The organism is Phenylobacterium sp., from assembly GCF_965229015.1.
Taxonomy (GTDB): domain Bacteria; phylum Pseudomonadota; class Alphaproteobacteria; order Caulobacterales; family Caulobacteraceae; genus Phenylobacterium.
In genome coordinates, this window is sequence record NZ_CBDDIM010000002.1 from 1,047,913 (window position 1) to 1,101,712 (window position 53,800).

Below are 53,800 nucleotides of genomic sequence, written 5' to 3' on the forward strand. Positions count from 1 at the left end.
TCATCAGCAGGATGCGGGCGAGTTCGGCCGGCGTCTGGCCGTCGCCATGGCGCATGAACCACTGCAGCAGTTCGAAATGGGCGTGCGTCATGCCCGGAGGCAGGTGCTTGGTCACCGACATGCGCAGGTAGTGCTCGATGGCCCCGATCTCGTGGAACACCTCGACAAAGGGGTGAGCCTGGACGGCGGGCGCGTTGCGAAGGGCTGGCGTCGTCATGCGCGCCTCCATATCGTTCAATCGTGAACGATATGGGTCTCGGGCGGCTGGGCCGCAAGGGCCGCACGCAAATTCATCTAACGGCGGTTTGCCATCAAGGCTTCCTTCAGGCCGCGCCCGGCCAGGGCGTCGGCGTGCTCGTTCAGCTCGTGGCCGGCGTGGCCCTTGACCCAGCGCCAGTCGACCTTGTGCCGCTCGCGGGCGGTGTCGAGCCGGCGCCAGAGGTCCTCGTTCTTCACCGGCTTCTTGTCGGCGGTCTTCCAGCCCCGCTTCTTCCAGCCGTGGATCCACTCCGAGATGCCCTTCATCACGTAGGTGGAGTCGGTGTGGAGCTCGACCTCGCAGGGCTTGTTGAGCGCCTCCAGGGCCTGGATGGCGGCCATCAGCTCCATCCGGTTGTTGGTGGTGTCGGGTTCGCCGCCGCAGATGTCGCGGCGGTGGCCGCCGGAGATCAGCAGGGCGCCCCAGCCCCCCGGTCCCGGATTCCCCGAGCAGGCGCCGTCGGTATAGATCACCACCTTGGGGGTCACGCGGGGTCCCCGAACAGCACCAGGTCGGGCGCCTCGCGGTGGACGGCCAGTTTGCGCTCGTATTCGAGGGGGTCCTTGGGGCGAACTAGCGCGCCGGCCGGGGTCGCGCCCCAGGCCTCCAGCCGGGTCAGGAAGAACCGCATGGCCGCGCCGTGGGCCAGGACCGGCAGGGCGGCGCGCTCGGCGTCGCTCAGGGGGCGGTGGCGCTCGTAGCCGGCCACCAGGGCCCGGGCGCTGGTGATGTTGAAGCTGCCGTCAGCCTCGAAGCACCAGGCGTTCAGGGCCACGGCGATGTCGTAGGCGAGCGCGTCGACACAGGCGAAATAGAAGTCGATGGCTCCGGCGAACTTGCCGGCGTTGAAGAAGACGTTGTCGGGGAAGTAGTCGGCGTGGACGATACCGGCGGGCAGGCCCACCGGCCAGGCCTTGGCCAGGCGGTCGAGGTCGGCGCCGATGGTGGCGGCCAGGCCCGGTTTCAGGTCCTCGGCGGCCCCGCGCAGGGTGGCGAACAGGGGCGCCCAGGCCTCCTGGCCCAGGTCGTTGGCCCGCGTCCCCGGGAAACCCTGGGCGGCCAGGTGCAGGCGGGCCAGGCCCTCTCCGGCCTCCCGGCAGTGGGCCGCAGTGGGGCGACGCACCGACAGGCCAGGCAGGAACTCGACGATGGCCGCCGGCTTGCCCCGCACCCGCTTGATGGTCTGGCCGGCGCGATCGGCCATGGGGGCGGCGCAAGGATAGTCGTGCCGGGCCAGCCAGCGCATGAGGTCGAGGAAGAAGGGCAGCTCCTCCTCCCGCATCCGCTTCTCGTAGACCGTCAGGAAGTAGCGCCCGACCGTGGTCTCCAGCAGGAAGTTGGAATTCTCGACCCCCTCGGCGATGCCCTTGAACGCCACCGGCGTCCCGAGGTCGTAGTCGGCGAGCAGGAGGGCGAGCTCCTCGTCGGTGATGTCGGTGTAAACGGCCATGCTGGCGCCGGGATGGGGGAGGCCGGCCCGGGCGTCAAGCCTTGGAGACCACCCAGAGGTCCTGGCCGCCGTCATAGTCGCTCGGCGGCGCCCAGTTCCCCCGATGGAAGGAGACCACCTCCAGGCCGGCCGCGCCGATGGCCTGGGTGAGGGCCGCCGCGTCGTGCGCGATGGCGCGCTCCGGGCTGCGCGGATCCACCACGCTCGAGGTGGCGTCATAGGGCTGGAAGTCGAACTGCGCAGCCTCAGCGGGCCGCGGCGAGAAGGCGGTGAAGGCGAAGCGGCCGCCCGGCTTCAGCACCCTGCGGGCCTCCTCCAGATAGTGTCGCACCGGACCGAACCGCATATGGGTAAAGACCGACATGGCGAAGGCCACATCAATGGCCCCGTCGGCCGCCGGAAACACCACCGCGTCCTCGGCCAGGGTCCCGGACCGATTGTAGTCGCCGTTCCAGATGTCGAGGTGGACGAAGTTCAGTTGCGGATATCGCCGCCGGCACATGCCGATGGCGGCCTTGGAGAGATCGAACCCGGTGTAGGGATGGTCGGTCAGGTGGGCGGCCATCCGGCCAGTGCCGCAGCCGATGTCCAGCAGGGCGTCGCCGGGGCGCAGGCCGCCATAGGTCCGCAGCCAGCCCACGGCCTGCAGGCCGATCGCGTGGTGGTCGCCATTGCCGACATTGTGGATCACGCTCCACGGATCGCCCGGCCGTCGCGTCGGCAGGCTCTTGATGTCGAGCCACAGGCCCGAGAGCGCGCGGCGCAGGGGCGGCGGGGCGTAGCTGGCGAGGGCGCGGATCGTGGACATCAGCCCTCCACCAGCACCCGGGGCAGCTTGAAGCTGACGGTCTCGCGGGCGGCGTCGACCTCCTCCACGGTGACCTCGAAGGTCTCGCCGAGCCGGTCGATCAGGCCCTGGACCAGGACCTCGGGGGCCGAGGCGCCGGCGGTGACGCCGACGGTGGACGCGCCCTCCAGCCAGGCGAGGTCCAGGAAGGAGGCGTCGTCGATCAGGTGGGCCTGGGCCACCCCCTCGCGCTTGGCCACCTCCACCAGGCGCACCGAGTTGGAGGAATTGGCCGAGCCCAGGACCAGCAGGACGTCGCTGCGGGCGGCCACGCTTTTTACCGCCTCCTGGCGGTTGGTGGTGGCGTAGCAGATGTCTTCCTTGTGCGGCGCGGCGATCTCCGGGAACCGCTCGCGCAGGGCCGCGACGATGGCGGCGGTGTCGTCCACCGACAGGGTCGTCTGGGTGGCGAAAGCCACGTTGCTCGTATCCTTCGGGGTGAAGGCGCGCGCGTCCTCCACGGTCTCGATCAGGGTCACCGCGCCCTCGGGCAGCTGGCCCATGGTGCCCACGACCTCCGGGTGGCCGGCGTGGCCGATCAGCACGATCTCCATCCCGGCGTCATAGTGGCGCTGGGCCTCGACATGGACCTTGGAGACCAGGGGGCAGGTGGCGTCGAGATAGAGCATCTGGCGCGCCTTGGCGTCGGCGGGCACCGACTTGGGCACGCCGTGGGCGGAGAACACCACCGGCCGGTCGACCGGGCACTCGTCCAGTTCCTCGACGAAGATGGCGCCGAGCGCCTTCAGCCGGTCCACCACGTGGCGGTTGTGGACGATCTCGTGGCGCACATAGACCGGCGCGCCGTACTTCTGGATCGTGCGCTCGACGATCTGGATGGCGCGGTCGACCCCGGCGCAGAAGCCGCGCGGGGTGGCGAGCAGGACCGTCAGCGGGGGGCGGGGGCGGGCAGGTTCGGACATGACCCCAAACTAGGCGTCCGAGGCTTCCGCCGCCAGCCGCGTTGCGGCCTCAATCGATAGTCAGTAGTAGAGGTCCGACCGTGCGGACCCCCGCGCGACAACTCTCTCTGTTCTGGACGACCCCATGCGCCGTTCCCTTCTGCTGGCCGCCTGCGCGTTCCTCGCGGCCGCGACCACCCTTCCCGACCTCGCCATGGCGCAGGCCCGCCGCGGCGGCGACCAGCAGCGTCAGGAGCAGGAGGCGGCCAAGAAGAAGAAGCAGAAGGAAGAATGGAACGACGTCCAGGCGCCGCTACAGGCCCTGCGCAACGCCGGACCGTGCCCCTTCGTGAAGGTGCTCTACGACGCCGGCCGCTACATCGAGTTCAAGGACAACAAGGAAGCCTCGGCCAATGTCGGCTATTCCGGCGAGATCCAGGGGATCTCGGCGGGCTGCCAGTACAAGGAGTCCGATCCCATCCAGGTGCAGATGGAAGTGCTGTTCGAGCTGGGCCGCGGCCCGCAGGCCCAGGGCTCCTCCAAGACCTATCGCTACTGGGTGGCGGTGACCAAGCGCAACGAGGCGGTGATCGCCAAGCAATACTTCGACCTGCCGGTGACCTTCGCCCCGGGCCAGGACCGGGTCTATGTCACCGAGAAGATGGCCCAGATCGTCATTCCGCGCGCCAAGGACACCACCAGCGGCGCCAATTTCGAGGTGCTCGTGGGCTTCGACGTCACGCCGCAGATGGCGGCCTTCAATCGTGACGGCAAACGCTTCCGGGTGAACGCGGGCACGGGCGCCGTGGCCGCGACGGGGACTCCCGACCGTCAATGAGTGATCTGAAACGGGGCCTGAGCGAAGCGGTCGCCGCCGCCTTCGCCGCCGCGGGTCTGCCGGCCGAGCTGGGCCGTGTGACCCCGTCCGACCGGCCCGACCTGGCGGACTTTCAATGCAACGGCGCTCTGGCGGCCGCCAAGAGCGCGCGCCGCGATCCCCGCGAGATCGCCGCCGGCGTCACCGCCATGCTGGCTGCCGATCCGCGCCTGTCGGTGGTGGAGATCGCCGGCCTGGGCTTCATCAACATGCGGGTCTCCGACGCCGCCCTGTCGGCGCGCGCCAACGAGATCGCCGGCGATCCGCGCCTGGGGGCGGGCTCGGTCGCGACCTCGCGCCGGATCCTGGTGGACTATGCCGGGCCCAACGTCGCCAAGCCGATGCATGTGGGCCACCTGCGGTCGTCCATCATCGGCGAGGCCATCAAGCGGATCTTCCGGTTCCGGGGCGACATGGTGGTGGGCGACGCCCACTTCGGCGACTGGGGCTACCAGATGGGCCTCATCATCGGCGCCGTCATGGACGAGGACCCCTTCATCAAGGCCCTGGTGGAGCAGCTCAACGGCCGCGGCCGGCCGGTGACGCCGGAGGAGGAGAAGACCGCCTTCGCCGCCCTGCAGGACCGGGTGAGCCTGGAAGACCTGGACCGCCTCTATCCGGCCGCCGCCGCCAAGGGCAAGGCCGACCCCGAGTACCGCGACCGGGCCCGCCGGCTGACGGCTGAACTCCAGGCCAAGGTCCCCGGCTATCACCTGCTGTGGCGGCATTTCGCCCGGGTGACCAAGGTCGCCCTCGAGCGGGACTTCCATGCCCTGGGGGTCGATTTCGACCTCTGGAAGGGCGAGAGCGACGTCGACGACCTGATCGCCCCGATGATCAGGGAACTGGACGCCAAGGGCCTGCTGGTGGACGACCAGGGCGCGCGGATCATCCGCGTGGCCCGCGAGGGCGAGACCAAGAAGAAGAAGCTGCCCGACGGGACCGTGATCGTGGCGCCCAGCCCCGATCCTCTGCTGGTGGTGTCCTCCGAAGGCTCGGCCATGTACGGCACCACCGACCTCGCCACCGTGCTGGACCGCCAGCGCAGCTTCGACCCGGAGCATGTCCTCTACGTGGTCGACCAGCGCCAGGCCGACCATTTCGCCACCGTCTTCCGCGCGGCCTACCTGGCCGGCTATGCGGCCGAGGGCAGCCTGGAGCACATCGGCTTCGGCACCATGAACGGCCCCGATGGCAAGCCCTTCAAGACCCGCGAGGGCGGGGTGCTGAAGCTCAACGACCTGATCGAGATGACCCGCACCAAGGCGCGCGAGCGTCTGCGGGAGGCCGATCTGGGCGCCGAACTCGACCCCGACGCCTTCGACGACACCGCCCACAAGGTGGCCGTCGCGGCCCTGAAGTTCGCCGACCTGCAGAACTTCCGCGGCACTTCCTACGTCTTCGACCTCGACCGCTTCTCCAGCTTCGAGGGAAAGACCGGCCCCTACCTGCTGTACCAGGCGGTGCGGGTGAAATCCCTGCTGCGCAAGGCCGAGGGCGAGGGGGTCAAGACCGGCCCCATCACCGTCTCCGACCCGGCCGAGCGGGATCTGGTCCTGCTGCTGGACGCCTTCGACCAGGCCCTCAACGACGCCTACGACAAGCGCGCCCCGCACTTCGTGGCCGAGCACGCCTTCAAGCTGGCCCAGGCCTTCAGCCGCTTCTACGCCGCCTGCCCGATCCTTTCGGCCGAGCCGGTGCTGCGCGCGTCGCGCCTGGCCCTGGCCGACACCACCCTGCGCCAGCTGGAGCAGGCCCTGGACCTGCTGGGGATCGCCGCACCCGCGCGGATGTAGGGCAGGAAGCGGTCGTCGCCGGTCTTCTCCGTGCCAATCGGCACGCGGCCGTCCGTGGCGCCCGATCGCGCATTGACTCATGGCGGCCCTTCGAACAGGTTCCGCCTCGACTCTCGCGGGAGAGACCGGGCCTCGAGCCCGGAGCCGAAGGCGCAACCGCCCCGGAAACGCTCAGGCAAACGGACCGCGAAGGCTGATGAACGCTGGAAAGTAGCGGCCCCCGTTCGGGTCGCTCGCCGAAGGAGCAAGGATCTGGCCCGATGGGCGCGATCCGAAATCTCTCAGGCCCAAGGACAGCGGGGGCAGGGCGCAGGCGGATTTTCCGCGGGCGTCTGCAATCGTCAGCCGGAGTCTCATACGTGTCCGATGAAGCCCTGAAGACCACCCCGCTGGCCGCCGCGCACGTGGCCGCCGGCGCGCGCATGGTGCCCTTCGCGGGCTATTCCATGCCCGTCCAGTACAGGGACGGGGTGCTGAAGGAGCACCTCTGGACCCGCGAGCACGCCGGCCTGTTCGACGTCTCCCACATGGGCCAGGCCCGCCTGCGCGGCGTCTCGCCGCTCTCGGCCTTCGAGGAGATAACGCCAGGCGACTTCATCGGCCTGAAGCCGGGCAAGCAGCGCTATTCCGTCCTGCTCAACAAGACCGGCGGGGTGATCGACGACCTGATGGCCGCCCGCCCGGACGACGACGGCCTGTTCGTGGTGGTCAACGGCGCCTGCAAGGACAACGACTTCAAGGTCATCGACAACGAACTGGCCGGACAGGTCACCATCGAGCGGCTGGAGGATCGCGCCCTGCTGGCGATCCAGGGCCCGGAGGCCGCCGCCGTGGTCGGCCGCCACCTGCCCGCCGCCCTGCGCATGGTGTTCATGGACAGCCGCGCCATGCCCGGCTTCGGGACCAATATCCTGATCTCCCGCTCGGGCTACACCGGCGAGGACGGCTACGAGATCTCCGTGCCGGCCCATCTGGCGGAGACGATCTGGAACCTGCTGCTGGAGGACGAGCGCGTCCGCCCCATCGGCCTGGGGGCGCGGGACTCCCTGCGCCTGGAAGCGGGCCTGCCGCTCTATGGCCACGACGTGGACGAGACCGTCAGCCCCATCGAGGCCGACCTCGCCTTCGCCGTCTCGGTGAAGCGCCGCGAGGCCCGCGACTTCCCCGGCGCCGCCCGCATCGCCAAGGAGCTGACGCAGGGTCCGTCGCGCAAGCGCGTCGGCCTGCGCGTCCTGGAGGGCGCCCCGGCCCGTGAGGGCGCGGAGATCGCCGACGAGAGCGGCGCCGTTGTCGGCATTGTCACCTCCGGCGGCTTCTCGCCGAGCCTCGGCTATCCCATCGCCATGGGCTTCGTGCCGCCGGCCCTGTCGGCGCCCGGCACGTCGCTGAAAGTCATCGTCCGGGGCAAGCCGCAGGCCGCCCAGGTCGTGGCCATGCCCTTCGTTCCCAATCGCTATGTCCGCAAGGTCTGAGGAGATCACCCCGATGCGTTTCACCAAGGATCACGAATGGGTCGTCCTCGAGGGCGACGTGGCCACCGTCGGCATCACCGCCTACGCCGCCGAGCAACTGGGCGACGTGGTGTTCGTCGAGACCCCTGAGGTGGGCAAGACCGTCAAGGCCGGCGACGGCTTCGCGGTGGTGGAGAGCGTCAAGGCGGCCTCCGACGTTTACGCCCCCATCTCCGGCGAGGTGGTGGAGACCAACGCCGCCCTCGGCGACGCCCCCGACACCGTCAACGCCGTGCCGGAATCCGGCGGCTGGTTCGCCAAGCTGAAGGTCGCCGACAAGGGCGAGTTCGAGGCCCTGATGGACCGCACCGCCTACGAAGCCTATCTCGGGACCCTGTAAGCACCCATGCGTTACCTGCCCCTCACGCCGCTCGACCGGGCCGAGATGCTCGGCGTCATCGGCGCCGACACCATCGACGACCTGTTCGCCGACGTGCCCGCCGCCGCCCGCAAGGCCGACCTCTTCGACCTGCCGCTGCATGCCGGCGAGATGGAGGTGGAGCGCGAGCTCTCGGCCCTCGCGGCCAAGAACCGGCCGGCCGGGGCGGGACCCTTCTTCTGCGGCGCCGGTGCCTACAAGCACCATGTGCCGGCCACGGTGGACCACATCATCCAGCGGTCGGAGTTCCTGACCAGCTACACCCCCTACCAGCCGGAGATCGCCCAGGGGACCCTGCAGGTCCTGTTCGAGTTCCAGACCCAGGTCGCCGCCCTGACCGGCCTGGAGGTGGCCAACGCCTCGATGTACGACGGCTCCACCGCCTGCGCCGAGGCGGTGATGATGGCCCAGCGGGTCACCCGCCGGAAGAAGGCGGTGCTGTCGGGCGGCCTTCATCCGCACTACGCCGCCGTCACCCAGACCATCGCCCACGCCGAGGGCATGGACATCGCCCGCCAGGCCGTGGCCATCGATGCCGAGGCCGCCGTGCTCTCGGCCATCGACGCCGAGACCGCCTGCGTGGTGGTCCAGACCCCCAACGTCTTCGGGGTCGTCACCGACGTGACGAAGATCGCCGAAGCCGCTCACGCCGCCGGCGCCCTGCTGATCGTGGTGACCACCGAGGCCGTCTCCTACGGCCTGCTCAAGTCGCCCGGCGAGATGGGCGCGGACATCGCCGTCGGCGAGGGCCAGTCCATCGGGGTCGGCCTCAACTACGGGGGCCCCTATATCGGGCTCTTCGCCGCCCGGGAGAAGTTCGTCCGCCAAATGCCGGGCCGCCTCTGCGGCGAGACCGTGGACGCCGAGGGCGCCCGCGGCTTCGTCCTGACGCTTTCGACCCGCGAGCAGCATATCCGCCGCGAGAAGGCGACCTCGAACATTTGCACCAACTCGGGCCTCTGCGCGCTCGCCTTCACCATCCACATGACCCTGCTGGGGGAACGCGGCCTGCGCGAGCTGGCGGCGCTCAACCACAGCCGGGCCCGCGAGCTGCGCGACGCGCTCGCCGCCGTCCACGGGGTGGAGATCCTGTCGCCGCGGTTCTTCAACGAGTTCGCCATCCGGGTCCCGGGGAACGCGGCCCAGATGGTGGAGGACATGCTGGCCGACGGCGTGGTGGCCGGCGTGCCCTTCAGCCGCCTCGACCCGAAGGCGGGCCTGGACGACATCCTGCTGGTGGCCGCCACCGAGACCACCACCCGCGATGATATCGCCGCCTTCGCCAAGGCCCTGCACACGAGGACCGCCCGATGAGCATGTCCAATATCGGCCGCCCGACGCGGCCGCAGGCCGGCGTCTCCGCCGTCGCCCACACCTCGCTGACCGGGGCCCGCGGCCTGCTGCAGGACGAGGCCCTGATCTTCGAGATGGACGGCTGGGACAAGACCGGCGTCGATTTCGACGTGCCCGACCAGGACGCTTCTGACCTCGGCGACCTGGTGCGCGGCGCCCCCATCGGCCTGCCGGGCCTCTCCGAGCCGGAGGCCATGCGCCACTATGTGCGCCTGAGCCAGAAGAACCACGCCATCGACCTGGCCCTCTATCCGCTGGGCTCGTGCACCATGAAGCACAACCCCCGGCTCAACGAGAAGATGGCCCGCCTGGCCGGCTTCGCCGACCTGCATCCCATGGCGCCGCAGTCCACCGCCCAGGGCGCCCTGGAGCTGATGGATCGCCTGGCCCACTGGCTGAAGACCATGACCGGCATGCCGGCCGTGGCCCTGTCGCCCAAGGCGGGCGCGCACGGCGAGCTGTGCGGTCTGCTGACCATCAAGGCGGCCCATGAGGCCAAGGGCCAGGGCCATCGCCGCACCGTTCTGGTGCCCACCTCCGCCCATGGCACCAATCCCGCCACCGCGGCCTTCGTCGGCTATGACGTCACCGAGATCGCCCAGACCGCCGACGGCCGGGTCGACCTGTCCGACCTTGCGGCCAAGCTGTCCCCCGATGTCGCGGCCATCATGGTCACAAACCCCAATACCTGCGGGCTGTTCGAGCGCGACATCATCGAGATCGCCCGCCTGACCCACGCGGCCGGGGCCTACTTCTACTGCGACGGCGCCAACTTCAACGCCATCGTCGGCCGGGTGCGCCCGGGCGACCTGGGCGTCGACGCCATGCACATCAACCTGCACAAGACCTTCTCCACGCCCCACGGCGGCGGCGGGCCGGGTGCGGGTCCGGTGGTGCTGTCGGCCGCCCTGGCGCCCTTCGCCCCCGCCCCCTGGGTGGTGAGCGACGGTCAGGGCTTCAAGCTGGTGGAGGAGACCGAAGGGGAGGCCGCCCAGGCCTTCGGCCGCATGGTGGCCTTCCATGGCCAGATGGGGATGTTCGTCCGCGCCTACGCCTACATGCTCAGCCACGGGGCCGACGGCCTGCGGCAGGTGGCCGAGGACGCGGTGCTCAACGCCAACTACATCAAGGCCAAGCTTTCTGCGGTGATGACCCCGGCCTTCCCCGACGGGCCCTGCATGCACGAAGCCCTGTTCGACGACAGCTGGCTGGAAGGCACCGACGTCACCACTCTCGACTTCGCCAAGGCGATGATCGACGAGGGTTTCCACCCCATGACCATGTACTTCCCCCTGGTGGTGCACGGGGCGATGCTGATCGAGCCGACGGAGACCGAGAGCAAGCAGGAGCTGGACCGCTTCTGTCACGCTCTGATCCTGCTGGCCAAGGCCGCCAAGGCCGGCGACGTCGAGCGGTTCAAGGGCGCGCCCTATCTGGCGCCGCTGCGACGCCTGGATGAGACCCTGGCGGCCCGCAAGCCTCGGTTGACGTGGCGCCCAGAGCCCACAACTGTGGCGCCGGCGCCCATGGCGGCCGAATAGCTACAGTCTGGACGAAATTTAACCCGCCCGAACCTTTACGACTCCGTCGGGCGTTCCCATACCTGATGGGCGCGGTGACCGACCGACCTCCCCGATTGGGCGGGCCGCGCGCTCCAGGTTTGAAAACGTGTCCTACGCCATCCCCAGCGTGCGCGCCCTGCGCGCCTCCGACGAGTCTGCCCGCGAACTGGCGGCGAAGATCGGTCGATTCCTGCTCGTCATGCTTGGCCTGGCCATCATGGCCGTGGGCCTGGTGACGGCGGTGCTGCCGGGCCACCTGGGGCTGCCGATCCTGGTGGTCGGGCTGATGATCGTGCTGCGCAACTCCTTCAAGGCGCGCCGCCGGTTCGTCGGCATCCAGCGGGCGCACCCGAAGATGGTCTTCCCGCTACGGCGCCTGATGCGCCGGGAGCCGGAGATCGCCGCGGTGTTCTGGCAACAGATGCTGCGGATGGAAAAGGTGATCCTGCCGGGCCGCTACCGCTTCGCCCGTCGGCTGCGACGCTTCCTGCATCCTCGTCGCCGCGGGTCGATCTTCGCCCGTTAGGCGGTTCAGGGTGTGGCGCCGGCGCCGCGACGTCTCCGAAATGGGCGTAAACCTTAAAATTTAACGGCGCTGTCGCCTTTACGACTCTCTTCTGCGTTCGCATATGCGCTTCAGGACGACCGCCCGACCTCCCCAAGCGGGCGCGCGTCCCAAATCCTGGTTCGAACAAAAACGTGTCCTACGCCATGCCCAGCATGCGCGCCCTGCGCGCCTCAGACGATTTCGCCCGCGAGTTGGTGGCGCGGACCCTTCGCGTGGGTCTGGCCCTGCTCGGCGTGCTGATCGTGCTGGCCGGAATCGCGGTCGCGCCCCTGCCGGGCCCCGGCGGGATCCCGGTGATCGTGGTCGGCCTGATGCTGGTGCTGCGCAATTCGTTCAAGGCCCGCCGGACCTTCGTCAAGTTCCAGCACGCCCACCCCAAGATGGTCTTCCCCATCCGCCGCCTGCTGCGGCGGGAGCCGGAGATCGTCCTGGTGGCTTGGCAACAGGCCCTGCGCATCGAGCGCCTCGTCGTGCCGAGGAAGCTGCGCTTCGCCGTCAAGACCCGCCGCCGCTTCCGCCGCCGGTAACCCCCAAAGAAAAACCCCTCCCGCGAGGGAGGGGTTCTGATCTTTCGTCGCTGGGACCAAGGCCTACTGGAGCTTGGCGCCCATCTGGCCGATCGCGCCGTCAATCAGCGGGTCGGACTTCAGACCCGCCAGGCGCGTGGTGAGCACGGTCTCGGCGATCTGGGCGGCGAGGTCGGCGGCCGCGGCCTTGACCTCGGCCGAGGCCTGGGCTTCGGCGGTGGCGATCTTGCGCTCGGCGAGTTCGCCGCGACGCTTGATCTGGTCTTCCAGCTGGACCTTGGCTTCGGCCGCCATGCGCTTGGCGTCCTCCTGGGCGTTGGCCAGCAGTTCGGCGGACAGCTTCTCGGCGTCGGCGCGTTGCTTCTTCACATCGGCCAGCAGGCGGGTCGCTTCGTCGCGCAGGGCCTGGGCTTCGTCCAGTTGCGCCTGGATGGCCTTGGCGCGGGCGTCGAGCGCCCCCACGGCCATGCCCGGCACCTTGGCGTAGATCAGGGCGCCGATGAACACCAGGAGCCCGACGGTGACCCAGGTGTGCGCGTCTTGCAGGAGTTCCACGGTCAGAGTCTTTCTAAGCTAGGCCTTCACGGCGGCTTTGAGCTCGGCCGCGGTGGCGGCCTTGCCGGTCAGCTTGGCCACGATGGCTTCGGCGGTGTCGGAGGCGATGCCGGAGACTTGGCTGAGGGCCTTGTCGCGGGCTTCGAAGATCCGAACCTCGGCGGCGGCCAGGCTCTTGGCGAGCTTGGCTTCCTCCTCGGCCTGGCGGACGGCGCTTTCAGCCTTGGCCTTCGCCTTGGCGTCGCCGGCAAGCTTCTGAGCCTGGGCGCGCGCCTGAGCGACTTCCTGGGCGACCGCGGCGGCCTGAGCCTCGGACTCTTCCTTCATCTTCCGCGCGGCGGCGATGTCACCGGAGATCCGGTCCTCGCGCGCCGAGATGGTGCCGCCCAGCTTGGGGACGAACACCTTGGAGAACAGGAAGAAGAGGATGCCGAAAATGATCAGCATCCACACCATCTGGCCCGGCCACTGGGCCAGGTCGAATTGAGGCAGACCGCCCGAGCCATGCTCGGCGGCGGCGCCCGCTGCGGCGTGAGCCGCTTCGGTCACGGGCTCGGCCACGGGGCTTAGACCTGAACGAAGAGGATGATGAAGGCCATCACGAGGGCGAAGATGCCCATGGCTTCCGTCACGGCGAAGCCGAGGAACAGCATGCCGCGTTCGTTGGCCGCGGCCGACGGGTTGCGCATGGCGGCTTGCAGGTAGTTGCCGAACAGGATGCCGAGGCCGGCGCCGGCGCCGATGAGGCCGGTCATGGCGAGGCCCGCACCGATGTACTTGGCGGCAGTAACGTCCATTTGGATAAATCCCTTTGTAGAGGTGGGGTTAGTGGCCGTGATCGAGGTTCACGACATCGCTGAGATAGGTGCAGGTCAGGGCCGCGAAGACGAAGGCCTGCAGGAAGGCGACGATGAATTCCAGGGCCATCAAGGCGATGACCATGGAAAGGCTGAGGGCCGAGCCGACGAGGCCCAGATAGGCCAGGCCGCCATTGGCGATGGCGAAACCGCCCAGGCCGACGACGAAGCTGCCGAACATGTACATCACGACGTGGCCGCCGATGATGTTGCCGAACAGTCGCATGGCGAGCGTCACGGGGCGCACCAGGAAGGAGATGAACTCGATCGGCACCAGGATGAACAGCATCGGCCAGGCGACGCCGGAGGGCACGAAGAGCTTGAAGAAGCCCAGGCCGTTCTTGGCGAAGCCCACCACCAGCACGATGAAGAAGGTGAGCAGGGCGAGCGTCGCGGTCACCGCGAGCTGGGCCGTCACCGCGAACTGCTCGGGGAACATCCCGATCAGGTCGAGCACCGCGACGAAGGAGAAGAGGGTGAAGATGAAGGGCAGGAAGGGCCGGCCGCGGTCGCCGATCATCGAGCCGGTGAGGCCCTTGTCGACGAGGTCATAGACGGTTTCGGCCAGGGCCTGCATCCGGCCGGGGACGACAGCGCCCCGCGACGAGAACAGGAAGAAGGCGGTGATCAGGGCCGCGGCGCCCATCATGGTGGCCACGGAATTGGTGATCGACAGGTCGATCGCGCCAAGGCCCGGGACCATCACGGGCGGCAGGTCCACGATCTTCTGGATCATGAACTGGTGCATGGGCTCGATGGCGGCCATTAGCGGTTCAAGTCCTCATCCTCGTTACGCACGTCCGGCGACGCCGGGGTGTTCAGTTTCGCCGCCGTCCGGTTCGCGGACGTGTAGGCGTTATAGGCCGACAGGGCGGTTCCCAGCATCAGGCCGGCGACCAGTCCCCAAGGCGTGGTGTGGAGAAAGTGGTCGAACAGCCACCCGAACCCCAAACCCCCCAAGACCCCGCCGATCACCCCCCCCAGGAGGCGATAGCCTTCACCCATCGCGCGCTCGGCTGAGGCCTTGTGGGGCCCACGCTTGGTCGCGGTCTCGAAGGCGTCGAGCCGTTCGTCGAGGCGCTTGATGGCCTCTTCGTTCGGATCGTCCGGCTGCGGCATTTGCGTAAGGTCTTTATAGGGACCGCGACAACTGTCCGCGGCCCGGCCAGGTCGCGGCGGAACCTATAGAGCCGGGTGCAGTGCGTCAAGGCTGGGAAACTGATATTTAAGAGCCTGATTTCTAACAGCTTTTTGGCCCGCGTCAAACGGTCTCGCTCGCGACTCCTGAGGGAGGGGTATCGCGCGTCGCTTCCTCGCACCCTTTGGGGGGAGGGCGCTACTGCGCCGCCATGGCCTCGGCCTGGCGCAGGTCCACCGAGACCAGCTGGGAGACGCCGCGCTCGGCCATGGTGACGCCGAACAGGCGGTCCATGCGGGCCATGGTCACCGGGTTGTGGGTGATGGCGATGAAGCGGGTCTGGGTGCGGCGGCGCATCTCGTCCAGCAGATTGCAGAAGCGGTCGACATTGGCGTCGTCCAGCGGCGCGTCCACCTCGTCCAGCACGCAGATGGGCGCCGGGTTGGCCAGGAACACGGCGAAGATCAGGGCCGCCGCGGTCAGGGCCTGCTCGCCGCCGCTCATCAGGCTCATGGTGGCCATGCGCTTGCCGGGCGGGCAGGCGTAGATCTCCAGGCCCGCCTCCAGGGGATCGTCGCTCTCCACCAGGCGCAGCTCGGCCTGACCGCCCTCGAACAGGCTCTCGAACAGGGCCTTGAAGTGCTCGTTGATGACGTCGAAGGCGGCCAGCAGGCGCTCGCGGCCCTCGCCGTTCAGCTCGTCGATCCCCTGGCGCAGCTTGGCGATCGCGCCGGTGAGGTCGGCCTTCTCGACCTGCATGGTCTCCAGGCGGGCGGCGAGCTCGGTCGCCTCCTCCTCGGCCCGCAGGTTCACCGGCCCGATGGCGTCGCGCTGGCGCTCCAGATTGTAGAGGTGGGCCTCCATGCCGCCGGCGTCGCCGGGGATGGCGATGGCCGCGTCGGCCAGACTCTGGGCCAGTTGCTCGGGCTCGACCCGGGCGGTCTCGCGGATCTGGGCGGTGATCTCGGCCAGGCGCTCGGCGGCGGCCTCCAGCTTCGCCGAGAGGCTGGCGCGGAGTTCGCGAGCCTCGCCCGCGGCGGCGTCGCTGGCGCGCACGGCGCGGTCGGCCTCGGCCCGCGCGCCCTCGGCCTGGGCCAGCGCATCGCTGCTCTTGGCCCGGCGGGCCTCGGCGGCGCCCAGTTCGTCCAACAGCTTCTCGAAGCGCTGCTGGTGGGTGGCCGGGGCCTCGTGGGCCTGGTCCAGCAGGGCCTTGGCCTTGGCCCGCGCCTCCTCCAGATGCTCGAGGCGCTTGGCGGCGGCCTGGGCGCGGCGGGTCCAGTCGTCCCGGTCGCGGGTCAGGTTCTCCAGGCGCCGCGCCCGGCCCTCGCGTTCGCGGGCCTCGACGTCCATGGCGCTGCGGGCCTCGGCGGCGGCCTCGCGGGCGGGACCGGCGGCGGCGCGGGCCGCGGCCAGGCGGGCGGCGATGTCGCCCACGGCGGTGTCCTCGGCCGAGTCCGACTGGGCGACGCGAAGGATCGATTCGGCGTCGGCCAGTTCGGCCTCGAAGCGGCGGATGACGTCGTCCAGGGACTGGGCGTGGGCCTCGCGGCGGGTGGCCTCGCGGTCGAGCTTCTCCAGCACGGCGCGGGCGGCGGCCACCTTCTGCTCGGCGGCCGGGGGCTGCCGGCGGGCCTCGCGCAGGGCGTCCTCGGCGGCGCGGACCCGGGCGTTGGCGGCGGCCTGCGCGTCGCGGGCGGTCTTGGCCCGGGGCTCCAGGGCCTCGATCTCGGTCTCCACCTCGGTGAGGCGGGTCTTCTGCTCCATCCGCACGGCTGCGGGCTTGGGGGCGTCGGCCCGGGCGGTGAAGCCGTCCCAGCGCCAGAGGTCGCCCTCCTTGGAGACCAGCCGCATGCCCGGCTGCAGGCCGGCCTGCAGCCGGTCGCCATCGGCGCGGGCCGTCAGGGCGACATAGGCCAGGCGGGCGGCCAGTTCGCGGGGCGCCTTGACCAGGGGGGCCAGCGGCGTCGCGCCCTGCGGCCAGGCCGGCGCCTCGGCGTGGTGTCCGCCCCAGAAGGCGGGCGCCTTCGGGTCCAGGGCCGCGTCCAGGTCGTCGCCGAGGGCGGCGGCCAGGGCCTGCTCATAGCCGCGGTCGGGGGAGACGGCGTCCAGGGCCGGGGTGAAGCCGCCGCGCTTCTGCTGGGCGACGATGCCGGCCAGGGCCCGAGCCTCGGCGGTCAGGCGTCCGAGCTGCTCGTCGGTCTTGCGCGCGGCCTCGCGGGCGGTGAGCTCGGCCTCCTGGGCCTTGGCGCGTTCTTCCTCGGCGGTCTCCAGGGCCGCGCGGAGAGCCGTGAGCGTCGCCTCGGCGCGCTCCAGCTCGGTCTTCGCCTCGGCGGCCTGGGGATTGATGGCCGGGCCGATCTGTTCGCGTTCGTGCCGGGCCTGTTCCAGGGCGCGTCGGGTGCGATTGACCCGGCCCTGCGCCTCCTCGACCCGGGCGGCGCCGGCCCGACGGCGGGCCTCCTCGGCGGCGGCCTGGGCGGCCAGGGCCTCGACGGCGGCGTCGGCCTCCACCCGGGCGGCCTCGGCGGCGCGGGCGGCGGCCTCCAGTTCCGGCGCGCGCTCGGGGGCCGCCGCGATGGCGGCCTCCAGGGCCTCCAGATCGCCAGCCATACGCGACAGGGCGAGTTGGGAATCCTCCACCATCTGGGTCTCGCGGGCCCGGTCGGCGTCGATGCGCGCCACGTCCCCGGTCAGGCGCTCCACCTCGGCGGCCAGGGCCTCGGCCTCCCGCTCCAGGCGGTCGCGGTCGATGGCCAGGCGGTGCAGCACGGCCGCGGCGATGGTCTCGGCCTCCCGCAGGGGCTTGATCTGCTCCTCTGCGGCGGCGGCCGCGGTTGTGGCCACGGCGGCCTGGCGGGCGGTGGCCTCGACGGCGGCGATGGCGGCGGCGGCCTCGGCCTGCAGCCGCTCGGCCGCGCCGCGGGCCTCGTTCCAGCGGGCGTAGAGCACCGCGCCCTGCAGGGCGCGGATCTCCGCCGACATCTTCTTGTAGCGGTCGGCCTGGCGGGCCTCGCGCTTGAGGCGGTTGAGCGCGCTCTCCAGCTCCTTGGCGACGTCCTCCAGCCGGGTGAGGTTGGTCTCCGCCGCGCGCAGGCGCAGCTCGGCCTCATGCCGCCGTGTGTGCAGGCCCGAGACGCCGGCCGCCTCCTCCAGGATCATCCGCCGGTTCTGCGGCTTGGCGGCGATCAGCTCGGAGATCTGGCCCTGGCGCACCAGAGCCGGGGAGTTGGAGCCTGTGGACGCATCCGCAAAGAGCAGTTGCACGTCACGGGCGCGGACCTCGCGGCCGTTGATGCGGTAGGTGGAGCCTTCGCCCTTGTCGATGCGACGCACCACCTCCAGGACCGGGTGGTCGTTGAAGGCCGAGGGCGCCTTGCGGTCGGCGTTGTCGATGGTGAGCATCACCTCGGCGTGGTTGCGCGAGGCGCGCCCGCCGGAGCCGGCGAAGATCACGTCGTCCATCCCGCCGGCCCGCATGGCCTTGGCGGAATTGGCGCCCATCACCCAGCGCAGGGCCTCCAGCAGGTTCGACTTGCCGCAGCCGTTGGGTCCGACGATGCCCGTGACTCCGGGCTCGATGCGGAACTCGGTCGCATCGACGAAGGACTTGAAGCCCGAAAGGCGAAGCCGCTGGAAGTGCACTTTTGTGCGGGACCCTTCCTACTTCTTGGCTTGGGCCGCGGCGATGGCGGCGTCGAACTCGGCCAGGGTGGTCTCGCCTTCCTTGAAGGTCTTGCCGTTGATCTGGAAGGTGGGGGTCGACGTGATCTTCTGCTCCTTCGAGGCCTTCTCGACGCGGGCGTTGAGCGCCTTCAGGGCCGCTTCGTCGGTGATGCAGGCGTTGAACTGCGGCTCGGTCATGCCGGCCGACTGGGCCACCCGCAGCAGGACGCCGCGCATGTCGCCGGTGGTGAACATCTCCTCCTGGGAGTGGAACACCGCGTCGAGGACGCTGAAGTACTTGTCCTTGCCGGCGCAGCGGGCGGTGAGGAAGGCGGCGGCGGCCACCTCCACCGGCGGGGTCAGGAACTCCTTGAAGGTGTAGTGCACCTTGCCGGTGTCGATGTATTTCGCCTTGAAGGCGGGGAAGACCTCATTGTTGAACTTGGCGCAGTGGACGCAGGAGGCCGAGGCGTACTCAGTGATCTGCACCGGCGCCTTGGGGTCGCCCAGGGTCATGTCGGAGGCGTCGGCCTTGCCGCCACCCTTGGAACAGCCCGCCAGGGCGAGCGCGCCCAGGACGGCGACGACGAGGAGGCGGCGGCTGAAGTTCGGCATTTGAGCCCTCTACGGAATTCCGAATGAAAGATTAAAGCGCGATTCCCCCGAGGACGGGGGCAAAGTCAACGGCCGCGACGATCGCGCATCACGCCGCGACCCAAGCTCAGCAATGCGGCCTTCAGAGGGCCGTCGGGCGCATCGGCCAGGCTGGCGGCCAACTTCGCCTCCTCGCCGGCGTCCAGGGGGGGCAGGGGACGACGCACCGGCTTGAGTCGCTCGGGGTTCACGTTTCGCAGCGGACCCTGGACGATGCGCAGCTTGTTCACCGCCCCGGCCCCCAGGAACAGGTTCACCCGCGCCACAATCTCCGGCGCCTGGTGCTGGATGAGGGCCGCGGCGGCGCCGGCCACCCGGATCTCCAGGGCCGCGGGCTCGCCGGCCTTCACCTTGGAGAGCTTCACCGGCTCGGTGCGCTTGGCGATCTGCTCGCCGACGATCTCTTTCCAACGCGCCTGAAGGGCGCCGGGACCCTGGCCGTAACGCGCGTCCAGGTCCTTCAGCAGCTTGGACAGCCCCCGCCCCGCCGCCGGAGGCGGCCGCCGCTGCGGCCGCGTCCGCTTGCGCGACAGGATGAAGGCGGCCTCCGCGGGGGATGGAAGGGGGCGCTTGGGCATGGGGGCATCCTACAGGCCTTTTGGGCGCCTGCGTAGCGGGGGGAGGAAAGGTCGGCGCCTTGACGCCCCCGCCCCCAGGTCCCAATCACCAGCCAACAACCCGGGGGGCCGCAACCATGTCCGACAGCACGCCAGCGGCCTCGCATCGCCGCATCCTGGCCGCCAGCCTGGTTGGCACGGCCGTCGAGTTCTACGACTTCTACATCTACGCCACCGCCGCCTCCCTGGTGTTCGGCAAGCTGTTCTTCCCGTCCGCCTCGGCCTCGGCCCAGCTGATGAGCGCCTACGCCACCTTCGCGCTCGCCTTCTTCGCCCGGCCCCTGGGCGCCGCCGTGTTCGGCCACTTCGGCGACCGGCTGGGGCGCAAGTCGACCCTGGTGGCTTCCCTGATGCTGATGGGGGGCTCGACCCTGGCCATCGCCTTCCTGCCCACCTACGCCCAGGCCGGCTGGGTCGCGCCGTTCCTGCTGTGCGTGCTGCGCTTCGGCCAGGGCTTCGGCCTGGGCGGGGAGTGGGGCGGGGCGGCGCTGCTGGCGGTGGAGAATGCGCCGCCCGGCTGGCGCGCCCGCTTCGGCATGTTCCCGCAACTGGGGGCGCCGGTCGGCTTCATCGCCGCCAACGGTCTCTTCCTGCTGCTGGGCGTGCTGCTGACGCCCGAGCAGTTCCTGGCCTGGGGCTGGCGCATCCCCTTCCTGCTCTCCATCGTCCTGGTGGGCGTCGGCCTCTGGGTGCGGCTCAAGCTCACCGAGACCCCCGCCTTCGCCGCCGCGCTGAAGGAAGCCCCGCCCGCCAAGGCGCCGCTGGGCGAACTGCTGCGGGACTATCCCCTGCAGACCCTGGCCGGCACCTTCGCCGTGGTGGCCTGTTTCGCCATCTTCTACCTGACCACCGCCTTCGCCCTCGGCTACGGGACCACAAAGCTGGGCTACAGCCGCGAGACCTTCCTGGGCGTGCAACTGGGCGCCATCGGCTTCATGGCCGCGGGCATCGTGGCCGCCGGCTACTGGGCCGACGCCACCAGCCCCCGCCGGGTGCTGATGGCCGGCTGCATCGCCACGGTGGCTGCGGGCTTCCTGCTCTCACCCATGCTGGGCTCCGGGTCGCTGTGGCTGATCTGGGCCTTCCTGTCCCTCGGCCTGGTGCTGATGGGCCTGGTCTATGGACCCCTGGGCGCCTTCCTGCCGGGCCTGTTCCCGGCGCGGGTCCGCTACACGGGCGCCTCGGTGGCCTTCAACATCGGCGGCATCCTGGGGGGCGGCCTGGCGCCCATGATCGCCCAGGCCCTCTCCGACCGCGGCGGCCTGGTCCCGGTAGGCTACTATCTCAGCGGCGCCGCCCTCATCAGCCTTTGCGCCCTGGCCCTGGTGAAGCGCGATCCCGTCCCCACGAGCATGAGCGCCCCGCCCCTGTGAAGCCCGAGGCCCTCCGCGCCAGACTGCTGGCCTGGTACGACGCCCAGGCCCGCGACCTCGCCTGGCGGGTCGGGCCTGTCGACGGGCGCGCGGGCGTGCGGGCTGATCCCTACCGGGTCTGGCTGTCGGAGGTGATGCTGCAGCAGACCACCGTCCCCCACGCGACCCCCTATTTCCTGAAGTTCACCGCTCGCTGGCCGACGGTCAGCGCCCTGGCCGCCGAGGCGGACGGCGAGGTGATGGCGGCCTGGGCGGGGCTCGGCTACTACGCCCGCGCCCGCAACCTGCTGGCCTGCGCCCGAGCGGTGGCCAGCGACCACGGCGGCGTCTTCCCTGACACCGAGGCGGCCCTGCGCGCCTTGCCCGGCCTAGGCCCCTATACCGCCGCCGCCGTGGCGGCCATCGCCTTCGACCGGCCGACCAATGTGGTGGACGGCAATGTCGAGCGGGTGATCTCGCGCCTGTTCGCCGTCGAGACGCCCTTGCCGGACGCCAAGCCGGAGTTGAAACGACTGGCGGAGTCCCTGGTCCGCGACGAGCGGCCCGGCGACTGGGCCCAGGCCCTGATGGATCTCGGCGCGACCATCTGCAAACCCAAGTCGCCGCTCTGCGACCGCTGCCCGCTGGCGTCCGACTGCGCGGCCCTGGCGACGGGCGCGCCGGAGACCTATCCGCGCAGGACCGCCAAGGCGGTCCGGCCCCACCGGCACGGCGTGGCCTATGTCCTGACCCGGGGCGATCAGGTGGCCCTGGTCCGCCGGCCGCCGAAGGGCCTGCTGGGGGGCATGCTGGCCCTGCCCAGCAGCGACTGGCGGACCGCGCCCTTCACCGAGGCCGAGGCCCTGGCCGCCGCACCCGCGCCCGCGGACTGGCGGCATGTGGGGGAGGTGGAGCACGGCTTCACCCACTTCACCCTGACCCTGAAGCTGCTGCGGGCCGAGGGGGAGGCGCGGGACGTGATCTGGTCGCCCAGGCGCGATCTCGACGGCCTGCCCAGCGTGTTCCTGAAGGCGGCGCGGGCGGCGCTGACCAACCTGCTCTAGCGGCTTGCCGCTCCGGATCGACTCGGCGCCTATGGCAGCTTGTGTCCTCCGACGCCGCACGATCGACCGACGCGATCCTCGCCGATGTTCGGGCGCTCCATCTCATGTGGAAACGCGGGGCGTTGGGCGGCGCGGTCATGCCGGAGGACGTCCGCCCAGATCTCGACAAGGGTTCGGAGGAGCTGGCGCGATACTTCACCCTGGGTATGACGCTGAACTACCAGCGCGATTCCTACGCCCTCTGGAGAGCCTGCACGGCGACCTATCGGGACACAGCGACCGCCTGGGTGTTCGATCCGCTTGCCGTCAGCGCCGCGGCCGAGACCGACCTCAGGGCGGCGCTGCTCCGCCACAAGGTGGCGCTGCAGCCCAACCGCCATCCCGACATCTGGCGGCGGAACGGCGAGGGGCTGCTCAGGCATTCGGGGGGAGACGTCAGCCGGCTGTTCGCCGATCAGGGCCACGACATCGCTCGGATGAAAGGGTTCCTGGAGGCCAACAGGTCGTCGTTTCCCTATCTGAGCGGCCCGAAGATTTCCAACTACTGGCTCTATGTTCTGTCGCAGTATCTGACTTGGCCGCTCACCAACCGGAGCGCCCTGAGCGTCGCGCCCGACACCCATGTGATCGCGGCGAGCCGGAGGCTCGGGCTGCTGGCGGAGGGGGAGGCGGAGGGCGCCAGGCTCGTGTTGCGGGTCGCCGAGCTCTGGCGCGACCTCACGGCGGGCAGCGAGTTTGCGCCCATCGATCTCCATACCCCCTTGTGGCTGTGGAGCCGTGGCGGGTTTGTCGCCATCGAACATTTGAAGGAGGGCTAGGCGTGGCCGAGGTCCTGCGTTTCCGCGTCGAGAAGCTGATCCGTGACAAGCTTCCGGAGATCATGCGCGCCTCGGGCCTGCGGGTCTTCGATCGGGTCCTGGACGATGCGGCGTTCCTCGCCGCCCTGAAGACGAAGCTGGGCGAGGAAGCGGCCGAGGCCGTTGCCGCGGCCTCGGCCGAGGAACTCCTCGGCGAGCTTGCCGATGTCATGGAGGTGGTGCTCGCCCTCGCCGAGAGCCAGGGCTTCACAATGGCCGATCTCGAGGCCGCCCGGCTCGCCAAGCGAGACGAGCGCGGCGGGTTCGAGGGCCGCGTCTACAACGCTGCCATCGAGGCCGAGGCCAACTGTCCGGCCATCGACTACTATCTCGCCAGACCCGGCCAGTATCCGCCGGTCTAGGTCTTGGCGGGCTCGGCCACGACGGCGGTGGGCCGCGGGAACAGGAAGGTCAGGGTCACCAGGGCGGTGAGCGACATGGCCAGGGCCGCGGCGGGAATCGCCGGCACGCCGTAGGCCGCCAGGGCCGCGCCGCCGACCGTGGACCCCAGGGCCTGGCCTACGGAGATCACGGAGCCATTGAGCGCCAGGGCCACGGGGGCGCCGCCGGTGGCCTGGATCAGGCTCGACTGGATCACCGGGGTGATGGAGAACAGCGCCGTCGCCGCCAGGAAGATGCCCAGCGCCACCAGCACCGCGCTGGGCCAGCCCGAGGGCAGGACGTGGTGGGTGGCGGCGAAGTGGACGCTCATCGCCGTGGCCTGGATGACGAAGCCCTGCAGGATCCAGGACCGGCCGGCGTTGCGGTTCGCGGCCCGCGCCCCCAGCCACAGGCCGGCGATGGAGCCCACCCCGATCATCGCCTGGAAGGCCCCGACGCCGGCCCCGGTCACGCCCGCGCCCACCCGAACGATCGGGGCGATGTAGAGATTCAGCGTCATGTTGGCGGCGAAGGTCAGGAAGGTGGTCAGGTAGAAGGGCCAGATGGTGGGCAGCAGGCTCTTCACCGTATCCCCGCCCCCCTCGCGCCTGGGCGGGGCGGGAATCTTGGGCAGGAAGAACAGCACCGCCAACAAGGCGAAGAGGGACAGGCCCGCAGCGAACAGGAAGGTGGCGCGCCAGTCGAAGACCGAGCCGATGATGCTGCCCAGCGGGATGCCCACCACGAAGGCCAGGGTCATGCCACCCGAGACCATGGCCAGGGCCGAACCCCGACGTTCCGGGGGGACGAGGGAGGCCGCGGCCACGCTGGCTGCCGGTCCCGACATGGCGCCGGCCAGGCCCGCCAGGGCGCGCAGGACCATCAGGGCGCTGAAGTTGGGGGTGAAGGCGCAGGCCACGTGCAGGGCCGCGCCCAGGGCCAGGGCGGCCACCACCATGATCTTGCGGTCAACCCGCCCGAACAGCCAGGCCGCCACGGGACCGAGCGCCGCCGAGGTGAGGACGAAGACGGTCTGGAGCTGACCCGCCACGGCGGTGGTGACGCCCAGATCGGCGGCCAGGTTTTCCAGCAGCCCGGCGAAGATGAAGGCGCCGGACCCGAAGGCGAAGGTCACCAGAGTCAGGACATAGATGCGCGGGTTCATGCCGCGAGCTTAACCAGCGCCGTACCGACCGCCAGACAAATTGGCGGCCGGGTGGGAATTCCCTGCTAGGCCGCCAGCTGCGCCAGGGAGGACCGCATCTTCATCCGCAGGACGTCGATGGGGGCCAGGCCCTTGTCCGTCTTGAAATGCCAGTAGGTCCAGCCGTTGCAGGCCGGCGCCGACTGCACCATGGCGCCCACCTTGTGGATGGAGCCGGCCATCTCGCCGATCACCAGGCTGCCGTCGGCCCGCACCCGGGCCGAGCGCTCGCCCTTGGAGCAGTAGAGCATGTCGCCGGGGCGCAGCATGCCCGACTCCACGATCTGGCCGAAGGGGATGCGCGGCTCCGAACGCTTGGAGCCCATGACCTCCAGGTCGGCCTCGGTGAGCGGGACCACCTTGGCGATCCGCTCACGGGCGATCTTGGCGTAGCCCTCGTCGCGCTCCAGGCCGATGAAGCGGCGGCCGAGCTGCTTGGCGGCCGCCCCGGTGGTGCCGGTGCCGAAGAAGGGATCCAGGATGATGTCGCCGGGCTTGGTCGACGCCAGGATCACCCGGCGCAGCAGGGCCTCGGGCTTCTGGGTCGGGTGGGCCTTGACCCCGTTCTCGTCCTTCAGGCGCTCCTCGCCGGTGCAGAGGGGGAAGGTCCAGTCCGACCGCATCTGCAGGTCGTCATTGGCCATCTTCATGGCGTCGTAGTTGAAAGTGTAGCGGCGCGATCCCCGGCCCTTGGCGGCCCAGATCAGGGTCTCGTGGGCGTTGGTGAAGCGGGTGCCCTTGAAGTTGGGCATCGGGTTGGACTTGCGCCAGACGATGTCGTTGAGGATCCAGAACCCCAGGGTCTGCAGGATGGCGCCGACCCGGAAGATGTTGTGGTAGCTGCCGATCACCCACAGGGCGCCGTCGTCCTTCAGGACCCGCTGGCACTCGCTCATCCATTCCTTGGTGAAGCGGTCATAGGTCTCGAAGCTTTCGAAGCGGTCCCATTCGTCGTCGACGGCGTCGACCTTGGAGTTGTCGGGACGCAGCAGGTCGCCGCCCAGCTGCAGATTGTAGGGCGGATCGGCGAAGACCAGGTCGACGGACTTCGACGGGAGCTTCTTCAGCTCCTCGATGCAGTCGCCCAGGATGACCGTGTTGATGGCAAGTTCGCCCATATCCGCCTCGCTTCTAAGGAAACGGAATCCTGAGTCATCGTGGTGAAGGGTAGGTGTCCAAACGTGGTGAACGGACGGTTAATCGCTCAATTCAACCACTTAACCCACGCGCCGTGCGGATGGACCTCGGCGAGCACCCGATCCTGACCGCCCGGCCAGAGGGTGAGGCGAACCTCCATATTGGTCATCTGATCCGGCGCGGGCTCCATGCGCAGCCAAGCGAAGGGGGCGTCTGGCCGGGCCCGGGCGCCCTGCTCGGCGATGGTCCGGGCGAGCGCCGCCTGACTGTCGGCCGGCATGTATTGCCAGAAGACCGAGTGGTAGAGGACGGTCACGGCGCCCGCCTGCGGCGCGGCGACGCGGGCTGTCCAGGCCACGGCGTCGGCGGCCTCCACCGTGACCTCCAAGGCGAGCGCCAGGTCTATGGCCGACCGGATGCGGTCCATCCGCTCGAACTGGTCGGGCCAGATATAGGCCAGCAGACGGCGGCGCTGGACGGGATCGGTAAGGTCGACCGGGCGGCGGTCGCAGGCCGCGCGCGCGATCACCTCGACGGGGGCGTCCACCGGCGGCGGCCCGCCGGTCCACTCCGTGTCCATCGCCACGCGGGCGGCGGGATCGCCCCACGCCACGTCGCCGAACCTGTAGCGGTATCGGTCCCAGTTGAGGTTCAGCCCGGCGCTGGCGGCGATCTCGAAGGTCCGCATCGGCAGGCCGGTCTCCTGGGCGAGGGTCAGCAAGCCAGGCGCCAGGCAGACGGACCGGCGGACCTCGTTGGTCTGGGGCTCGTGGGTCATGAAGGCCGCCAGCCGGTCCTGGTGGCGGATGATCGCCGCCCGCGCCGCGATCCAGGCCAAGGCGGCGTCCGCCCCACGACCCGACCTGGGATAGGTGGCGGCCAGCGCCGGAACATCCCCGCTGAGCACCAGGTCGTGCAATCCCCCCAGCAGGCGCAGGGGCATGGCGTCGTCGAACAGCTTGCGAAGATCTGCCTGCGCCCAGGGGGTCAGCACGGCCGCCACCGGACCGCCGGCCTCGAGGTCCTCGGCGGCGTGGTCCAGCAGGTCGCCGTGGAAGGGCGAGCCGAGATTGCGGCAACTGGCGGCCTGCAGGCGCAGCGATCGGGAGAGTTCGGGATTGTCCATGACCGCGCTGTCCCGCCGGGGCGGGGAGGGGTCAATCTTGATTCAGCAGATCAAGCTCGCCGTTCACCAACTCGCCGGCCAGGGCCAGTTTCACCGGGGCCCAGCCCATCCTGTGGATCTCGCAGGGGCCCAAGGTCCGCAGGGCCTCCACGTGGATGGGGGCGTGATAGCCTTTGTGGGCGGCGAAGCCGTAGCCGGGATAGAGGGCGTCCATCTCCAGCATCAGCCGGTCGCGGGCCACCTTGGCCAGGATCGAGGCCGCGGCGATGGAGGCGCTGATCCCGTCGCCCTTGATCACCGTCTTGATGGGGCAGGGCAGCTTGAAGCCGTAATTGCCGTCCACCAGGGCGAAGGCCGGCTCCACCGACAGCTCGCCGATCGCCCGGCACATGGCGAGGCCCGAGGCGTGCAGGATGTTCAGCTCGGCGATCTCCTCGACGCTGGCGAAGCCGACGCCCCAGGCGACCGCGACCTCCTTGATCTCCAGCTCCAGGGCCTCGCGCTGCTTGGCCGACAGCTTCTTGGAGTCGTTCAGGCCCTTGGGGATCTTGCGCGGATTGAGGATCACCGCGCCGGCCGAGACCGGCCCCGCCCATGGCCCGCGTCCGGCCTCGTCCACGCCGCAGACCGGCGTTGGGCAGGCCTTCTCCAGCAGCATGTCGGGGCCCTTGGCCATCAGGCGCTCATCCGGTCGATGGGGCCGTGGCGGTGGCAGCAGGTGAGGTGGTCGTTGACGAAGCCCGTGGCCTGCATGAAGGCGTAGACGATCACCGGGCCGACGAACTTGAAGCCCTTCTGCTTGAGCCCCTTGGCCATCTGCTCGGCCACCTCCGTCTTGGCCGGCACGTCGCCTATGGCGTCCCAGCGATTGTGGATCACCCGGCCATTGGTGAAGCTCCACAGGAACTGGGAGAAGTCCTCCCCCTTGTCGCGCATGTCCAGATAGATGCGCGCGCCATTGATGGCCGCGTCGATCTTGGCGTTGGAGCGCACGATCCCGGCGTCGGCCATCAGCCGGGCGCGATCCTCATCGCCGAAGCGGGCCACCACCTCCGGGTCGAAGTCGGCGAAGGCGGCGCGAAAGGCGTCGCGCTTCCTCAGGATGGTGATCCAGGAGAGCCCGGCCTGGAACCCGTCCAGCACCAGCTTCTCCCACAGGGCGCGGGAATCGTATTCCGGCACGCCCCATTCCGTGTCGTGATAGGCCTCGTACAGGGGATCGCCCTGCATGCCGCGCCAGCCGCAACGAATCGGTTCCGAAGTCATGGCCGACCTTTTCGCAGGCGCGGCGGCGGCCAATCAAGCGGGACCGAAGCAGATGGCGTTCGAAGGCTTCAACCTGTCGCGGGTGGATGTTGGCGAGGCGACCCTGAGGGTCCGTCACGGCGGCTCGGGCCCGCCGCTTCTGCTGCTGCACGGCTACCCCGAGACCCACATGATGTGGAGCCGGGTGGCGGACGAGCTGGCCCGCGACTTCACCGTCATCGCGCCGGACCTACGCGGCTATGGCGAAAGCACTGCGCCCGCTACCACGCCCGACCACGAGACCTATTCCAAGCGCGCCATGGCCCGCGACGCCGTGGCCCTGATGAAGGCCTTCGGCTTCGACCGCTTCAACCTGGCCGGCCATGATCGCGGCGGGCGGGTGGCCTACCGCCTGGCCCTGGATCACCCCGAGGTCCTGCTGAAGCTCTCCATTCTCGACATCATCCCCACGGCCGAGGTCTGGAAGCGGGCCAACAAGGCCTTCGCGCTCGCCTACTGGCACTGGTCCTTCCTGGCCCAGGCCCACCCCTTCCCGGAGACGGTGATCGGCGCCGATCCGGAGTATTTCCTGTTCCGCGGCTCGGGCGGGATGTTCGATCCCGAGGCCTATGCCGACTATGTCCGCTGCCTGCGGAATCCGGCCATGGTTCACGCCATCTGCGAGGACTATCGCGCCGGCGCCGCCTTCGACGTGGCCGCCGACGAAGCCGACCGAGGCAAGGCGAAGATCAAGGTCCCGGTCCAGGTGCTCTGGGGATCGAAGGGCGCCCTGGCCGCCTGGTACGACGTCCTGGCGATCTGGCGCGACTGGGCCGACGACGTGCGGGGCCACGCCATCGAAAGCGGCCACTTCATCCCCGAGGAGAACCCTGCCGAGACGCTGAAGGCGTTGCGAGGGTTTTTTCTCTAGAGCGGCAGCCACTCCGGCCGATCCACCCGCACCGGCTTGCCGTCCACGGTCAGGTCGCCATCGATGCGGTCGAGACGCACCAGGGCCATCGCGCGCCCATCCTGCCCTGAGAGCACCTCGCCGGCCCGGCGGTCGCCAGTCAGCACCTCGGCGTCGAAGGCGGGCGGGGCGCCCTCGAAGGTCAGCGGCAGCATGCGGTTCTTGATCTGGCCCCGGCGCTTCATGCGCGAGGTGGTCTCCTGGCCGACGAAGCAGCCCTTGTGGAAGTCGATGCCGTTCAGCAGGTCGAAATTGGCCTCGATGGGATAGGTCTTTTCGCTTCCCCAGTCGGCGGGCCCGGGCACGCCGAGCGCCAGGCGGTGGGCGTCATAGGCGGCCTCGTCGACCTCCAGCGCGTCGGCGGGCGTCGCCGCGCCGTAGCCACGCCAGCCGAGCGCCGCCAGCCGCGGATCGGCGATCCAGCCCTCCGGCGCCGGGCCCTCGCCGAACAGGGCCGCCACCGGGGTCTCGTCGGCGGCGATCGTCACCTTGGCCCGCAGCCGGTACATGGTCAGCCGCAGGATCAGGGCCTGGCGGCTCTCGGCCAGCACGTCGAGCCAGGCCCCGTCCGCGCGGCCCACGATGAAGAGGTCGAACAAAAGCCGTCCTTGCGGGGTCAGAAGAGCGCCGAAGCGCGCCTCCCCGGGCGCGAGGGTTTCAACGTCCTGGGTGATCAGGCCCTGGAGGAAGTCGCGCCAGTCCTCGCCGGAGAGGGAGATCAGGGCCCGGCTCTTCAGGACGGCGTGGGAAAGAGCTGTCGTCATGGATTCGCAGTTAGGGATCGCGCGGGTGGAGCGCCAGCGCCGCGAGCCTTATAGAGGGGCGATGACCCCCGGGTCCTTCCCGATTCTGTTCATCACCGCCACGCGGATTGGCGACGCCGTGCTCTCTTCCGGGCTCATCCGCAAACTGCTGTCCGAAATCCCGAGCGCCCATTTCACGATCGTCGCCGGCCCCGTGGCCGCGCCCCTGTTCCTGGACGTCCCCAACCTCGACGAGATCATCGTCTTCGAGAAGGCCAAGGATGGCCGTCACTGGTTCCGCCTGTGGCGGCAGGTGCGCAAGCGCCGCTGGGGCCTGGTGGTGGATCTGCGCGGCTCGGCGATCTCCGGCTTCCTGAAGCGCGAGCGCCGGGCGGTCTACCGGCGGCCGCCGACCCCGGTGCACAAGGTGATCGAAGCCGCCCGCGTGCTGCAGATCGAGGACGATCCGCCGGCGCCCTATCTCTTCACCTCCAGTGACACCGAGGCCCTGGCCATGGACCTGACGGCCGGCGACGGCCCGATCCTGGCGCTGGCCCCCTCGGCCAACTGGGTGGGCAAGACCTGGCCGGTGGAGCGCTTCGCCCAGACCGCCATCCAGCTGCTGGGCGAGGACGGCCCCCTGGCCGGCGGCCGCCTGATGGTGCTCGGCGGTCCCGAGGACGCCCAGGCCACCCAGTCCCTGCGCAATGTGGTCCCCAAGAGCCGGTTCATCGACCTGGTGGGCAAGGTGGACCTACTGACCGCCTATGCCTGCCTCAAGCACGCGCGGCTGTTCATCGGCAACGATTCGGGCCTGATGCACATCGCCGCCGCGGCCGGGGCGCCCACCGTCGGGCTGTTCGGCCCCTCGGACGAGACCCTCTACGGCCCCTGGGGTCCCGACACCCGCGTGGTGCGCGGACCCCGGGATTTCGCCACCATCCGTGCGGTTGACCCTGGCTTCCAGCAGGCGCTCTGTCACATGATGGACCTCCCCGTCGACACCGTGGTCACCGCGGCGCGCGACCTCCTTGCCAGGACAACCGGGACAAGATGAGCGAGACCTACGACCTGATCATCCGGGGTGGCGAGGTGGTGAACCACGCCGGCCGGGGCCTCTCCGACGTCGGCGTGCGCGCGGGCAAGATCGTCGCCATCGGCGACCTCGCCCAGGCCTCGGCCGCCGAGGTGTTCGACGCCAAGGGGCTCACCGTCCTGCCCGGCGTGATCGACACCCAGGTCCACTTCCGCGAACCTGGCCTGGAGTGGAAGGAGGACCTGGAGACCGGGTCCCGCGCCGCCGTCCTGGGCGGGGTCGTGGCTGTGTTCGAGATGCCGAACACCGAGCCCACCACCACCGATCCGGACGCCCTGGCCGACAAGCTGGTGCGGGCCAAGGGCCGCATGCACTGCGACCACGCCTTCTACGTCGGCGGCACCCACGAGAACGCCGTCTTCCTGGGCGAGTTGGAACGCCTGCCCGGCTGCTGCGGGATCAAGGTGTTCATGGGCGCCTCCACGGGCAGCCTGCTGGTGCAGGACGACGAGGGCATCGAGCAGGTGCTGCGCCACGTGAACCGCCGCGCGGCGTTCCACTCCGAGGACGAGTACCGCCTGGCCGAGCGCCGGCCTCTGGCCCGCACCGGCGACTGGACCAGCCACGAGGAGGTCCGCGACGCCGCCTCGGCGCTGGAATCCACTCACCGCCTGGTGCGCATCGCCAAGGCGCTGGGCAAGCGCATCCACGTCCTGCACGTCACCACCGCCGAGGAGATGGTCTTCCTGGCCGCCAACAAGGACGTGGCCAGTGTCGAGGTCACCCCGCAGCACCTGACCCTGACGGCGCCGGAGGCCTATGAACGGCTGAAGGGCTACGCCCAGATGAACCCGCCGATCCGCAACAAGTATCACCAGGACGGCCTGTGGGACGCCCTGGCCGCCGGGGTCGCCGACGTGCTGGGCTCCGACCACGCGCCCCACACCAAGGAGGAGAAGGCCCGGCCCTATCCGGCCTCGCCCTCGGGCATGCCCGGCGTGCAGACCCTGGTGCCGGTGATGCTGACCCACGTGGCCAACGGCCGGCTGTCCCTGGAGCGCTTCGTCGACCTCACCAGCCACGGCGCCAACCGCCTGTTCGGCATGGCCGACAAGGGCCGCCTGGCGGTGGGCAACGACGCCGACTTCACCATCGTCGACCTCAAGGCCCGCCGCACCATCAAACACGAGGACATGGCCAGCCGCGTCGGTTGGACCCCCTTCGACGGCTTCGAGGCCAAGGGCTGGCCCATGGCCACCATCATCCGCGGCCGGGTGGTGATGCGCGACGACGAGGTCATCGCCCCGCACCTGGGCGAGCCGGTCCGCTTCGCCGAGACCCTGGGCGGCTAGACCGGAGCGGTCGTCGAAGGTTTCGCCCTTTCCTTCCGCGCGTCCGGGACGATAAGCCTAGGCATGGACGCCGAGCTGAACATCGCCACCGCACCCTTCCGCGACGCCCGCTTCGCGCCGCGCCGGCTGGAGATCGAGCGGCGGGACAATGGGGAGATCCTGCTCACCAACCCGACGCCCTTCGCCATGCCCTTCCAGGCGACGGTGGAGTCCCTGGCCTTCTGGGCCAAGGCGGCGCCCGATCGGGTCTGGCTGGCCGAGCGGGCGGGGGAGGGCTGGCGGACGATCTCCTACGCCCAGGCCCATGAGGCCGTGCGCCGGCTGGCGGGTGGCCTGCGCACCCTAGGGGTGACGGACAAAGGGCCGCTGCTGATCCTGGCGCGCAATGGGATCGACCATGCCCTGATCAAGTACGCCGCCATGGGCCAGGGCATGCCGGTCGCCCCGGTCTCGCCCCAGTACGGGCTGCCGGGCGCCAATCTCTCCCGCCTCGCCCACGCCGTCGAGGTGCTCAAGCCCGCGGCCGTCTATACCGAGGACGCCATCCTGTTCGCTGAGGGGCTGGGGGCCGATTGCCTGGCCGGCCTGCCGGTGATCGCCGGCCGGAACGCCCGGCCCGGCGACCTGGCGCTGGAGACCCTTCTGGCCGCCGCGCCCGTCGAGGCGACGGCGCGGCCGGAGGACCACGCCAAGTACCTGCTGACCTCAGGCTCGACGGGTCATCCGAAGGCGGTGATCTACACCCAGCGCGGGATGTGCGTGAACGCCGCCCAGATCACCGCCTGCTTCAACGACGACGAGCCCCCGGTGATCGTCAACGCCGCCCCCTGGAGCCATAGCCTGGGGGCCAACGCCATCCTGCACATGACAGCCCATCGCGGCGGGACCCTCTATATCGACGCGGGCCAGCCGGTGGCGGGGCGCTTCGCCGAGACGGTGCGGAACCTGACGGAGATCGCGCCCACCTATCACAACATGGTGCCGGCGGGCTGGATGCTGTTCGCCGGCGAACTGGAGCGGGACGAGGCCCTGGCGCGGAACTTCTTCTCCAGGGTCCGGGCGCTGCAATATGGCGGGGCGGCCCTGGGCCAGGCGGTGAACGATCGCATCCAGGCCGTGGCGGTCCGCACGGTGGGCGAGCGTATCACCTTCGGCAGCGGCTATGGGGCGACCGAGACCGGGCCGACGGCCGCCAACGTCTCCTGGCACAATGCGCGGATGGGGCTGATGGGCCTGCCCCTCCCCGGAACCTCGGTGAAGCTGGTCCCGGCGAACGGCAAGCTGGAGTTCCGGGTCAAGGGCCCCCAGGTGACCCCCGGCTATCTCGGGAAGCCCGAGCTGTCGGCCCAGAGCTTCGACGCGGAGGGCTTCTATCAGGTGGGCGACGCCGCCCGCTTCATCGATCCGCAGGACCCCCTCCAGGGCATGGCCTTCGATGGCCGGCTGTCGGAGAACTTCAAGCTGGCCAGCGGGACCTTTGTCTCGGTCGGCGAACTCCGCATCGCCGCCGTCTCCGCCATCGGCGACGCCGTGACCGACGCGGTGGTCTGCGGCGAAGGCCACGAGAGCGTCGGCCTGATGTTCTATCCCAATCCCCACCTGGCCCCCGAGGCCGTGGCCGCCGCCGTGCGCGCGGGCCTGGAGGCCTTCAACGCCAGGGCCAAGGGCGCGGGCGGCCGAATCGCACGGGCCCTGGTGCTCGACGGTCCGCCCGACGCGGGCGCTGGCGAGATCACCGACAAGGGCTATATCGCCCAGGCCCTGGCGCGCGCGCGCCGCGCCGAATCCGTGACCCGGCTGTTCGCCGATCCCCCTTCCTCCGATGTGATGGTGTTCTGACATGAACGGCGCCGACGCCCTGATCGAGACCCTCGTGGACAACGGCGTGACCGCCTGTTTCGCCAATCCCGGCACCAGCGAGATGCAGTTTGTCGCCGCCCTGGACCGCCAGCCCAGCATGCGGCCGGTGCTCTGTCTGTTCGAGGGCGTGGCCACCGGCGCGGCCGACGGCTATGGCCGCATGAGCGACACGCCGGCCTGCACCCTGCTGCACCTGGGGCCTGGCTACGGCAACGGCCTTGCCAACCTGCACAACGCCCGGCGCGCCTACACCCCGATCGTCAACGTGATCGGCGACCACGCCACCTATCACCGGCAGTACGACGCGCCGCTGAACTCCGACATTCCGTCCATCGTGGCGGCCAACTCCGTCTGGGTGAAGTCCGCCGACACCCCCGACAGCGTGGCGGCCATCGCGGCCGAGGCCATCACCGCCAGCTACGGCCCCCCCGGCGGTCCGGTCAGCCTGATCCTGCCCGCCGACTCCGCCTGGCTGGAGACCAAGGTGACCAGGGCCAAGGCTGCGCGCCCCGCGCCGTCGGCCCCCGACGCCGCCAATGTCGAGGCCGTGGCCAAGGCCATCAAGGCCGCCGCCAAGCCGGTGGTGCTGATCGGCGGCCGCGCCGCCCGGGCCGAGGCCCTGGTCCAGGCCGCCCGCCTGCAGGCCGCCGGGGTCCGGGTCATGGTCGACACCTTCGTCTCCCGTCAGCCGCGAGGGGCGGGGATCTTCGCGCCGGCCCGCATGCAGTACTTCGGCGAGATGGCCCTGGCCGACCTCGCCGGGACCGACCTCATGGTCTATGCCGGGACCACCACGCCGGTGGCCTTCTTCGCCTATCCCGACCGCCCCAGCGTCCTGGTGCCGGAGGGCTGCGCCACCCTGACCCTGGCCGATCGGACCACCGATTCCGTCGCCGCCCTGGCGGCCCTGGCCGATACGCTGGGCGCGCCGGCCGCCGGTCCCAGCCAGCCGCTGAAGCTGCCCGAGAATGCCCCCACCGGCGGCATGACCCCGCAGAGCGCCGGCGTCTCCATCGCCCGCCACCTGCCCGAGGGGGCGATCGTCTGCGACGACTCGGTGACCTCCGGCGGCGGGGTGGCGGTGCCCTGCATGACCGCCCGGCCGCACGACGTCCTGGCGCTCACCGGCGGCGCCATCGGCATCGGCATGCCGCTGGCCATCGGGGCGGCCGTCGCCGCGCCGGGGCGCAAGGTGGTGTCGCTGAACGGGGACGGCTCGGCCATGTACACGGTCCAGAGCCTGTGGACGATGGCGCGGGAGAACCTCGACGTCACCGTCGTGGTCTTCGCCAACCACTCCTACCGCATCCTCAACATCGAGATGGGCCGCACCGGTTCCGGCAATCCCGGCCCCTCGGCCTCCAAGCTGCTGGACCTGGGCGACCCCAAGCTCGACTGGGTTTCCATCGCCAAGGGCATGGGCCTGCCCGCCCTCCGCTGCGAGACCGCCGAGCAGTTCGAGACCGCCTTCGCCCGCGCCATGTCCGAGCCTGGCCCCAAGTTCATCGAAGCCGCGATCTAGCATCGTCATCCTTCCCCGCGGCGCGGGGAGGAGAGGGCGCAAAGAAAAAGGCCCGTGGGCGAACCCACGGGCCTCGATCCTGTCGTCCTGATCAGCCGATCAGGTGTTGCCGGGCAGCTTGCAGTCCTTGGAGAAGGCGCAGCCGATGACGCCCACGGGGGCCAGCGGCGACGGCGCGTATTCCAGGATGTAGCCCTTCAGGCCGTCGGAGCAGCCGACTTCCAGATAGCCCGTACCCTTGGTGGTCTTGCCGATGTAGCGCGTGGCCGAGACCGTGCACTCGTTCTTGCCCATCTTGCGCAGATCGGCGGTCACCAGCGGGAAGGCCGCGTCAGGCTTGGTGAAGGAGCAGCGATAGCCGGCCACCGGGGCGCGGGCGCAGTCGTAGACCTGCGGCTTCACGCCGGGGCCGCCGAAGACGCCGACACCGCCGGAGCCGTTCGTGCAGGCCATCTCCACCACGTCCAGACCGGCGGGCGAGGGGAAGGGGGCGTACTTGGAGACTTCGCAGTCGAAGGCCGCGGTCTTGGCCAGCTTGGTGTAGAGGCCGGCCTGGGCGGTCTCGGCTTCCTTGGCGTCGGTCAGCTCGCAGCCGCCCATCACCATGGAGGCCTTCTCGCAGGGATAGGTCTGGACCAGCTGGCCCTTCTCCACCTTGTAGAGATAGCCCTTACCGTCGGCGCAGGAGGTCTCGTAGAACATCGCCCCGGCCTGCGACATGCCGGCGTAGCGACGGTCCTTCACGGCGCAGCCGTTCTTCGACGCGTTCACCAGGGTGTCGACGATGGCCATGCGGTAGGCCTTGTCGTGCAGGGTGCACTTAATGTTGCTGTTGCTGTCGTCGTACAGCAGGCAGTTGTCGGCCGTGACCGGCTTGGCCTCGTCCGCCGGGGCGCTGGTCTTCAGGACATAGCCGTCGCCGGCGGCGCAGGAGATTTCCAGGAAGGTCGAGGTGGCGCTCTGGCCGATGCCGCGCACCTGATCGGGGGTGCAGGCGAGGCCGGCCTTGGCGATGTAGCCGGCCAGGTCGGACTTGGGATCGGCGTTGCCGGGCAGCTTGCAGGGCAGGCTGGAGGGCTTGCCGTCCGGGGTCGGGCTGTTGGCTTCCACGCAGGTGAAGGCGGTGGGCTTGGCGCCGGTCACGGCCGACAGGATGAAGCCGAGGCCCTTGTCGCAGTCGATCTCGTAGTAGCTCGTCTCGGTCTTGGCCTTCTTGTCGCTCATCTTGCCGACGAAGCGGGCGTCGGTGACCTTGCAGGCGATGCCGGCGGCCGCGGCCACGGCTGGCGCTTCGGCCATGCCCTGGGTGCGGGAGGCGGCGGTGATTTCCTCAACCGGCTTCTTCGCCGCCATAACGACGGCGGCGGGCGCCATCACCGCGACAAACAGGGCCGCGGCGAGCCCAATTCCGAATGACCTCATGGTCGTGATCTCTCCTGGGGGTAGTTCCTCTGGGCGGACTTAAGCGCCCCTGCGTCCCTCAAATCAAGTTTGGCGTGAACGGCGTCTGAACTGAGCCGCACAAGACCGTATTGCGGTTTGATAGAGATCACCTGTGGCGCGACAATGGCCGAACGCGGGTTGGAGTTTTGGGGCGATGCGGGACGGATTCGAAGAGGCGGTGGTCGACCACCCGCGCCCCAAGCTGGTCTATCCCTTCGAGCGGGGACCCAAGACCGGCGAGGCCCTGGACGTTGCGCCCGGGGTGAAGTGGCTGCGGATGCCGCTGGGCGGATCCCTGGCCTTCATCAATGTCTGGGCGATCCGCGAGGGCGCCGGCTGGGCCATCGTCGACACCGGCATGGGCGGGCCCGAGACCATGGAGGCCTGGCGCGAGGCCTTCGCCAAGTCCCTGGGCGGCCTGCCGGTGACCCGGGTCTTCGTCACCCACATGCATCCCGACCATATCGGCATGGCCGGCTGGCTGACGCGGAAGTTCGACGTCCGCCTGTGGATCACCCGGCTGGAGTTCCTGATGTGCCACAACCTAGCGGCCGACACCGGCCGCGAGGCGCCGGAGGACGCCCTGCGATTCTATCGTGGGGCCGGCTGGACAGAGGAGCAGATCGAGACTTACCGCGCCCGCTTCGGGGGCTTCGGCAAGGGGCTGCACGCCCTGCCGGCCAGCTTCCAGCGGCTGTCGGACGGCGACGAGATCCAGATCGGCGCCCATCGCTGGAAGGTCGTCGTGGGCTCGGGCCATTCGCCGGAGCACGCCTGCCTCTACTGCCCGGAGCTGAAGCTGCTGATCAGCGGCGACCAGGTGCTGCCCAAGATCTCCTCCAACGTCTCGGTCTTCCCCACCGAGCCCGGCGGCGATCCCCTGACCGACTGGCTGACCTCGCTGGCGCGGATCAAGACCCAGGTGCCCGACGACGTCCTCGTCCTGCCGGCGCACAACGACCCGTTCCACGGCCTGCACGCCCGCATCGACCACCTGATCGGCGGCCATGAGCGGGGACTGGCGCGGCTTGCGGCGCTCATCGCCCAGCCGAAGCGGTCGGTGGACGTCTTCCATGTCCTGTTCCGGCGGAAGATCGACGAGTGGGTCCTGGGCATGGCCACCGGCGAGAGCCTGGCCCACCTCAACTGCCTGATCACCCGGGGTCAGGCGATCAAGGAGACCGATCCCCAGGGCGTGGACTGGTACCGGGTCGCCTGATCCTCGAAAGAAATCGCGGCGCGCCGCTGGCGCCCCCTGCGGGGCGGTATAATATACGACGTAAGAAATCAGGGAGTGGGACGATGAGCGAACATGTCTTGAGCGAGAAGTCGGGCGGGGTCCTGACCCTGACCCTGAACCGGCCGGAGAAGAAGAACGCCCTGACCCGGGCCATGTACCAGGCCCTCGGCGACGCCATCGACCAGGCGGAATTCGATCGCGAGGTCCGCTGCGTCCTGATCCAGGCCAATGGAGACATGTTCACCGCCGGCAACGATCTGGCCGATTTCGCCGCCGTCAACGCCGGCGACTCCAGCGCCAATGAGGCCCGCCGCGACGGCAATCCCCTGCTGGCCGCCCTGGCGCGCGCCAAGACCCCGCTGGTGGCCGCCGTGAACGGCCGCGCGGTGGGGGTGGGCGTCACCATGCTGCTGCACTGCGACCTGGTCTTCGTCTCCGAGGACGCCCTGCTCACCACCCCGTTCGTCAACCTGGCCCTGGTGCCGGAGGCGGCCTCCAGCCTGACCCTGCCGGCCCGCATCGGCCATGCCCGGGCCTTCTCGATGTTCGTGCTGGGCGAGGCCGTGGATGCGAAGAAGGCCGTGGACTGGGGCATCGCCAACGCCGCCGTCCCCACCGACCAGCTTCGCGCCCGCGCCCGGGCCGCCGCCGACGCCGTGGCCGCCCGCCCGCCGGCCGCCGTCACCATCACCAAGGCCCTGATGCGCGACGCCGAAGCCATCGCCAACCGCATGGACGAGGAGGGCCGCCACTTCGCCGCCCAGCTCAAGTCGCCGGAAGCCAAGGAGGCCTTCGCCGCCTTCGCCGAGAAGCGGGCCCCTGACTTCGCGAAGGTGGGCTGAGATGGCCCGGATCACCGCGGGCCTTTCGCCCTTCACCGACGCCGCCGAGATCGCCGAGGACCATGACCTGACCGGCCGCACCGCCATCGTCACCGGCGGCGCCACGGGCATCGGGATCGAGACCGCCAGGGCGCTGGCCGCCGCCGGCGCCGAGGTCACCCTCGCCGTCCGCAACCGCGAGGCCGGGGAGAAGGCCGCCGCCCAGATCAACGCCGACATCGGCGCCGAGCGGGCCAAGGTGGGGATGCTCGATCTCTCCAGCCTGGCCTCCGTGGCCGCCTTCGTCAGCGCCTGGGGCGACGCGCCCCTGAACATGCTGATCAACAACGCGGGGGTCATGGCCTGCCCGCAGACCTACACCGTCGACGATCTGGAGATGCAGATCGGCACCAACCACTTCGGACACTTCCTGCTGGGGGTCGGCCTGGCGCGGGCCCTGATGAACGGGGCCGAGGAAGGGCGCACGGCGCGCCTGGTCTCACTGTCGTCCATCGGCCACCGCCGGAGCGGCATCAACTGGGACGACGTCCACTACCGGACCCGCCCCTATGACAAGTGGGAGTCCTACGGCCAGTCCAAGACCGCCAATTCCTTGTTCGCGGTCGGCTTCCACAGGCGCTTCGCCGACCTGGGGATCACCGCCAACGCCGTCATGCCGGGCGGGATCATGACCCCCCTGCAGCGGCACCTGCCCCGCGAGGAGATGATCGCCATGGGCTGGATGAACGAGGCGGGCGTCATCGCCCAGGGGTTCAAGACCCCAGCCCAGGGCGCCTCCACCAGCGTCTGGGCCGCCATCGGCGATGAACTCGAGGGCGTCGGCGGCCTCTATCTGGAAAATCTCAGCCAAGCCCTGCCCTGGGGCGAGGAGCCCAATGCGGGGGTCATGGCCCACGCCCTCGACCCCGAGGGCGCCGAACGCCTCTGGGTCCTGTCGGAAGAAACCACCGGAGTGAAGCTATGAGCCTGCAAGGCAAGACCCTCTTCGTCACCGGCGCCAGCCGCGGCATCGGCCTGGCCATTGCGCTCCGCGCCGCCCGCGATGGCGCCAATATCGCCATCGCCGCCAAGACCGCCGAGCCGCACAAGCACCTGCCCGGCACCATCTATTCCGCCGCCAAGGAGATCGAGGCGGCCGGCGGCAAGGCCCTGCCCCTGATCGTCGACGTGCGCGACGAGGCCAGCGTCTACGAGGCGGTGGAGAAGACCGTGGCGGCCTTCGGCGGGATCGACATCTGCGTCAACAACGCCTCGGCCATCCAGCTCACCGGCACCCTGCAGACCGACATGAAGCGCTACGACCTGATGAACCAGGTCAATGCGCGGGGGACCTTCCTGACCTCCAAGGCCTGCATCCCGCACCTGAAGAACTCATCCAACCCCCACGTCCTGATGCTGTCGCCGCCCCTGGACATGAGCCCGCGCTGGTTCGAGGGCCACGTGGCCTACACCATGGCCAAGTTCGGCATGAGCATGTGCGTCCTGGGCATGGCCGCGGAGTTCAAGGCCGACGGCATCGCCTTCAACGCGCTCTGGCCCCGGACCGGGATCGCCACGGCGGCCATCCAGTTCGCCCTGGCCGGGGAGGAGGGCATGAAGTCCTGCCGCACCGTCGACATCATGGCCGACGCCGCCCACGCCATCTTCGAGAAGCCGGCCCGCGAGTTCAGCGGCAACTTCCTGATCGACGACAGCTTCCTCTACGCCGAAGGGGTGCGCGACTTCGACAAGTACCGGGTCGATCCCACCACCAAGCTGATGCCCGACTTCTTCGTGCCGGCGGACTCCGTCCCGCCGCCTGGCGTGGTCATCGGCTGACCTCTTCCTCCCCTGCGGAGCGGGGGAGGAACTTCGTTCACGGCTTTGTCCGCCGTTTTGGCTTCGTCTTGGCGCGGGCGGCGGCCTCGATACCCTTGCCCGCCCAGGCGGCCAGGGCGTCGGGGTCCTCCAGGGCCTCCAGCGGCGCGCTCCAGTAGCTCATCGCCTTGTCGCCGCCGAAGGGCTTGAAGGGTTCGCAGCCCGCCGCCTCGAAGTCGGCCCGATTGGCGTCGTCGACCTTGAGGTACAGGGTGTCCTCGGCGATCAGGGCGAAGAACAGGTCCTGCCGCGACAGGCCCACCCCGCCGAACATCCGCCGATGGGTGATCCCGCCGAGCGGCTGGAGTTGCTCCAGGATGTAGTCGACAAATTCCGGTGAGACCGCCATGCGCTCCTCGCCAAGCCAGAGGAGATCATAGCCGCCGTGACTGTCACTGTCCGCCCCGCCGTCGCCGCCGACGCCGCCCTGATCCACGGCTTCATCCGCGCCCTGGCCGACTACGAGAAGCTGCTGCACGAGGTGGAGGCCAGCCAGGCCGACATCGCCGGCCACCTGTTCGGGGACAATCCGCGGCTGTTCTGCGAGATCGCCGAGAGCGACGGCGCGCCGGTGGGATTCGCCATCTGGTTCTTCAACTACTCCACCTTCCGCGGCCGGCACGGGATCTATCTGGAGGACCTGTTCGTGGTTCCTGAAGCCCGCGGCCTGGGCGCCGGCAAAGCCCTGCTGCGGGCCCTGGCCCAGCGGTGCGAGCGCGAGGGCCTGGCGCGGCTGGAATGGGCGGTGCTCAACTGGAACGCCCCGGCCATCGCCTTCTATGACAGCCTGGGGGCCGGCGCGCAGACCGAGTGGACCGTGCGCCGCCTGACCGACGGAGCCCTGAGCAGATTGGCGCGGGACGCCTAGACCTTGATGTCGATGATCGCCGGGGCGTCCTTGCCGCCCTGGTTCGATTTTGCCTGGTGCTCGATCACGTCGAGCATGGCCTCCTTGATGCGCCGGGCGATCTCCTCCTCGATGGAGCTCTCGGTGGCGGCCCGCTGCTTGGGGTCGAGCCTGGCCAGGTCGCCCTCGCTGGTTCCCCGGGCGGCCAGGACCTGGGCGCGGATCTTCTCCTTCAGCTTCTCGAGCTGCTGCTCCTTGGCCCACTGGTAGATCCCCTTGTCGCGGATCGCGTCGAGGGTGGCCTTGTCCTTGGCCTTGGCGGCGGCGGCCTTCGCCGCGGCGATCTCGGCGGCGCTGGCGGGCTTGTCGGTGGGCCCCGCGGCCCCGCCGGGCAGGAGGGCGGCGAGGGGTGATGAGGGGCCAATGGCTGAAATGGACATGCGAACCTCCGCTCTGGCGGTTAAGGTTACGCAAGTTCCGGGCCAGCAAGAGCCCAGCCAGGGAGAGGTCCATGAGCGCCCCACCGAAGACGGTCCTGGTGGCCACGCCCGAGGAGGAGACCGCGATCCGACAGGCCGTGCGGACCGCCCAGCCGGGCTCCCCCGACAGCGTCCTGGCCGGCCCCGAACATGTGCCGGGCCTGGTGACCCTGCTCAGCGATCCGGCGGTCTCCGGACCCATCTACGACCTGCCCAGGCCCATCAACGCCGAGACTGTGGGCGCCTGGGTCGCCGAGGCGCAGGCCCTGCGCCAGAAGGGGGAGGCGATCCTGTTCGTCTCCCTGGACCCGGCCGGCGAAGTGGCCGGCTATTCCCGCTTCTCGGTGTGGCCCGACCGGTCCTCGGCGGAGATCGTCGGCGGCCGCCGCGCCGATCTGCAGAGCCGGGGTCAGGGCAGTTCCGGCGCGGCGCGGTCCTTCGGCTGGATGTTCGAGGCCCTGGGGGTTCGGCTGGTGGGCCTGACCGCGGCCCTGGACAATGTCCGCTCGGCCCGGGTGATCGAGGCGGCCGGTTTCGTGCGCATGGGGGAGCGTGACAGCGTGCGTCCCGACGGGACCATCCGCAGGTCGCTCTACTGGGAGATGACGCGGGACCAGTGGCGGGCCCTGCACGGGACATGAAAAAGACCCCGGCCTTGCGGCCGGGGTCCTGATCGTCGTGTCGAAACGTCCGCGCCTAGGAGGCGGGCGCCGTGGCCGGGGCCGCGCCTTGGCTCGCCAGCGGCGGGCGGGTGACCGGGTAGAACTTCGGCGCCATCGCGGGAATGGCTTCCTTGATGATGCTGTCGACGGTCCAGCCCTCTTCCTTGGTCACGGTCTCGATGGGCCGCGGCTGCGAATAGAGGGTGATGGTCTCGCCCGAGGAGCCGAAGATCTGGCCCGAGACGCTGGCGGCGGCCGGGGTGATCATGGCCACCGAGAAGCGGGCCGGCTGGTCGGCGCGGATCTTCTCGGCCATCACGGCGCGGCGGGCGGCGGCGGCTTCATCCTTCACCGGCACCGACTGGGTCATGCGGGTCCAGGCGACCGGGGCCACGCAGTTGGAGCGCACGTTGTTGCGGGCGCCTTCCATGGCGATGATGCGCGACAGGCCGGCGATGCCCATCTTGGCCGCGCCGTAATTGGCCTGGCCGATGTTGCCCAGCAGGCCCGAGGTCGAGGTGAAGAACATGTAGGCGCCGTCGTTCTGCTCGCGGAACAGCTCGATGGTGGCGCGGGCCACGTTGAAGGAGCCGCGCATGTGGACGGCGATGACGGAGTCCCATTCAGCCTCGGTCATCTTGTGGAACATCACGTCCCGCAGGATCCCGGCCGGGTTGATCACGGCGTGCAGACCGCCGAATTCCTTCTTGGCCTGTTCGACCATGCCGTAGACGGCGTCGAGGTCGGTGACGCTGTCGGAGTTGGAAACCGCTTCGCCGCCCGCGGCGCGGATTTCCTGGGCGACGGATTCAGCCGGACCGGCCGAGCCTTCGTCTTCGCCCTTCAGGCCACCGCCCAAATCGTTGACGACAACCTTCGCGCCTTCCTGCGCGGCGATCAGAGCGCAATCGCGGCCGATACCGTTGCCGCCGCCCGTAACAAGAACAACTTTGCCTGAAAGAGCACCCATGAACCAATCTCCCTGAAATATTAATTCGGGAACTGTTATTCGAGCCGGTCAGCCTTGCGCAAGTCTGGAAACAGTTTCGCCCAGAGCCCGGTGACGATCAAAGCCCCGACCCCGCCGAAGATCGCACCCCCCACGGGGCCGAAGAACCGGGCCACGACGCCGCTCTCGAACTCCCCCAATTCGTTGGACGCCCCGATGAACAGGGAGGAGACCGCCGCCACCCGGCCGCGCATGTGGTCGGGGGTGACGATCTGCACCAGGGTCTGGCGGACATAGACGCTGAGCATGTCCGCGCCGCCCAGCACGGCGAGCGCCGCCACCGACAGGGGCAGGGATTTCGACAGGCCAAAGACGATGGTGGCCGCCCCGAACACCGCCACCCCGGCGAACATGGTGATCCCCGCCTTCTGGCGGATCGGCCGGCTGGCCAGGACGACGGCCACCAGGGTGGCGCCGATGGCCGGTCCCGCCCGCAGAATCCCGAAGCCGCTGGGGCCGACGTGCAGCACGTCCCGGGCGAACACCGGCAGCAGGGCCGTGGCGCCCCCCAGCAGGACGGCGAACAGGTCGAGCGAGATGGCCCCGAAGACGATCTTGTTGGTCCAGGTATAGACCAGCCCCTCCTTGATCAGGGCCCAGCGGGAGCCGGCCTGGACGATGGGCTGGGTGACCCCGCGGATCAGGAAGACGCAGAGGAAGGCCAGGACGTAGAGGACGGTGGTCACCGAATAGGAGAGGCCCGTGGAGTGGGTCAGCAGCAGCCCGCCCATCGCCGGCCCCAGAATCGAGCCCCCCTGCCAGGCGAGCGAATTCCAGGCGATGGCCCGCGGCAGCAGGCTGCGGGGCACCAGCATGGGGCCCAGCGCCGTGGAGGAGGGGCCCATGAAGGCGCGGCTGGCCCCGAACAGACCCGACAGCAGCAGCAGCAGGGGAATGCTGGCGAAATCGTAGATGGAGGCGAGCGCAAGGGTGAGGGCCGTGCCGATCTCGCCGACGTAGCAGATCAGCAGCACCTTGCGCCGGTCGTGACGGTCGGCGGTCTCCCCGGCGAAGGGCGAGAGGAACAGCACCGGCACGAAGGCGGCGAGGCCGATCAGGCCCACATAGAAGGCCGACTGCTTCACATCCATGGTCTCGCGGGCCACGGCGTACATCTGCCAGCCCAGGGCCACGCTCTGGATCTGCACCCCCAGGGTGGCGGCCACGCGGGCGGTCCAGAACAGCATGAAGTCGCGGCGCTTGATCAGCTCGCGGATGGTTGTGGGTTCGGCCGCGCCGTCGGAGGGAGTCGTTGTCATGGGCGGGCGACCTTGCGGCGCCGCGCCCCACCCCGCAACGCGCGATTGACGCCGGCGACGCATGGCCCTATGCGCCGCGTCGCGTTGAACCCTTTTCCGGGCCGAGGTCATGCGACGACTGCGACGAACCGGGCGCGCCCGCCGCGCCGAATAGAACCGCCCGCCGGCCGGCGCATTCGTGCGTGGCGGCGAGATCGCCGCTCATCGCACAAGACCAGACGCCCATGACCCTTCCCGCCGCCAAGGCGCCGACCCTCAAGCTCGAACAGCCCCAGGACGGTCCCGCCGTGGACGCCCTGCTGGACCATGCCTTCGGGCCCGGACGCTACACCAAGGTCTCCGAGCGCGTCCGCGAGGTGGCCGAGTTCCGCCCCGACCTGTCCTTCTGCGCCTGGGACGGCGGCCGGCTGGTGGGGTGCGTGCGCATGACCCGCGTGCGCATCGGCGCCGATGAGGCCGTCTTCCTCGGGCCGTTGGCGGTCCAGGCCGAGGTGCGCAAGTACGGCACCGGCGGCCTGCTGGTGCAGCGGGCCTGCGCGGCGGCCCAGGCCGCGGGCTTCTCGGCGGTGCTGCTGGTGGGGGACGAACCCTATTTCAGCCGCTTCGGCTTTTCGGCCGCCCCGGCCAGGGATGTGCGCCTGCCCGGACCGGTGGATCAGCGCCGCGTACTGGTTCGCGCCCTGCGTGAGGGGGGGGGCGAGGGGCTGGCGGGGCCGGTCGGCGCGCCGCTTCCCTAGCGTCCCGCTTGAGGCGGGGCGTGGCGCACCCTACCTTCACCGCATGACCGACGCGCCCAGCAAGCCCAGCCTCGAAGGCGTGATCGCCGCCGCCAAACAGGCGCCGGGCCGCGGCCTGCCGCCCGTGCACCTGTGGAACCCCACCCACTGCGGCGATATCGACATCGTCATCAGGAAGGACGGGCTGTGGTTCCACGAGGGCACGCCCATCGGCCGCGAGGCCCTGGTGCGGCTGTTCTCCACCGTCCTGCGCAAGGATCCCGACGGCTTCCACCTGGTGACCCCGGTGGAGAAGATGAGGATCACCGTCGAGGACGCCCCCTTCATCGCCGTGCGCGTGGACAGGGTGGGCGACGCCCTGAAATTCCTCACCAATGTCGGCGACGAGGTCGAGGCCGGGCCGGAGAACGAGATCCGCGTGGAGATGGACCCCGCCACCGGCGAGCCGCGCCCCTACCTGCACGTCCGCCGCGGCCTGGAGGCCCTGATCGCCCGCCCGGTCTTCTACGAGCTGGTGGAGTTGTCCGAGGAGCGGCAGACGCCGGAGGGGCCCCGCCTGGGGGTCGCCTCCAACGGCGCCTGGTTCCCGGTCGGACCGGCGGGGGCCCATCGTCTGTGAGTCCGCACCGCGCGACCGCCGAGACACGCGACTGGATCGTCCGTCACCTCGACCCCCTGGAGGAGCGCGAGCCCGTGGCCGGGGGCGCCGCCTCGGACTTCGACCTGTCTGGCCCCTACGGGACGCCCCAGGCCGATCTGACCCCGGCCTCGGTGCTGGTGGCCCTGATCGAGCGGGAGAGCTCCTATTCGGTGCTGCTGACCCGGCGCTCCGACACCCTTCGCCGCCATACCGGCCAGATCGCCCTGCCGGGGGGACGCCGCGATCCCGGCGAGACGCCCTGGGGCACGGCCCTGCGGGAGGCGCATGAGGAGGTGGGGCTGCGCCCCGACTTCGTGACCCTGGCGGGACTGTCCTCACCGTATGTCACCGGCACCGGCTACCTGATCACCCCGGTGGTGGGCTTCGTACGCCACGGATTCACGCTCGAGCCCAATCCCGACGAGGTGGCCGACATCTTCGAGACCCCCTTCGGTTTCCTCATGGACCCGGCCAATCACGAGGAACATGAGCGCGAGGCGCCGACGGGGGAAAAGCGTAGGTTCTACGCCATGACCCACGACGACCGCTTCATCTGGGGAGCCACGGCCGGCGTCCTGCGGGCGCTGTACGAGCGGCTCTACGGCGCGGCCGTTGCTTGAGGTCTTCGCCACGCGGGCCCTGCTGGTGGCCCTGCCCTTCGGTCTCTGGTTCCTCTGGCGGGAGGTCGCGCGGCGCTCGGGCCGGGAGATGGGCTCCACCCCCTGGGCCTGGCTGTTCGCCGCCGGGGCGATGCTGTTGGGGCTTTCTCTGATGGCCACGGCGGTGTTCCATGGCGATAATCGCGGCGAGGTCTATGTGCCCGCCGAATTGTTGCAGGACGGGCGCGTGACGCCCGGCCATTTTGAAAAGAGAGCGCCCAAGACGCCATGACCGAAAGTATCGGCCAAAGGCCCTGGATGAAGACCCCCGGCGCCGTCGCGGTGATGGATGCGCTGGAGGCGCGCGGCTTCTCCGGCTGCGCCCGCTATGTCGGGGGCTGCGTGCGCAACGCTCTGCTGAACCGGCCGGTCGAGGACATCGACATCGCCACCACCTTGACGCCGGACCAGGTCACCGAGGCCCTGAACGACGCCGGGATCAGGGCGGTGCCCACCGGGGTCGAGCACGGCACCATCACCGCGGTGGCCGACGGCCAGCCCTTCGAGATCACCACCCTGCGCCGGGACGTCTCCACCGACGGCCGCCGCGCCGTGGTGGCCTTCACCCAGGACTGGAGCGAGGACGCCCAGCGCCGGGACTTCACCCTGAACGCGGTCTATGCCGACCGCGACGGGACGCTGTTTGATCCCACCGGCCGCGGGGTCGAGGACGGCAAGGCCGGGCGGATCGTCTTCGTGGGCGACGCCATGACCCGCATCCGCGAGGACTATCTGCGCATCCTGCGCTTCTTCCGGTTCCTGGCCTGGTACGGCAAGGGCGAGGCCGACGAGAAGGCGCTCGCCGCCTGCAAAGCCCTGAAGGAGACCCTGTCGGGGCGCCCGGCCGAGCGCACCGCCAAGGAGCTCACCAAGCTGCTGGCCGCCGAGGAGCCGCGCCCGGCGCTCGCCCTGATGGCCAAGGCCGGGGTGCTGGGCGCCGTCCTGCCCTGCGCCACGGACCTGGCCGCCTTCAACATGCTGGTGGAGATCGAGACCGACCAGCTGTTCGAGAACGATCCCATCCTGCGCCTGGCCACCCTGATCCCCGAGGACCAGGTGGGCGCCGCCCAGATCGCCGAGCGCCTGCGCCTGTCCAACGAGGTCCGCGACCGTCTGGTGGCGGCCATGGGCAAGACCCCGCGCATCACCAGCTGGATGAGCCCCCGGGAGACCCGGCGGGCGGTCTACGCCATCGGCCTGCGGGCCTTCACCGACCGGGTGAAGCTGGCCTGGGCCAAGTCCGGCCGCACCGCGGCCACCCACCAGTGGCGGGGCCTGCTGGCGCTGGCCGAGAGCTGGTCGCCGCCGACCTTCCCGCTCACCGGGGACGACGTGATCCATTCCGGCGTGCCCAAGGGCCCGATGGTGGGCCAGGTGCTGCGCGAGGTGGAGGACTGGTGGGTCGACCACGACTTCCTCGACGACAAGTTCTCCGCCATCGAGAAGCTGAAGGCAGTGGCCCAGGGCATGGCCTATTGAGGCTGGGTATCCTGGAGACCGGCGCCCCGCCCCCCGGCGTCGACCAGTTCGGCGACTATCCCGCCATGTTCCGCGCCCTGCTGGGGCCGCGGACGCACGACTACACGACCTTCGACGTCCAGGCCGGCGAGCTGCCCGCCAGCGCCGAGGCCTGCGAGGCCTATATCGTCACCGGCTCCTCGGCCGGGGTCTATGACCCGCTGCCCTGGATCGCGCCCCTGTCGGACTTCCTGCGGGCGGCCAGGGGGACGCCGATGGTGGGGATCTGCTTCGGTCACCAGATCATGGCCCAGGCCTTCGGCGGCAAGGTGATCAAGTCCCCCAAGGGCTGGGGCGTCGGCCTGCATCGCTACGAGGTCCAGGCGCCTCAGGCCTGGATGGACGCCCCTCGTCTGACCATCCCCGCCTCCCACCAGGACCAGGTGGTGGAGGCGCCGCCCGCGGCCACCGTCCTGGCCGGCAGCGCCTTCACGCCGCTGGGCATGCTGGCCTATGACGACCATCCGGCCATCTCCCTGCAGCTGCATCCGGAGTTCGAGCCCGCCTACGCCCGGGCCCTGATCGAGGCGCGGCGGGGGACCCGCTACACCGACGAGGAGGCCGACCGGGCGATCCTCTCCTTCGAGCAGCCCGACGACCGGTCCCGGGTGGGCGGCTGGATCGCCCGCTTCCTGGCGCAGGCAACGCTTAGCCGGCCCTGACGTTCTGGACTGCGGCGCGTCTCCCCCGCGCCGGCCCAGGAAGCCCCCCATGCGCCACGCCAGCGCCCTCGTTCTCGCCCTCGTCGGCGCGGCCGGTCTCGCCGCCGCCACCTTTGGCGCCCAGGCCCAGACCGCCCCCAGCCAGACCGCGGCCGCGGTCCTGGCGGAGATGGCGCAGCGGACCTCCCTCAAGCCTGCCGCCGCCTTCAACCGCATCGCCGACAAGAACGCCCGCTCCGTCGCCCTCTTCCAGGAGGCCGGCAAGGTGATCACCCACCCGCGCTGTTCCAACTGCCACCCGGTGGACCGTCCCGTGCAGGGCGACGACCGCCACCCGCACATGCCGGTGGTCTCCCGCGGCCCGGACGGGCATGGGGAAGGGCTGCAGTGCGCCTCCTGCCACACCGCCAAGAACGTCTGGGTGGGCGGGACCCACATCGTCACCATCCCGGGCAATCCCAAGTGGGGGCTGGCCCCCGCCGAGATGGCCTGGCAGGGCAAGTCGCTGGGGGAGATCTGCGCCCAGCTCAAGGATCCGGCCCGCAACGGCGGCCGGACCCTGACCCAGATCCAGGAGCACATGGCCCATGACGAGCTGGTGGCCTGGGGCTGGAACCCGGGCCTCGGCCGCACCGCCGCCCCCGGGACCCAGGCGCAGCTCGGCGAGCTGATCCAGGCCTGGATCGACACCGGCGCCAAGTGCCCCTCTCCAGGCGGCGTGAAGGTGCCGAGCCGCGACGTGAAGGCCGCGGCCGGGGCGATGAAGCCGGCCGTCTAGGCTAGCTCCCGCACCATCCAGATCGTCCCCGGCGTCGGCTGCGCCTCGAAGCGGCGGAAGCCGTAGATGTCGTAGAAGCGTTGGGCGCGGGTGTTGGCCTCGCTGACGCCAAGGTGGACGCCGGGCGCGCCGGCGGCCTTCGCGGCCCCCAGCCAGGTGTCGATCAGGCTCCGGCCCAGGCCCTGGCCCTGCAGATGGGGCAGCAGGTTGATGTGCAGGTGGGCCGGGTAGGGGGCCACCAGGCTGTCGGGCGCGATGGCCGGCTTGTGGAACAGGCGCTCCAGGTGCTGGTCCGGCGTTCGTTCAGCCCACGGAACCCCTTGTGGATCGCGGTGCGCGGCCCGCAGCATCGGCCACCAGCGGGCCTCCAGCAGGGCCTCGAAGCCCCGGGTGTCGGCGGTTCCGACGATATAGCCCGCCACCGCCCCGTCATCCTCCACCACGAAGGCGAGATCCGGGGCCAGCCGGCCGTAGGGGGCGGCGTAGATGGCGCCCAGCAGGTGTCCGTCGCGGTAGAGGCCGGTGGCGTCCTGGCCGCTGTCCCCGGTCCTCAGGCAGACCTCGTAGAGGCCGTCGAGGTCCGCCGGGGTGAAGGGGCGGATCTGGGCCATCAGGCGGCCTGGCGCTGCAGGTCGCGCAGGGGGCGGAAGCTGATCAGCCGGGCGCCGGCGGCCTCCACCTCCGCCTTCAGGGTCGGGTCCAGCAGGCAGGCGCGGTCCTTGATGCGGATCTCGGCGTGGGTCCTGTCGTAGGACCGCAGTTCGGGACCGTCCTCCACCGGATGCAGGTAGATTTCGGTCACGCCCGGCCGCAGGCGCGCCAGGCTGTCGGCGAACACCTCGCGGGCCGGCAGGCCCCACAGGCTGACGAAGTGGTCGGGATAGACCCGTCCCGCCGCGCTCGCCTGGGCCCGGCCCGGGAAACCCAGCTGACGTTCGGCCCCGGTCCCGAACATCCGCATCGGCAGATCGTACGCCGCCGCCAGCTCCACGAAGAGGGCGAAGTAGCGCGGGTCGATCTGCATCGTGCCCATGTGGGCGTCCAGGTGGGTAACGTCGACGCCCCAAGCCAGGGCCTGGTCGATCTGGGCCCGGCACTCGGCGGCCACGTCCTCCAGGCGCGCCTGGGCCCAGACCGCTTCGGCGGTGGCGGGCATGTAGCCCTGGTCGTCGTGCAGGGAGGCCGCCCCGGTCAGCGAGCGCCAGCGATAACCGGGATGTTCCGCCGTGAGCGTCAGGTGCACCCCGAGGTCCGCGCCGGCGCAGCGCTCCAGGCCGTCCAGGGCCCAGGGGCAGGGGACCATCAGGGTGGCGCTGGTGGCGATCCCGAAGGCGAAGGCCTCGGCGGTGGCGCGGTTGGCGGCCTCGCTGGAACCCAGGTCGTCGCAGTTGACGATCAGCAGTCGCTCATCGGCTCCGTACCCCAGGCGTTCGGCGAGGCTGGGCACGGGCGTCTCCGGGTCAGAGCCAGGCTGCCAGGGGCGGCATGGAGGACAGGATGGTGTCGATATTGCCGCCGGCCTTGAGACCGAACATCGTGCCTCGGTCGTAGAGCAGGTTGAACTCCACGTAGCGGCCACGACGGACCAGCTGCTCCATCCGGTCCTGCTCGGTCCAGGGCTCGCTCATCCGGTGGCGCACAATCTTGGGATAGACCTCCAGGAAGGCCTCGCCCACGGCGCGGGTGAAGGCGAAGTCCTTCTCGAAGTCGCCGGAATTGTGCCGGTCGTAGAAGATGCCGCCGACCCCGCGGGTCTCCTTGCGGTGCGGCAGGTAGAAATATTCGTCGCACCAGGCCTTGTACTTGCCGTGCCACTCCGGATCGAAGGCGTCGCAGGCCTCCTTCATGGCGGTGTGGAAGAGGACCGCGTCGTCGGCCTCCTGGCTGCGCTGCTCGTCCACCATGGGGGTCAGGTCGGCCCCGCCGCCGAACCAGCTCTCGGCGGTCGAGAGGAAGCGGGTGTTCATGTGGACGGTGGGCACCCGCGGCGAGCGCGGATGGATGATCAGGCTGATGCTGGCCGAGACATAGGAGGGGTCCTTGTCGGCGCCGGGCATCTGGGCGGCCATCTCCGGCGAGAAGCGGCTCGTCGCCGCCGAGGTGTGGACCCCGGCCTTCTCGAACAGCCGGCCCTTGAAGTGGCCGCCGATCCCGCCGCCCACGCCGGTCTCCCGGGTCCAGGGGCGCGCGTCGAATCGGCCGGGCTCCTCGGGATAGAGTTCGGGCGGGGCCTCCTCCTCCAGCTGCTCCAGCTCGGCGAAGATCCGCAATTGCAGGTCTTCGAACCATTCCTGGGCGCGGGCGCGGCGGTCTTGGATCTCGGGCGGCAGGCTCGTCATGCGGCTGGCTTAGGAAATTGACCGGTCTGGCGCAACGCCTCCGAAAGACCGATCGCCGCCGAGACCGTGACATTCAGCGACCGCATGCCCGGCATGAGCGGAATATAAACCCGCGCGTCGGCGCTCTCGTGAACGGCGTCGGGAACGCCGGCGCTTTCGCGCCCGAACAGCAGCACATCGTCGGGCCGGAAGACGAAGTCGCCGAGGGGGCAAGCGCCCTTGGTTGTGAACAGAACGATCCTTCCGGGCTTATTTTGCGCAAATTCGGCCCATCCGGCGTGCCGCGTCACTTCGCCCGGCTCGCCGTAATCCAGGGCCGCGCGGCGGATCGCGCGGTCGGAAAGCGGGAAGCCACAGGGCTCTATGACGTGGACTCCGACCCCCAGACAGGCGCCAAGACGGAGGGCCGCCCCAAGGTTTTGCGGAATGTCCGGTTGAAAAAGCGCCAGCAGCATTCTAAGCGATCCAGCCTACGGGATTGGCCGGGGCTAGGCGCGAATCACGGGAGGGGGCGACCGCAATGCGCGATCGCTGTTCCTTCCGGCAATTCGACCTGCTCCAGCATAGGATTCCGAGAGGCCCTTACCAGAACGTCTGGCAGGGTCGAAGACGGGTCTCGGCGCAAAGCCGCGGCCGCAAACGAAGGGTAGCTTTAAGGTGGCCGACACCGTCGTGGGCGCAAATCCCGATCCTCATGCCTCGGGCGAAGACCCGAACCGGCGTGATTTCATTCACATCGCCGCGGCCGTCATGGCCGTGGGCGCGGTTGGGGCGTTGGCCTGGCCGTTCATCGACCAGATGAACCCGGCCGGCGACACCCTCGCCCTCGCCTCGGTGGAATTCGACCTGACAAAGGTCGAAGCCGGCCAGCAGGTCACCATCAAGTGGCGCGGCAAGCCGCTGTTCATCCGCAATCGGACCGGGGCGGAAATCGCCGCGGCCATCAAGGATGACCACGCCGACCTGCGCGATCCGCAGACCGACGAGGAACGCCACAAGCCGGGCAAGGCCCAGTGGCTGATCCTGGTGGGCACCTGCACGCACCTGGGTTGCGTGCCGACCTTCGGGGGCGGTGACTACGGCGGCTGGTTCTGCCCGTGCCACGGCTCGCACTACGACACCTCCGGTCGAATCCGGAAAGGTCCCGCGCCGAAGAACCTGGCGGTGCCGGACTACGCCTTCCTGTCGGACACCAAGGTCAAGGTGGGCTGAGGACGATGAGCGGACATTCAAACTACGAGCCGAAGACCGGCTTCGAGCGCTGGCTCGACACTCGCCTGCCGATCGTGCGCCTGGCGTACGACAGCGTGATCGACTTCCCGACCCCGAAGAACCTGAACTACTGGTGGACCTTCGGCGGCATCCTGGCGGTCTGCCTGGGCATCCAGATCGTGACCGGCATCGTGCTGGCCATGCACTACGTGCCGCACGTGGACTACGCCTTCAATTCCGTCGAGCGCATCAT

60 protein-coding genes and 1 riboswitch (2 of these 61 running past the window's edge) are annotated in these 53,800 nt (G+C 69.9%); of the genes, 32 read left to right on the plus strand and 28 right to left on the minus strand.

The features are described 5' to 3' along the window. The 5 genes from ACO06I_RS21315 to ispH all read right to left on the minus strand — a co-directional run. A protein-coding gene (locus ACO06I_RS21315) for a MarR family winged helix-turn-helix transcriptional regulator (RefSeq protein WP_421934625.1) crosses the window boundary here: on the minus strand, positions 1–217 show its 5' end (the start). Its footprint begins 281 nt before the window's first position; the window shows 217 of its 498 coding nt (coding positions 1–217); the start codon lies at positions 215–217; the stop codon falls past the left edge of the window. Between the two features lie 77 nt (positions 218–294). Continuing rightward, entirely contained in the window at positions 295–747 is a 453-nt protein-coding gene (gene rnhA, locus ACO06I_RS21320) for a ribonuclease HI (RefSeq protein WP_421934626.1), read from the minus strand. Beyond that, the gene (gene thrB / locus ACO06I_RS21325) at positions 744–1,709 is read right to left on the minus strand and encodes a homoserine kinase (protein WP_421934627.1); all 966 of its coding nucleotides are present in this window, start codon (positions 1,707–1,709) and stop codon (positions 744–746) included. Before thrB ends, rnhA begins: the two co-directional genes overlap by 4 nt. A gap of 34 nt (positions 1,710–1,743) precedes the next feature. After that, a complete protein-coding gene (locus ACO06I_RS21330; protein WP_421934628.1) occupies positions 1,744–2,517 on the minus strand; it encodes a class I SAM-dependent methyltransferase in 774 nt (257 codons plus the stop codon). Continuing rightward, a complete protein-coding gene (gene ispH / locus ACO06I_RS21335) occupies positions 2,517–3,479 on the minus strand; it encodes a 4-hydroxy-3-methylbut-2-enyl diphosphate reductase (RefSeq protein WP_421934629.1) in 963 nt (320 codons plus the stop codon). The genes ACO06I_RS21330 and ispH overlap by 1 nt, the downstream gene beginning before the upstream one ends. A 124-nt stretch (positions 3,480–3,603) precedes the next feature. On the opposite strand from ispH, the gene ACO06I_RS21340 reads away from it, so the two are divergent. The 8 genes from ACO06I_RS21340 (at position 3,604) to ACO06I_RS21375 (ending at position 12,031) form a co-directional block, all read left to right on the plus strand. Continuing rightward, entirely contained in the window at positions 3,604–4,296 is a 693-nt protein-coding gene (locus ACO06I_RS21340; protein WP_421934630.1) for a Tat pathway signal sequence domain protein, read from the plus strand. After that, positions 4,293–6,131: an arginine--tRNA ligase gene (locus tag ACO06I_RS21345; RefSeq protein ID WP_421934631.1), complete on the plus strand. Its 1,839-nt coding sequence runs from the start codon at positions 4,293–4,295 to the stop codon at positions 6,129–6,131. Before ACO06I_RS21340 ends, ACO06I_RS21345 begins: the two co-directional genes overlap by 4 nt. A 106-nt stretch (positions 6,132–6,237) precedes the next feature. After that, positions 6,238–6,328, plus strand: a riboswitch (glycine riboswitch). Between the two features lie 162 nt (positions 6,329–6,490). Next, positions 6,491–7,603, plus strand: a complete 1,113-nt coding sequence (gene gcvT / locus ACO06I_RS21350; protein ID WP_421934632.1) for a glycine cleavage system aminomethyltransferase GcvT — start codon at positions 6,491–6,493, stop codon at positions 7,601–7,603. Between the two features lie 13 nt (positions 7,604–7,616). After that, positions 7,617–7,982, plus strand: a complete 366-nt coding sequence (gcvH, locus tag ACO06I_RS21355; protein WP_421934633.1) for a glycine cleavage system protein GcvH — start codon at positions 7,617–7,619, stop codon at positions 7,980–7,982. A gap of 6 nt (positions 7,983–7,988) precedes the next feature. Further along, the gene (gene gcvPA / locus ACO06I_RS21360) at positions 7,989–9,335 is read left to right on the plus strand and encodes an aminomethyl-transferring glycine dehydrogenase subunit GcvPA (RefSeq protein ID WP_421934634.1); all 1,347 of its coding nucleotides are present in this window, start codon (positions 7,989–7,991) and stop codon (positions 9,333–9,335) included. Then, the gene (gene gcvPB / locus ACO06I_RS21365; protein WP_421934635.1) at positions 9,332–10,915 is read left to right on the plus strand and encodes an aminomethyl-transferring glycine dehydrogenase subunit GcvPB; all 1,584 of its coding nucleotides are present in this window, start codon (positions 9,332–9,334) and stop codon (positions 10,913–10,915) included. The genes gcvPA and gcvPB overlap by 4 nt, the downstream gene beginning before the upstream one ends. A 127-nt stretch (positions 10,916–11,042) precedes the next feature. Then, positions 11,043–11,462, plus strand: a complete 420-nt coding sequence (locus ACO06I_RS21370) for a hypothetical protein (protein ID WP_421934636.1) — start codon at positions 11,043–11,045, stop codon at positions 11,460–11,462. A 185-nt stretch (positions 11,463–11,647) separates the two neighbouring features. Then, a complete protein-coding gene (locus ACO06I_RS21375) occupies positions 11,648–12,031 on the plus strand; it encodes a PGPGW domain-containing protein (RefSeq protein WP_421935115.1) in 384 nt (127 codons plus the stop codon). 63 nt (positions 12,032–12,094) lie between these two features. Here the strand turns inward: ACO06I_RS21375 and ACO06I_RS21380 are convergent, their stop codons facing one another. From ACO06I_RS21380 to ACO06I_RS21415, 8 genes are all read right to left on the minus strand, one after another. After that, positions 12,095–12,586 carry a F0F1 ATP synthase subunit B gene (locus ACO06I_RS21380; protein ID WP_421934637.1) on the minus strand — a complete coding sequence of 164 codons (492 nt, stop codon included), beginning with the start codon at positions 12,584–12,586 and terminating at the stop codon, positions 12,095–12,097. 18 nt (positions 12,587–12,604) lie between these two features. Further along, complete coding sequence (locus ACO06I_RS21385; protein WP_421934638.1) at positions 12,605–13,135, minus strand: hypothetical protein; 531 nt, start codon at positions 13,133–13,135, stop codon at positions 12,605–12,607. Between the two features lie 17 nt (positions 13,136–13,152). Continuing rightward, positions 13,153–13,383 carry a F0F1 ATP synthase subunit C gene (locus ACO06I_RS21390; RefSeq protein WP_421934639.1) on the minus strand — a complete coding sequence of 77 codons (231 nt, stop codon included), beginning with the start codon at positions 13,381–13,383 and terminating at the stop codon, positions 13,153–13,155. A 28-nt stretch (positions 13,384–13,411) separates the two neighbouring features. Then, complete coding sequence (locus ACO06I_RS21395; protein WP_421934640.1) at positions 13,412–14,209, minus strand: F0F1 ATP synthase subunit A; 798 nt, start codon at positions 14,207–14,209, stop codon at positions 13,412–13,414. Continuing rightward, positions 14,209–14,562, minus strand: a complete 354-nt coding sequence (locus ACO06I_RS21400; protein ID WP_304701558.1) for an AtpZ/AtpI family protein — start codon at positions 14,560–14,562, stop codon at positions 14,209–14,211. Before ACO06I_RS21400 ends, ACO06I_RS21395 begins: the two co-directional genes overlap by 1 nt. 217 nt (positions 14,563–14,779) lie before the next feature. Then, a complete protein-coding gene (smc, locus tag ACO06I_RS21405) occupies positions 14,780–18,223 on the minus strand; it encodes a chromosome segregation protein SMC (RefSeq protein WP_421934641.1) in 3,444 nt (1,147 codons plus the stop codon). A gap of 18 nt (positions 18,224–18,241) precedes the next feature. Next, positions 18,242–18,859, minus strand: a complete 618-nt coding sequence (locus ACO06I_RS21410) for a thioredoxin domain-containing protein (protein WP_421934642.1) — start codon at positions 18,857–18,859, stop codon at positions 18,242–18,244. A 65-nt stretch (positions 18,860–18,924) separates the two neighbouring features. Continuing rightward, complete coding sequence (locus ACO06I_RS21415; RefSeq protein WP_421934643.1) at positions 18,925–19,476, minus strand: DUF721 domain-containing protein; 552 nt, start codon at positions 19,474–19,476, stop codon at positions 18,925–18,927. Between the two features lie 116 nt (positions 19,477–19,592). Between ACO06I_RS21415 and ACO06I_RS21420 the strand changes: the two genes are divergently transcribed. The 4 genes from ACO06I_RS21420 to ACO06I_RS21435 are packed head-to-tail and all read left to right on the plus strand — an operon-like array spanning position 19,593 to position 23,150. Then, positions 19,593–20,888, plus strand: a complete 1,296-nt coding sequence (locus ACO06I_RS21420; protein WP_421934644.1) for an MFS transporter — start codon at positions 19,593–19,595, stop codon at positions 20,886–20,888. Next, a complete protein-coding gene (mutY, locus tag ACO06I_RS21425) occupies positions 20,885–21,931 on the plus strand; it encodes an A/G-specific adenine glycosylase (RefSeq protein ID WP_421934645.1) in 1,047 nt (348 codons plus the stop codon). The genes ACO06I_RS21420 and mutY overlap by 4 nt, the downstream gene beginning before the upstream one ends. A gap of 41 nt (positions 21,932–21,972) precedes the next feature. After that, on the plus strand, positions 21,973–22,749 hold the full coding sequence (locus tag ACO06I_RS21430) for a hypothetical protein (RefSeq protein ID WP_421934646.1): 777 nt from the start codon (positions 21,973–21,975) through the stop codon (positions 22,747–22,749). A gap of 2 nt (positions 22,750–22,751) precedes the next feature. Then, positions 22,752–23,150 carry a nucleoside triphosphate pyrophosphohydrolase gene (locus ACO06I_RS21435; RefSeq protein WP_421934647.1) on the plus strand — a complete coding sequence of 133 codons (399 nt, stop codon included), beginning with the start codon at positions 22,752–22,754 and terminating at the stop codon, positions 23,148–23,150. Here ACO06I_RS21435 and ACO06I_RS21440 read toward each other — a convergent pair. From ACO06I_RS21440 to ACO06I_RS21460, 5 genes are all read right to left on the minus strand, one after another. Further along, positions 23,147–24,334 carry an MFS transporter gene (locus tag ACO06I_RS21440; RefSeq protein ID WP_421934648.1) on the minus strand — a complete coding sequence of 396 codons (1,188 nt, stop codon included), beginning with the start codon at positions 24,332–24,334 and terminating at the stop codon, positions 23,147–23,149. The genes ACO06I_RS21435 and ACO06I_RS21440 overlap by 4 nt on opposite strands. 65 nt (positions 24,335–24,399) lie before the next feature. Next, on the minus strand, positions 24,400–25,491 hold the full coding sequence (locus tag ACO06I_RS21445) for a site-specific DNA-methyltransferase (RefSeq protein ID WP_421934649.1): 1,092 nt from the start codon (positions 25,489–25,491) through the stop codon (positions 24,400–24,402). An 86-nt stretch (positions 25,492–25,577) separates the two neighbouring features. Next, positions 25,578–26,636, minus strand: a complete 1,059-nt coding sequence (locus ACO06I_RS21450) for a DUF2332 domain-containing protein (RefSeq protein ID WP_421934650.1) — start codon at positions 26,634–26,636, stop codon at positions 25,578–25,580. A 31-nt stretch (positions 26,637–26,667) separates the two neighbouring features. Continuing rightward, positions 26,668–27,312, minus strand: a complete 645-nt coding sequence (locus ACO06I_RS21455) for a ribonuclease HII (RefSeq protein ID WP_421934651.1) — start codon at positions 27,310–27,312, stop codon at positions 26,668–26,670. Next, the gene (locus ACO06I_RS21460; RefSeq protein WP_421934652.1) at positions 27,312–27,902 is read right to left on the minus strand and encodes a DNA-3-methyladenine glycosylase I; all 591 of its coding nucleotides are present in this window, start codon (positions 27,900–27,902) and stop codon (positions 27,312–27,314) included. Before ACO06I_RS21460 ends, ACO06I_RS21455 begins: the two co-directional genes overlap by 1 nt. A gap of 52 nt (positions 27,903–27,954) precedes the next feature. Here ACO06I_RS21460 and ACO06I_RS21465 point away from each other — a divergent pair, with 52 nt between their 5' ends. Then, entirely contained in the window at positions 27,955–28,812 is an 858-nt protein-coding gene (locus tag ACO06I_RS21465; protein WP_421934653.1) for an alpha/beta fold hydrolase, read from the plus strand. Here the strand turns inward: ACO06I_RS21465 and ACO06I_RS21470 are convergent. Further along, on the minus strand, positions 28,809–29,615 hold the full coding sequence (locus tag ACO06I_RS21470) for a YgfZ/GcvT domain-containing protein (RefSeq protein WP_421934654.1): 807 nt from the start codon (positions 29,613–29,615) through the stop codon (positions 28,809–28,811). The two genes, ACO06I_RS21465 and ACO06I_RS21470, sit on opposite strands and share 4 nt — an antisense overlap. Here ACO06I_RS21470 and ACO06I_RS21475 point away from each other — a divergent pair. The 4 genes from ACO06I_RS21475 to ACO06I_RS21490 all read left to right on the plus strand — a co-directional run bounded on the left by ACO06I_RS21475 (position 29,614) and on the right by ACO06I_RS21490 (position 35,364). Then, complete coding sequence (locus ACO06I_RS21475; protein ID WP_421934655.1) at positions 29,614–30,651, plus strand: glycosyltransferase family 9 protein; 1,038 nt, start codon at positions 29,614–29,616, stop codon at positions 30,649–30,651. The genes ACO06I_RS21470 and ACO06I_RS21475 overlap by 2 nt on opposite strands. Further along, positions 30,648–31,982 (plus strand): dihydroorotase, encoded by a 1,335-nt coding sequence (locus ACO06I_RS21480; protein WP_421934656.1) that lies wholly within the window; start codon positions 30,648–30,650, stop codon positions 31,980–31,982. Before ACO06I_RS21475 ends, ACO06I_RS21480 begins: the two co-directional genes overlap by 4 nt. A 63-nt stretch (positions 31,983–32,045) precedes the next feature. Further along, positions 32,046–33,821 (plus strand): feruloyl-CoA synthase, encoded by a 1,776-nt coding sequence (locus ACO06I_RS21485; RefSeq protein WP_421934657.1) that lies wholly within the window; start codon positions 32,046–32,048, stop codon positions 33,819–33,821. A 1-nt stretch (position 33,822) separates the two neighbouring features. Next, positions 33,823–35,364 carry an acetolactate synthase large subunit gene (locus ACO06I_RS21490; RefSeq protein ID WP_421934658.1) on the plus strand — a complete coding sequence of 514 codons (1,542 nt, stop codon included), beginning with the start codon at positions 33,823–33,825 and terminating at the stop codon, positions 35,362–35,364. Between the two features lie 99 nt (positions 35,365–35,463). Here the strand turns inward: ACO06I_RS21490 and ACO06I_RS21495 are convergent, their stop codons facing one another. Then, positions 35,464–36,786: a hypothetical protein gene (locus ACO06I_RS21495; RefSeq protein WP_421934659.1), complete on the minus strand. Its 1,323-nt coding sequence runs from the start codon at positions 36,784–36,786 to the stop codon at positions 35,464–35,466. Between the two features lie 175 nt (positions 36,787–36,961). Here ACO06I_RS21495 and ACO06I_RS21500 point away from each other — a divergent pair, with 175 nt between their 5' ends. The 4 genes from ACO06I_RS21500 to ACO06I_RS21515 all read left to right on the plus strand — a co-directional run bounded on the left by ACO06I_RS21500 (position 36,962) and on the right by ACO06I_RS21515 (position 40,707). After that, positions 36,962–38,026, plus strand: a complete 1,065-nt coding sequence (locus ACO06I_RS21500; protein WP_421934660.1) for an MBL fold metallo-hydrolase — start codon at positions 36,962–36,964, stop codon at positions 38,024–38,026. Positions 38,027–38,109: 83 nt separating this feature from the next. After that, positions 38,110–38,889: an enoyl-CoA hydratase-related protein gene (locus ACO06I_RS21505; protein WP_421934661.1), complete on the plus strand. Its 780-nt coding sequence runs from the start codon at positions 38,110–38,112 to the stop codon at positions 38,887–38,889. A 1-nt stretch (position 38,890) separates the two neighbouring features. Continuing rightward, positions 38,891–39,853 carry an oxidoreductase gene (locus ACO06I_RS21510; RefSeq protein ID WP_421934662.1) on the plus strand — a complete coding sequence of 321 codons (963 nt, stop codon included), beginning with the start codon at positions 38,891–38,893 and terminating at the stop codon, positions 39,851–39,853. Next, complete coding sequence (locus tag ACO06I_RS21515) at positions 39,850–40,707, plus strand: SDR family oxidoreductase (RefSeq protein ID WP_421934663.1); 858 nt, start codon at positions 39,850–39,852, stop codon at positions 40,705–40,707. Before ACO06I_RS21510 ends, ACO06I_RS21515 begins: the two co-directional genes overlap by 4 nt. Positions 40,708–40,744: 37 nt before the next feature. On the opposite strand, the gene ACO06I_RS21520 is transcribed toward ACO06I_RS21515, so the two are convergent. Continuing rightward, on the minus strand, positions 40,745–41,095 hold the full coding sequence (locus ACO06I_RS21520; RefSeq protein WP_421934664.1) for a TfoX/Sxy family protein: 351 nt from the start codon (positions 41,093–41,095) through the stop codon (positions 40,745–40,747). Positions 41,096–41,131: 36 nt separating this feature from the next. Between ACO06I_RS21520 and ACO06I_RS21525 the strand changes: the two genes are divergently transcribed. Continuing rightward, the gene (locus tag ACO06I_RS21525; protein WP_421934665.1) at positions 41,132–41,614 is read left to right on the plus strand and encodes a GNAT family N-acetyltransferase; all 483 of its coding nucleotides are present in this window, start codon (positions 41,132–41,134) and stop codon (positions 41,612–41,614) included. On the opposite strand, the gene ACO06I_RS21530 is transcribed toward ACO06I_RS21525, so the two are convergent. Next, positions 41,611–42,033, minus strand: a complete 423-nt coding sequence (locus ACO06I_RS21530) for a hypothetical protein (protein ID WP_421934666.1) — start codon at positions 42,031–42,033, stop codon at positions 41,611–41,613. The two genes, ACO06I_RS21525 and ACO06I_RS21530, sit on opposite strands and share 4 nt — an antisense overlap. Before the next feature lie 71 nt (positions 42,034–42,104). Here ACO06I_RS21530 and ACO06I_RS21535 point away from each other — a divergent pair, with 71 nt between their 5' ends. Further along, positions 42,105–42,713, plus strand: coding sequence for a GNAT family N-acetyltransferase (locus ACO06I_RS21535; protein WP_421934667.1), 609 nt, complete (start codon positions 42,105–42,107; stop codon positions 42,711–42,713). 55 nt (positions 42,714–42,768) lie between these two features. Here ACO06I_RS21535 and ACO06I_RS21540 read toward each other — a convergent pair whose 3' ends face one another. Beyond that, positions 42,769–43,704, minus strand: coding sequence for an SDR family NAD(P)-dependent oxidoreductase (locus ACO06I_RS21540; protein WP_421934668.1), 936 nt, complete (start codon positions 43,702–43,704; stop codon positions 42,769–42,771). Positions 43,705–43,739: 35 nt separating this feature from the next. Beyond that, positions 43,740–45,002, minus strand: a complete 1,263-nt coding sequence (locus ACO06I_RS21545) for an MFS transporter (protein ID WP_421934669.1) — start codon at positions 45,000–45,002, stop codon at positions 43,740–43,742. A 224-nt stretch (positions 45,003–45,226) separates the two neighbouring features. Here ACO06I_RS21545 and ACO06I_RS21550 point away from each other — a divergent pair, with 224 nt between their 5' ends. From ACO06I_RS21550 to ACO06I_RS21580, 7 genes are read left to right on the plus strand one after another with little or no spacing between them, the layout of a single operon-like run. Continuing rightward, positions 45,227–45,739, plus strand: coding sequence for a GNAT family N-acetyltransferase (locus ACO06I_RS21550; protein WP_421934670.1), 513 nt, complete (start codon positions 45,227–45,229; stop codon positions 45,737–45,739). Positions 45,740–45,782: 43 nt separating this feature from the next. After that, complete coding sequence (locus ACO06I_RS21555; protein WP_421934671.1) at positions 45,783–46,358, plus strand: DUF1285 domain-containing protein; 576 nt, start codon at positions 45,783–45,785, stop codon at positions 46,356–46,358. Next, positions 46,355–46,999 carry an NUDIX hydrolase gene (locus tag ACO06I_RS21560; RefSeq protein WP_421934672.1) on the plus strand — a complete coding sequence of 215 codons (645 nt, stop codon included), beginning with the start codon at positions 46,355–46,357 and terminating at the stop codon, positions 46,997–46,999. Before ACO06I_RS21555 ends, ACO06I_RS21560 begins: the two co-directional genes overlap by 4 nt. Then, the gene (locus tag ACO06I_RS21565) at positions 46,992–47,270 is read left to right on the plus strand and encodes a hypothetical protein (RefSeq protein WP_421934673.1); all 279 of its coding nucleotides are present in this window, start codon (positions 46,992–46,994) and stop codon (positions 47,268–47,270) included. Before ACO06I_RS21560 ends, ACO06I_RS21565 begins: the two co-directional genes overlap by 8 nt. Further along, positions 47,267–48,517 (plus strand): CCA tRNA nucleotidyltransferase, encoded by a 1,251-nt coding sequence (locus ACO06I_RS21570; protein ID WP_421934674.1) that lies wholly within the window; start codon positions 47,267–47,269, stop codon positions 48,515–48,517. Before ACO06I_RS21565 ends, ACO06I_RS21570 begins: the two co-directional genes overlap by 4 nt. Beyond that, positions 48,514–49,218 carry a glutamine amidotransferase-related protein gene (locus ACO06I_RS21575; RefSeq protein WP_421934675.1) on the plus strand — a complete coding sequence of 235 codons (705 nt, stop codon included), beginning with the start codon at positions 48,514–48,516 and terminating at the stop codon, positions 49,216–49,218. The genes ACO06I_RS21570 and ACO06I_RS21575 overlap by 4 nt, the downstream gene beginning before the upstream one ends. A gap of 49 nt (positions 49,219–49,267) precedes the next feature. Further along, positions 49,268–49,996 carry an Isoquinoline 1-oxidoreductase subunit gene (locus tag ACO06I_RS21580; RefSeq protein WP_421934676.1) on the plus strand — a complete coding sequence of 243 codons (729 nt, stop codon included), beginning with the start codon at positions 49,268–49,270 and terminating at the stop codon, positions 49,994–49,996. Here ACO06I_RS21580 and ACO06I_RS21585 read toward each other — a convergent pair. From ACO06I_RS21585 to ACO06I_RS21600, 4 genes are read right to left on the minus strand one after another with little or no spacing between them, the layout of a single operon-like run. After that, on the minus strand, positions 49,993–50,607 hold the full coding sequence (locus ACO06I_RS21585; protein ID WP_421934677.1) for a GNAT family N-acetyltransferase: 615 nt from the start codon (positions 50,605–50,607) through the stop codon (positions 49,993–49,995). The two genes, ACO06I_RS21580 and ACO06I_RS21585, sit on opposite strands and share 4 nt — an antisense overlap. After that, complete coding sequence (locus ACO06I_RS21590; RefSeq protein WP_421934678.1) at positions 50,607–51,443, minus strand: polysaccharide deacetylase family protein; 837 nt, start codon at positions 51,441–51,443, stop codon at positions 50,607–50,609. Before ACO06I_RS21590 ends, ACO06I_RS21585 begins: the two co-directional genes overlap by 1 nt. Before the next feature lie 13 nt (positions 51,444–51,456). Then, positions 51,457–52,335: an oxygen-dependent coproporphyrinogen oxidase gene (hemF, locus tag ACO06I_RS21595; RefSeq protein ID WP_421934679.1), complete on the minus strand. Its 879-nt coding sequence runs from the start codon at positions 52,333–52,335 to the stop codon at positions 51,457–51,459. Next, positions 52,332–52,790 (minus strand): tRNA (cytidine(34)-2'-O)-methyltransferase, encoded by a 459-nt coding sequence (locus ACO06I_RS21600; RefSeq protein ID WP_421934680.1) that lies wholly within the window; start codon positions 52,788–52,790, stop codon positions 52,332–52,334. Before ACO06I_RS21600 ends, hemF begins: the two co-directional genes overlap by 4 nt. A 202-nt stretch (positions 52,791–52,992) precedes the next feature. On the opposite strand from ACO06I_RS21600, the gene petA reads away from it, so the two are divergent. Both petA and ACO06I_RS21610 read left to right on the plus strand, forming a co-directional pair. Beyond that, positions 52,993–53,547, plus strand: a complete 555-nt coding sequence (gene petA, locus ACO06I_RS21605) for a ubiquinol-cytochrome c reductase iron-sulfur subunit (RefSeq protein ID WP_421934681.1) — start codon at positions 52,993–52,995, stop codon at positions 53,545–53,547. A gap of 5 nt (positions 53,548–53,552) precedes the next feature. Further along, positions 53,553–53,800, plus strand: the 5' portion of a protein-coding gene (locus ACO06I_RS21610) for a cytochrome b (protein WP_421934682.1). It continues 1,072 nt past the right edge of the window; only the first 248 of its 1,320 coding nucleotides appear in the window; the start codon lies at positions 53,553–53,555; the stop codon falls past the right edge of the window.

What these genes read in the sequence shown, in the direction of transcription:
- ACO06I_RS21420 (WP_421934644.1), top strand. Translation starts at nt 19,593, where the DNA reads ATGTCCGACAGCACGCCAGCGGCCTCGCATCGCCGCATCCTGGCCGCC.
- ACO06I_RS21550 (WP_421934670.1), top strand. Translation starts at nt 45,227, where the DNA reads ATGACCCTTCCCGCCGCCAAGGCGCCGACCCTCAAGCTCGAACAGCCC.
- ACO06I_RS21340 (WP_421934630.1), top strand. Translation starts at nt 3,604, where the DNA reads ATGCGCCGTTCCCTTCTGCTGGCCGCCTGCGCGTTCCTCGCGGCCGCG.
- ACO06I_RS21485 (WP_421934657.1), top strand. Translation starts at nt 32,046, where the DNA reads ATGGACGCCGAGCTGAACATCGCCACCGCACCCTTCCGCGACGCCCGC.
- gcvPA (WP_421934634.1), top strand. Translation starts at nt 7,989, where the DNA reads ATGCGTTACCTGCCCCTCACGCCGCTCGACCGGGCCGAGATGCTCGGC.
- ACO06I_RS21520 (WP_421934664.1), bottom strand. Translation starts at nt 41,095, where the DNA reads ATGGCGGTCTCACCGGAATTTGTCGACTACATCCTGGAGCAACTCCAG.
- ACO06I_RS21585 (WP_421934677.1), bottom strand. Translation starts at nt 50,607, where the DNA reads ATGGCCCAGATCCGCCCCTTCACCCCGGCGGACCTCGACGGCCTCTAC.
- ACO06I_RS21455 (WP_421934651.1), bottom strand. Translation starts at nt 27,312, where the DNA reads ATGGCCAAGGGCCCCGACATGCTGCTGGAGAAGGCCTGCCCAACGCCG.
- ACO06I_RS21490 (WP_421934658.1), top strand. Translation starts at nt 33,823, where the DNA reads ATGAACGGCGCCGACGCCCTGATCGAGACCCTCGTGGACAACGGCGTG.
- ACO06I_RS21555 (WP_421934671.1), top strand. Translation starts at nt 45,783, where the DNA reads ATGACCGACGCGCCCAGCAAGCCCAGCCTCGAAGGCGTGATCGCCGCC.
- ACO06I_RS21510 (WP_421934662.1), top strand. Translation starts at nt 38,891, where the DNA reads ATGGCCCGGATCACCGCGGGCCTTTCGCCCTTCACCGACGCCGCCGAG.
- ACO06I_RS21570 (WP_421934674.1), top strand. Translation starts at nt 47,267, where the DNA reads ATGACCGAAAGTATCGGCCAAAGGCCCTGGATGAAGACCCCCGGCGCC.
- ACO06I_RS21530 (WP_421934666.1), bottom strand. Translation starts at nt 42,033, where the DNA reads ATGTCCATTTCAGCCATTGGCCCCTCATCACCCCTCGCCGCCCTCCTG.
- ACO06I_RS21395 (WP_421934640.1), bottom strand. Translation starts at nt 14,209, where the DNA reads ATGGCCGCCATCGAGCCCATGCACCAGTTCATGATCCAGAAGATCGTG.
- gcvPB (WP_421934635.1), top strand. Translation starts at nt 9,332, where the DNA reads ATGAGCATGTCCAATATCGGCCGCCCGACGCGGCCGCAGGCCGGCGTC.
- ACO06I_RS21600 (WP_421934680.1), bottom strand. Translation starts at nt 52,790, where the DNA reads ATGCTGCTGGCGCTTTTTCAACCGGACATTCCGCAAAACCTTGGGGCG.
- ACO06I_RS21345 (WP_421934631.1), top strand. Translation starts at nt 4,293, where the DNA reads ATGAGTGATCTGAAACGGGGCCTGAGCGAAGCGGTCGCCGCCGCCTTC.
- ACO06I_RS21410 (WP_421934642.1), bottom strand. Translation starts at nt 18,859, where the DNA reads ATGCCGAACTTCAGCCGCCGCCTCCTCGTCGTCGCCGTCCTGGGCGCG.
- ACO06I_RS21580 (WP_421934676.1), top strand. Translation starts at nt 49,268, where the DNA reads ATGCGCCACGCCAGCGCCCTCGTTCTCGCCCTCGTCGGCGCGGCCGGT.
- gcvH (WP_421934633.1), top strand. Translation starts at nt 7,617, where the DNA reads ATGCGTTTCACCAAGGATCACGAATGGGTCGTCCTCGAGGGCGACGTG.
- ACO06I_RS21475 (WP_421934655.1), top strand. Translation starts at nt 29,614, where the DNA reads ATGGATTCGCAGTTAGGGATCGCGCGGGTGGAGCGCCAGCGCCGCGAG.
- ACO06I_RS21375 (WP_421935115.1), top strand. Translation starts at nt 11,648, where the DNA reads ATGCCCAGCATGCGCGCCCTGCGCGCCTCAGACGATTTCGCCCGCGAG.
- ACO06I_RS21440 (WP_421934648.1), bottom strand. Translation starts at nt 24,334, where the DNA reads ATGAACCCGCGCATCTATGTCCTGACTCTGGTGACCTTCGCCTTCGGG.
- ACO06I_RS21545 (WP_421934669.1), bottom strand. Translation starts at nt 45,002, where the DNA reads ATGACAACGACTCCCTCCGACGGCGCGGCCGAACCCACAACCATCCGC.
- ACO06I_RS21330 (WP_421934628.1), bottom strand. Translation starts at nt 2,517, where the DNA reads ATGTCCACGATCCGCGCCCTCGCCAGCTACGCCCCGCCGCCCCTGCGC.
- ACO06I_RS21535 (WP_421934667.1), top strand. Translation starts at nt 42,105, where the DNA reads ATGAGCGCCCCACCGAAGACGGTCCTGGTGGCCACGCCCGAGGAGGAG.
- ispH (WP_421934629.1), bottom strand. Translation starts at nt 3,479, where the DNA reads ATGTCCGAACCTGCCCGCCCCCGCCCCCCGCTGACGGTCCTGCTCGCC.
- hemF (WP_421934679.1), bottom strand. Translation starts at nt 52,335, where the DNA reads ATGACGAGCCTGCCGCCCGAGATCCAAGACCGCCGCGCCCGCGCCCAG.
- ACO06I_RS21400 (WP_304701558.1), bottom strand. Translation starts at nt 14,562, where the DNA reads ATGCCGCAGCCGGACGATCCGAACGAAGAGGCCATCAAGCGCCTCGAC.
- ACO06I_RS21480 (WP_421934656.1), top strand. Translation starts at nt 30,648, where the DNA reads ATGAGCGAGACCTACGACCTGATCATCCGGGGTGGCGAGGTGGTGAAC.
- ACO06I_RS21495 (WP_421934659.1), bottom strand. Translation starts at nt 36,786, where the DNA reads ATGAGGTCATTCGGAATTGGGCTCGCCGCGGCCCTGTTTGTCGCGGTG.
- ACO06I_RS21505 (WP_421934661.1), top strand. Translation starts at nt 38,110, where the DNA reads ATGAGCGAACATGTCTTGAGCGAGAAGTCGGGCGGGGTCCTGACCCTG.
- ACO06I_RS21450 (WP_421934650.1), bottom strand. Translation starts at nt 26,636, where the DNA reads ATGGACAATCCCGAACTCTCCCGATCGCTGCGCCTGCAGGCCGCCAGT.
- ACO06I_RS21415 (WP_421934643.1), bottom strand. Translation starts at nt 19,476, where the DNA reads ATGCCCAAGCGCCCCCTTCCATCCCCCGCGGAGGCCGCCTTCATCCTG.
- ACO06I_RS21460 (WP_421934652.1), bottom strand. Translation starts at nt 27,902, where the DNA reads ATGACTTCGGAACCGATTCGTTGCGGCTGGCGCGGCATGCAGGGCGAT.
- ACO06I_RS21445 (WP_421934649.1), bottom strand. Translation starts at nt 25,491, where the DNA reads ATGGGCGAACTTGCCATCAACACGGTCATCCTGGGCGACTGCATCGAG.
- ACO06I_RS21500 (WP_421934660.1), top strand. Translation starts at nt 36,962, where the DNA reads ATGCGGGACGGATTCGAAGAGGCGGTGGTCGACCACCCGCGCCCCAAG.
- thrB (WP_421934627.1), bottom strand. Translation starts at nt 1,709, where the DNA reads ATGGCCGTTTACACCGACATCACCGACGAGGAGCTCGCCCTCCTGCTC.
- ACO06I_RS21465 (WP_421934653.1), top strand. Translation starts at nt 27,955, where the DNA reads ATGGCGTTCGAAGGCTTCAACCTGTCGCGGGTGGATGTTGGCGAGGCG.
- ACO06I_RS21470 (WP_421934654.1), bottom strand. Translation starts at nt 29,615, where the DNA reads ATGACGACAGCTCTTTCCCACGCCGTCCTGAAGAGCCGGGCCCTGATC.
- ACO06I_RS21390 (WP_421934639.1), bottom strand. Translation starts at nt 13,383, where the DNA reads ATGGACGTTACTGCCGCCAAGTACATCGGTGCGGGCCTCGCCATGACC.
- ACO06I_RS21540 (WP_421934668.1), bottom strand. Translation starts at nt 43,704, where the DNA reads ATGGGTGCTCTTTCAGGCAAAGTTGTTCTTGTTACGGGCGGCGGCAAC.
- ACO06I_RS21515 (WP_421934663.1), top strand. Translation starts at nt 39,850, where the DNA reads ATGAGCCTGCAAGGCAAGACCCTCTTCGTCACCGGCGCCAGCCGCGGC.